Here is a 53,286-nt window from a genome sequence, read left to right as displayed (position 1 = left end):
AAGTGCAACATATGCATAACAAAAAAATGCACGTGGACACAGTTACGCTCCGCAATTTTTATGGTGTCGCTTCGCTCTTATACCATAAAAATTTCTCCGCTCCACTGTGCCAGTGATTTTGGCGTTATGCACGGCAGTGCTCATTTAGAAAAGTAAATTTTAATTAAGAAGAATTATGCGAACTGTTATTCTGTTTTTTACTCTGATTTTTTCTGGTTGCGATATATTGTTGGATGAGGCTTTTGATTGTATTGACAATGATAAACCTGAATTTGATATCAAATCGCTACCTATAGCTTATTTGAATGAGGTTTATTCACAGGAGATTAAGGTCAGTATAGTCCGTGAATCTAATGACTCCTGGTATCAGTATGATTTTGATATATCAGGGGTTCTTCCTGTCGGATTGGAGCTTCGGACGGATCAATTTTCTAGGGTCGCTGAATTATATGGCGTACCCGTGGAGTTGGGCGAATATAGTTTTAATTTAAGAGTTATGGTTACTGAACCTGAAGGTTATGAAGAAACGGATGAAAACTACGATGACGGTGATGATTTGTGCCACAATGAAGCGGATCGTAATTACGTTATTAACGTAGTCGTTCCAGATTAGCTTAATATCAACTAAAAATTAGGTGAATGCATAACAATCCAATGCACGCGGAGCCAGCTACGTTGCGCAATTGTTTGTGGTGTCGCTTCGCTCCTTTATACCACAAAAATCGCTCCACTCCGCTGGCCCGGTGATTGGGGCGTTGAGGCTGTAGAAAAACTCTGAAAAATGGCGGTTTTTTGATAAAATGAGCTACCTCTTCAGGAGCAAGCGCCATGGCTAAATTCAAGTCCTATGATTACAACCAGACGTCTATGGTTGTGATCAATTTCGAAGAACAGTTACAACCCGGAACCTTCGAACACGCGATACATTATCTGATTGATGAGCGCTTGGATCTTAGCGTCTTTCATCCCCAGTACAAGAATGACGGAGGGGGCCGTCCGGCATACGATCCCGCCATTTTACTGAAGATTATTCTGTTTGCGTATTCCAAGGGTATTACCTCCAGTCGCGAGATCCAATGGTGCTGTGAGACCAATATCATTTTCAAGGCATTGTCGTGCGATACGGTGCCGCATTTCACCACCATCGCCAGCTTTGTCAGCAGCTACCCGGAATCCATAGAAGCCTTATTTGAACAGATTGTACTAATATGTGATCAAGAAGGCCTGATCGGTAATGAACTGTTCGCCATTGATGGCTGCAAACTGCCCAGCAATGCGGCCAAGGAATGGTCGGGTACATTGGACGAGTTAAAGCTGAAGCGCGACAAGATTCGCAAAAAAATCCGCCACTGCATTAAAGAGCACAAAAAACTGGATCGCCGCCGAAGCGATGATAAAGAACGAGCGCGACGTTTGGAAAAGAGCATTACTACCCTGGACAAGGCCTTCAACAAGATCGATCAATTCCTAAAGACAGCCAGTCCACGGATGGGCAAGGCGAAACAGCGCAAGGAAGTGAAGAGTAATATTACTGACAACGAATCGGCTAAGATCACCAGCAATAAGGGTACGTTCCAGGGCTACAACGGGATTGCGGCAGTGGATAAAAAGCACCAGATCATTGTGGAAGCGAGGGCGTTTGGTGAAGGCCAGGAATACCATACGCTGCGACCCATGCTGGAGGGGATTCGAGAACGCTATCAGCGGTTGGGGCTTAGTGACAATATTTATCAAGACGGTACCATCGTCACGGCCGATACCGGTTATGCCAGCGAAGATAACATGCAGTATCTTAACGGTAATGGGATTGATGCGTATGTGCCTGACAACCAGTTCCGTTTGAGGGACAAGCGCTTGGGGGGTCAGAAACAAAAGCATGGTCCTCGCCATCCTGGGACAGCAGGGCGGGGAGAGATCTATCCTGCTAGTCGCTTTTGGTTTAATGCCACCAGCAAAACCTGTGTTTGCCCCGCAGGAAATGCGATGTGGTTGCGCAGTGAAAAGATGGATGCCCACGGTCATACGCAGTTTAACTTTGAAGGCCGCTTAACGGATTGTCGTCACTGTCCGCAGAACTCGCAGTGTATGCACAACCCGTCGGCGGCGGATGACGGAAAGGGCAACGGTCGACAGGTGCGCTTCACCCTAAAAACGAAACCCAGTGCCACCGATTGGATGAAACGACGCATCGACAGTAAGCGTGGCAAGGAAATCTATGGCCATCGCATGTCGGTGGTGGAACCAGTGTTTGGTAATCTTACGGCGAACAAACGGTTAAACCGATTCAGTTTGCGGGGTAAAGCGAAAGTGCAGGGTCAATGGCAATTGTTCTGTATGATCCAGAATATTGAAAAGATCATGCGTTATGGAGCGTCAATGGCAAGCTAGTTATCCACATTGATGAGCCAATAAGCCGGTGCAACTTTGTATTATGTTAAACGCTTTGGATGGTTTATGATCGGGTAGTCAAAGCATTATTTGGGCTGTGGATAAGTGGTTTTGTGTGATAGTTTTTCTACAGGTTCGTTAAATGTGATCGGATATTGAGTCCGTTTCTAGATAACTTTGATTCTGATGTCGAAGAGAATGAGAAAGGTGACTGAGTGGCTGAAGGTGGGCGTCGCCCGAAAGGGAGCGCTCTCTGGTATATGCCGGACACAGGTTCGAATCCTGTCCTTTCTCCCAATAATAGCTTGGAACACTTACAGCAAAGAGGGAGAGTATGTTTAGCGAAAATATGCCTTCATCTATTTCTAAGGTGGCAATTATAGGGCTCTTGGGTGCCGTAATTTGGTTAGCTGTTCTGAACATATATAATGGGGTTGTTCATGAACCCCGGTTTTTTGTGGTTTCTATAGTCGGATTTTCTCTGTTCTTGATGTCTAAGCTAGCTATGGTAAAGAAAGGGTACCTGATATCGTTTGGGACTGGAAATATGAGTACGTTTGCAGCCAATTTCTACAGGGTTGGTTATTGGCTCATGGTTGTTGGTGTGCTAGGCACGCTTTTTGGGCCTAGCATTTAACAACACGCCCTGAGGTGGACAGCAAGTAAAACTCAAGTTGTCAGAGCGTGATTTAATAGCGGCGACTTCCGTTCTTTAAGCGCCTGTAAATATGTGGATTCATCATAAGGCTTGTGCTCGATCCAGCATCTAAAAGCGATACGCTGCAAGGGACTTAGTTATAATAATTTGACCAAGGTCCCCAGCTCAGCTCCATCAACGTATGATTTGCTACGAAACTTTATCATATGCTGCTTCCGCTCTGCCGAGCAGCTTAGTAATCCGTTATGCGCAGCTGGAACGTGGATATAGACACGGAACTCAGAATAGTTTTTCATAATGTGAAAAGATTGATGTGTATCAAGTATTGATACCTAAGGTTTTAAACCATAATACTCGATTGGTTTTGATATCTTTAATGTGCCCGATATCTAGAATCACTAGCTCTGACTAAGGAGATAGTGATGAAGAAGATCATGGTTCTTATGATTGTTTTGCTGGCCACGGGCTGTGCTACGGTTACAAAAGACTTGGCTAGAACATTGAGATATGCTGATGGTAATGTCGTTGGGATTAACAATATTGATTTCAAAGAGCTTCAAACTAGAAAAAGAGGCGAGGCTTGTACTTGGAATCTATTTTTTATTCTACCTATATATGGGGACGGATCAATAATCACAGCAGCAGATGCTGGGAAAATCAATAATGTAGAGCTAACTGGAGAGACAGGTTTGTGGTATTTTCCGGCCAACAAAAACTGCACAGTTGTTTATGGCGATAGCGCAAGTTAGTATCAGTTTGAAACGCTAATATATGGACATAACAAATGCATTATCTGTCGCTCCGGCCTATGGCCTACGCTGTACGAGAATGTAAATGTAAAATGTAGTAGGTACTACTTATGAAGAAAGGGATTTTTGCGATATTCCTTATCACAATAGCCGGAATTACAGTATTTTCAATTGAGTCTGGTAAACAAATTTCCGTAAATGAGGAGCTTCGAGCAGAACCACTTGATCGCTTTCACGAGGGTCAAACAGGTATTACCCGCTACCGCATTTCAGGAGAAGGTAAAACCGTAGTTCTTATTCACGCATTTAATGGATATTTGGAATCATGGGATCCTAATGTATCTGAGCTAGTGAATGCTGGGTTTAAAGTTGTAACTTATGACCTTTGGGGGCGAGGCTTATCTGATAGGCCGTTGATAAACTATGAATTGGCAGACTTTAGGAATCAGCTTTCCGAAATTATAAGCTTAACCGGTGATGGTGCTGTATATCTGGCTGGTGCGTCGTTTGGTAGTGTCATAGCGGCTGATTACGCATTACATTATCCTGATCAGGTAGAGAAAGTTGTGTTCATCGGCCCTGCCGGTTGGCCCGGTGACAGTGGAAATGCAGAAGCTTTTTTAGCGCTACCATTTCTTCCTGATGTGATTTTCGGGATTTTTGGCAAGCAAATAGTTGAGCCGATTGTCAAAGCATATCTGCATGACCCAATTGCTCACCAATGGGCTATCGATCGTTGGTCCGAGTATGCATCTCTCCCTTCTTTCGGAAGGGTTGCACTTTCTACAATGCGTAACTCTCCCGTTAGAGATTACACTGAAGGTTGGTCAGCCTTCGGAAGGTTAAATAAACCTAATATTTTCATATGGGGCAAGCAAGATATAAGCTTCCCATTTGAAAATTCGATTAAGGCTAAGTTACTCGTTCCCAATACAAAGGTAATCGAAGTTGACGATGCAGCCCATTGGGTTAACATTGAGAATCCCCAAACCGTGAACGGCGCGATAATTGAGTTTCTTGGTCTTTAGGTAATGTATATTAAATTGCTGAGCAGACGCTTCCACCGGTACTTCGCACCTATCCTGATGTCTGTATGCAGGGGTATTGCCGTGATAATTAAAATATTCTGGTTGCTGTAGTTCAACGATTTAGGTGGCGTGCTCGTAACCAAATATCTGAGACTATGAATGGTTCCACAATTCGCAGGAGTTTTCTGCAGGCTCGTTATTGGGTAAGTAGCAATTTGTCTAGAGGGTTAGGCTTATGGATAACTACAAGAAAGATATGCTTCTTATTGATTTTGAAGTGCGACGAAATGATGTGCTTCAGCGTCTTCAGAGGATTGAAGAAGACATGCGCTATGGCGCAATTATAACTGGTGGGTTATGGGCATGGATTATACCCAATTTAGATGATGAACTTGTTAGCACGTATCTTGTTTGGATGCCGACGGTGTTCGTTTTGTTTATGTGTCTAAAGTATATAGCTCAAGACGGCGCTGTGAAGTTTTCCGGTAAATACATCAGACATTTGGAGGATGTATTCGATCTTCACTCACTAAAGGGCTGCTGTGGCTGGGAGAGTTATCTTAAAGCAAATGAAGCTAATCATTTTATTCATAGAAAGCTGTTAAGGTACCATAGTGTTTTATTCTGGCTGTCACTATTGGTAATTAATATCTTTGGTGGTATATATTTTAAGAGTTTTCTTGAAAATTAACTCTGCAAGTCAATGCTCGAGTAATTAGCCAGATTTAGCTGGCAGTTTTCGTGACCAGTGCAGAAATTGAGATTGTTTGGGTGGCTGGCTTAATGCACCTTATGCGAGGCTTCTATCTGTGGCCGATATATTGTACGACTTCGAGTTCTGAGCGTCATAATATTATGGTTTAATCAATAATTGAGAATAGATCTATGCACATTATTATTGGAGTACTTACTGCTATCGCTGGCCTTGTCTGGGCTCTGCATTCTCTACATAATTCGGGAGTGGATATTAACTCTTTCAATCCCTTTACCTGGGCCAGGCGTCGGCGTTGGGAGAAGCTCTACGGTGCTAAGCCGCTCTTTAATCTTGAGAAACCAATGGAAGCCGCTGCAGTGCTCATCGTTGGTACTTTAACGCAAGAAGGAGTAATTACTTCGGATCAGAAAGCACAAGTGGTTGACATGTTTGTTAGACATTTCCATCTTAGCAATGAAAATGCTGCTTCTCTTTTTGCTTCATCAGCCCACATGGTCAAGAATGAGATTAACCTGCACGAATCCGTAAAGAGTATACTTGCTCCATGCTTGGATTCTCTGACACCCGATATGAAGGACACGCTTGTCGATATGTTGAATGACGTTGCCAGACTGGATGGTATGGTTGCTGAGCACCAGCAAAAAATAATCAATTCTGTATGTGGCGTGTTTAGTGGCACTCCATCCAGTACGAGTAAATGGGGGTAACCTGAAAGCACCTGAGGTATTACTTCAGGTGCTTGGGTAGTTTTGGGTAAGGGAGGGGCAGCTATGTGCTTGGTCACCGTTCATATACTAGAATATGCCCTTTGAAGTCGTTATCGAGGTAGTCTGTATGAGTGGGTTTCAGTTGGGTAGACGAAAAGCCGGACTCCGCCAATAAGTTGCTTAACTTATTCTTTCTGCCGCGCCCGGGGTCAACAATGATGACCTGGCAGTTAGGCTTGGAATGTCCTGCAATAAAATCTGCCAGCAATTGAACGTGCTCATCTTCATATAATAGATCGCTGCCTATTATCAGGTCAAAGAGGCCCAGGCTGTCGTTTTTATCCGACCAGTTTGCTTGTTCAAATGCAATCAGGTTGTCGTCATTCAGTTGGGCATTCCGCTGTAAAAACTTATGCACTTCAGGGTGGTAGTCTGTTGCGGTGATATCCGCACATTGTTTGTTGAGTAACAAGCTGGAAAGCGCGATGCCGCAGCCAACTTCCAGTATTCGCTTTGACTGTGTGTCATAGTCAGAAATGAAGTGTGCAAGTACCATGCTTGACGGCCAAACAACACCAAAAATGGGCCAGGCGGCTGAAGATATTCCCAGACTTTCAGCAATACCGTCAGGGTCATGAAATTCCTGTTTATCCCGCAATGTGCACAGATGTATATCAATTTCACCAAACTCAATGGTTTGGTAGCATAGGCGGGGATTTGTCATTAGGCTGCCTCGAATTATGAGCGCTAAGCCAGCTATCGAACACAGATAAATGACAAAACGAGTGTGTGCTGTAGAGTATAGTAATTGTTTAATAAATCAATGCGTTTCAGTGGGCACTATTTAGTTGTATTGGGCACCATTAGGGTGGAGTGCCCTTAGGGATGCTGTTGGAATTTTGCTCCGGGCGCTCGTGGTCAGGGCATTTTGGCCAATGTTGTTGTCGCCTAATTGGTTAAGTGCGTCAACGAATCTTGATCCAGAATAACGTCAGCGGATGTTGGCCACTGGTCAGTGGAACGTTATCCATCGTCTCCCGTGGCGTTTGGTTGTTATGGGTTGAAAGTCAGGTGTAATAGCGTATGAAGCAATCCAAGTTAATCAAAATCGTGGATTTTTTGTCATTTATCTCGCTGATTTCGATGTTGACGACGGGTATTCTAATGGAGTATTCCCTTCCGCCAAAAAGCGGGCCGGATCAGATATGGAGTTTAACGAGGCACGACTGGGGCGATATTCATTTCTACAGTTCATTGGTGTTTTTGTCTCTGATGGCGGCTCACTTGGTTACGCACGCTAAATTCATAAAGTCTGCATTATTGGGTAAGGCCAAGCGAGAGTATAAGTACCGGATCGCCATAGGCATGGCCGGATTAATAGCATTGATTGCGCTGATGTTCGCCACGATTATGGCACCGGTCGAAACCGGAACGAAAGTCAAATCATGGCAACATCAAGCAAGTGATTAGTTGGTTCCGTTTATAAGCCGGTATTGATGTACGGATATTGCGGACATCGTTGCTGTAACACAGCACGAAGAACGGTTCTCTATCCTTTGTTATAAACACGTTAAAGTCAAAGAGAGATAAATCATGGTCTACGATCCCGGACTGGAAGAAAGGCTTCGCGAATATTTTCATGGGCGCCTGGAAGTGGAAGTGAAGAAAATGTTTGGCGGGCTTTGTTTTATGGTATCAAACCATATGTGCTGCGGCATCGTGGGCGACATGCTGATGGCGCGAGTGGGGCCCGACCACTATGCTGCGTGTTTGCGAAAAAAGCATGCGAAAGAAATGGATTTTACCGGGAAGGCCATGAAAGGCATGATCTATGTTTCGCCGGAGGGGATTGAAAACGATAGGGCGTTGCGAATGTGGGTAGAATTGTGCGAATCTTTTGTGCTGTCGCTCCCACCGAAGGCATCAAAGGTGTGTGATTGATATGAGTGTGGGTAGATAGATCGTTATAAAGGGTCATAATGTATATTGAAACTGAAAAGAAATTACGCGAATTATATGGGTTTCCTAAAGGAAGATCGAAGGATAAGCAGTTGGATAGGCTTGAGGTTCATACTAAACGATTCATTTCTCTTTCGCCTTTTGTATTGATTTCAACCTGCAGTAAGCAGGGTGATCTCGATTGCTCTCCAAGGGGAGGCAACGCGGGTTTTGTCGTGCCTGTGAACGATCACTGTTTACTGATTCCGGACTCCAAAGGTAATAATCGCCTGGATAGTTTCGTCAATATAGTGAATACCGGTAAGGTAGGATGTCTTTTCCTGATACCAGGTGTGGATGAAACGCTGCGGGTGAACGGTGAAGCGAAGATCTCCACATCACCGGAGTATTTGAATCGATATACGGAGTGGAGTAATCCCCCCCGAGCCTGCATAGTTGTCAGTATAAATGAGGTTTTTTTGCATTGTGCAAAGGCGTTGATGAGATCCGGATTATGGGATCAGAACAATAAAATTGACCGTAAGGTATTACCTACAATGGGTAAAATGCTCAATGATCAGTTATCGATTTCTGAGGAGCCGGAAACTCAGGAGAAGATGATCGAGCGCTATAAAAGAGATCTGTAATTTCCACTGGTATGCCGCCTATAATGTGCTAAGCAATAATCTATGCCACATAATATTGTCTCATGATTCATGAGTTGGTTAGGGAGTATCGGATTTATCTTTGTGATGCCCGGCTAGTATGGTTCGTGACTTGTATGGTTTATGATTATGGCAACTAAAGGAGCATTATCAGATTGATTTCCAGATTGCCCAAATGGGTGGAGGTAGGCGCTTTTGTTTTGGCGTCAGTCGCTGGCTTTGTTAATGCAATCGGCCTTCTCAGTTTCGAGCATCAATCCGTATCACACCTTTCCGGAACCGCAACACTGCTCGGAACGAGCCTGTTGTATGCGCCTTCTGAAACCACAGTACATCTGCTTGGTGTGTTGCTGTCTTTTTTGGCAGGATCATCCATCGCCGGATTTTTGTTGCACGGCTCCACGTTAAAACTGGGTCGGCATTATGATACAGCATTGTTGTTAGAGTCTATCCTGCTCTTTGTGGCGTTTGCCTTTTTGTTCCAAGGTTCTTTTTTCGGCCACTTTTTTGCGTCGGCAGCCTGTGGTTTACAGAACGCCCTGGCAACGACTTATAGTGGTGCGGTGATTAGAACCACTCATGTTACCGGAATTTTTACCGATTTGGGGATTATGATTGGCGCCTTCCTGAGGGGAGATAAACTCGATAAGCGCAAAATTAAGCTTTTTACCCTAATCATCGCCGGGTTTATCCTTGGTGGTACCGCAGGCGTGTTTTTGTATAGACAAGTCGATGTGTTGGCTTTATTGCTTCCGGCCAGTATTTGCATGGTCATTGCGTTTGGTTATCGTGTTTACACCCGCAATCGTGGCTGAAGGGTGAATCTTGCACCGCATCGGTCTGTGGCTGTTTCTATCTATTAGTGTTGATGTTATTTGAGGATCAGGATGAAGGAAATTAGCAGAATAAATCATATCGGTATTCGGGTGGCGAATCTGGAGACTGCCCGTGCGTTCTATGAAAAATTAGGCTTCGAGTTCATTGCGGGGCCGGTGGGGCCGGAACCCGTTGCGATCATGGAGCACCCCTCAGGCATTAACATCAATTTTATCCTGAATACGAATGCGGCTACGACGGAAAACGTATTGATGGATATACCGGTTAAGCATTCGGGATACACCCATATGGCGCTGGAAGTGGATAACCTGGAATCCGTTCAATCACAGTTAGCGGACCACAATATTGCGATTAGCGGCGGGCCGATCGTTTTGCCTGATGGAGCCACGTTTATTTTTGTGCGGGATCCCGATCGCAACGTAATAGAATTTCACAAACCGGCCGGGCGCGCTTAGTTCGATGTGGTTCGACGCGAAGTTATCAGCTAGTTGTATGCCTTACACCAGTATTTAGCTGGTCCATTTAGGGGTCACTGCAGGGAGGAAGGAGGATGATTCATCAGGGAAGTTGTCACTGTCAATCGGTGGTGTTTGAAGTGGAGGCGCCGGAGACAATCGAGGCAGTGTATTGCAATTGCTCAATATGCACCAAATCAGGGTACCTGCATTTGATTGTGCCCCTGAGTAAGTTCAAGCTCAAGCAGGGCTCAGATATGTTGATAACCTATACGTTTAATACGGGTGTGGCCAAGCATACTTTTTGTAAGATTTGTGGAATCAAGCCATTCTACACGCCGCGTTCGAATCCGGACGGGGTGGATATCAATGTTCATTGCCTCGATACCAGCGGGTTATCTGTGGTCATAACGGAGTTCGACGGGGCTCATTGGGAGCAGCATGGACACACTCTGTCGCATTTGAGTAAAGAGCAGTAACAGATTCGCTTGCTGTGCGTCTAAGGTTCGGTAACCGCAGCAGTGAGTACCGGTTGCGGTTGAAACGAGGGTGAAACCCACCGGAGTAGAACTGAATGACTGATAGTGAAATTGAATACGTGCCTTTTGGTGCACTGAATCCGACTGAATGGCTCGATGTGTTGAATGATGGCAATCTGCGAAGGCATTTGGTCGAACATCCGTTGTTCGGCCCCGAGAGTATTCAGCACTGGTTGAACGAGAAGTCTGAGATCGATACCCTGCCCGGGTGCCGTATACGGGCGGTCATGATCGGTGGCAGGTTGGCTGGTTGGTGTGGAATCCAGCCCGATGAGTATGGCTATGAGATCGCCATCGTGCTTTGCAGTGCGTTTTGGGGCATTGGTATTACAATATTCAAAGACATGATGGCATGGGCGAAAGAAATGGGGCATGGGCAGCTTGTTTTTCATCTGCTGGATTCCCGGCCAGAGTACAAAAGCCTGCGAAAGCTGGCCTGTAACATTCACACAACGGAGTTGATGGGGCGGGCTTTCACTTCTTATGTGATTGAGGTGGATAAGTGGCAACGCTAGGGGGCAATCGAAGATGAAACTGTGTCGGGACTGTCAACATCAGGTCAGTGAGCAGGCGGCCATCTGTCCACATTGTGGGGCTCCCCATCCTGCCCAAGCAGCATGGGACGGTTGGGGCTGGGAGTACAAAAGTGCTGCCCGCATTGGCCAATGGCCGATACTGCATATCTCGTTCAAATACCGCCAGAACCGGATGCCGGTACCGGCGAAGGGGATTATCGCCATTGGACAGTTCGGAGTTGGGGTGGTAACCATCTCTCAATTCAGTGTGGGCTTGTTCAGCCTCAGTCAGTTTACGGTGGCAGGCTTCGCTGTTGCACAATTTGCGTTGGCGTACGCCTGTTTGGCCCAGTTTGGCATCTATATCGAGAGGGGCGGCGGCCAGGTTGTGAAAAGTGTTGCAGAGATATTGGGTTTCTTATAAAGGTTGCTGGATTTCTTATAAGAGTTACTGGGCTTGTCTTAAATCGCCTGATCAGAATCCAACGGGAGCAAACGGCTTACTCTAAACGGGAGAAATACAATGGAAGAGAACAGATTTCAAACACCGGATTCCAACTTGATTGACCAGAATGAGGTTGAACTTCAGTTGGCGTCGCGCTGGGCGCGTTTGGGAGCCTCGATTCTGGATGCCATCATCATGATGATACCTCTTATGTTGGTGCTGTACCTGACCGGTTTTTTTGATCAGGTGCTGGAGGGCGAGGAGCCTTCGATGATGATGAATTTAGTGATGGGACTGGTGGGCGTGGTGGTGTTTGCTGCCATCAATTTCAAGTTTTTGCTGGAATCGGGGCAGACCGTGGGTAAAAAGGCATTGGGTATCAAGATCGTGGATTTGGAAGGTGAGTTACCCAGTGTGCAACAGCATCTGCTGGTGCGGTATGCGGTGTATTTCGGGCTTGGCTACATTCCCATGGTGGGAGGGCTGTTGTCGCTGGTGAATGTGCTGTTCGTGTTTCGTGGCGACAAGCGTTGCCTGCACGATTTGGCTGCCAAGACCATGGTGGTTCGTTGCTAGGGCGGCAGAATGATAAGTTGGGCCTGTTTCGGGAAAATAACACTGGACAATATTCAGAACAGGCTATAAAGTTCTTTTCAGCTAGAAAGAAAGTCTCCTAAAGAATCTACATTTCGCTGTATTATCCGTAACAACGTCCTGCAGGTCTCTAAGTTCAGTCAAGATTTCAAAGCTATCCCTGCCTTTTCGAAGGCTAAAAACTATTTAATTATCAGGATGTTAGACATGTCTAATACAGTTAAAGGAACCGTTAAGTGGTTCAACGAATCAAAAGGTTTTGGTTTTATTGAGCAAGAGTCTGGTCCAGACGTATTTGCTCACTTCAGCGCTATTCAGAGCTCAGGTTTCAAAACCCTGGCTGAAGGCCAGCAAGTTGAGTTCACTGTAACTCAAGGCCAGAAAGGTCCTCAAGCTGAGAACATCGTACCTCTGTAAGGGGTAATTAAACGATATTTCAGTTCTAAAAAAGGGCAAGCTGCAGAGCTTGCCCTTTTTTATTGCCTGGAAAAAGAGACACCCTTCACACTAGCCATTGCAACTTGTCCGGGTTACGTAACGCATCTATCTGGCGGATACCGCTCTCATCCACTACAAAGCTGAAGGCGGTGACCAGCTTGTGTGCCTCGAATATCAGCAGCCCCGGCGCACCGTTGAAGCGCTGTATCCGGTAGCTGAGCATCACACCGGGATCGCTGTAATGTGGCAACATCACCCGTTGAATCCAGTCCACTACATCCGACCGCCCCCGCAGAATGCGACGTACCGCGGTGGCTTTGCCGCCACCATCGGCTTTGAACACGATGTCTTCACTGAGCAGGGTCACCAGCTCCGAGGTGTTGGCCTCGCGGATGGCGCTAAAAAAAGCCGTGACCATGGCGCTGTGCTCATTGCTCTTTACCGATGAGGCCACAGGCTGTTGGCGGATTCTATTGCGGCTGCGGCTGGCCAGCTTTCTACAGGTGGCTTCGGGTTTATCCAGCATGACGGCAATGTCTTGAAAGCTGAAGTCGAACAGATCATGCAGTATGAATGCGGCCCGCTCACCCGGTGTGAGCTGCTCCAGCAGGGCCAGCAGGGCCATGGTAATGGACTGATCCAGCTCGAGAAGGTGTTGTGGATCGGTGTGCGAATCGCACAATGGGTCCGGTAACCAGCTGCCGATATACTGCTTGCGCTGTTCTTCTGCGCTCTTGCAATGATCCAGCGCCAGGCGGGTGACCACGGTGCTCAACCAGGCCCTTGGGTTCGCCACGACTTCATGCTGTTTGCTCCAGCGCAGATAGGCCTCCTGTACGATGTCTTCGGCGGCATGCCGTGAGCCCAGCATGCGATAAGCCAGCCCCATCAACAATGGGCGTTCGGATTCGAAGCGGTGCTCAATGGTACTCATGGCAACACTCATAGTGTAATGGTGACGGCCTGGCAGGCTTGCGTCAGCCCCAGGGCCCGTTTGATGGTTGGATACACTTTGGCGCTGGCGATGGCCACTCCCAACTCCAGTAGTTGCCCTTTACTGCATGCCTGTTGCATTGCCTCCATCAACTCCGGTTCAACGCTGCCCTGGGCAGCCACCTGGCGGGCATAGTGAAGTACCTGTTGTAGATGGGCAGGCAGGGTGCTGCCGCCATCCAGCGCGGCGGATAGCCATGCAACCGGCAACCCCTGCTCCCGGGCCATATTAAGGTTCAGTTGCAGGCAGCCGCCACAATCCTCCTGCTGCATGCTGGCGATTTTGGCGATCCAGAAGACCTCGGTGGAAAGCAGTTCCCGGTGCCGGGCCATGGTTTGAAAGTGCTGAAAGTGGTCATAGCTACCCGGTGCGTGCTGCACCATGTCTTTGAGAAAGCCGGCATCATAATGATAGTGGGTTTCGAAAGCGGTAATTTGGTTGAGCAGTGCTTGCTGGTCTGTCATCACGGTGTCCTTTTATTGTGTGGGTATACCTATGACGATTCAAACCATTAGAATGTGACCACAACAGAAGAATAACGGCGAGTGCAATGCCCAAAGCGAGAGGAAAAATCATGTCACTGACGGGAGAATGTTTGTGCGGAAGCATAAAATACAGAATTAACGGTACGCTTCGTGATCCACGATCCTGTCATTGTTCGCGCTGCCGCAAGGCGTTCAGTGCCCAGGCGTCAAGTTATGCCGAAGTCAACGCGGACGATTTTGTCTGGTTGCAGGGTGAGGCGCTGTTAACCCGTTACGAAACGCAGCCGGGCTTTGGTTTGGCGTTCTGCAGCCGGTGTGGGTCCACGTTGTGCGGGCTCTATCAGAATGATGTGCACGGGATCACCCTGGGGTGCCTTAACGACGATCCTCAAATTGAGATGGGGTACCATATTTTTGTGGGATCAAAAGCCTCTTGGGAGGTCATTCCGGAGGGCATTGTCACCTATGCTGAAGGGGTGCCCCAGTCGGGTACGGAAAATTAACCCTTAGCAACGATCTTGATCCGATACCGGGGGCCGGGTGTCGGCGGGTAATCCAATACCCGTTAACGCCCGATCTATTACCGTTTCCAGTTCCGCATAACCTTTTCCCGCGCGGGCCATGGCGGCAGTACCGTTTACAGTGGTGACCAGAAACAGGGCGATGGATTCTGCCTCTTGGTCCAATTGCAGAGCCTTGGCTTCGTCATCTGTTTGCAAAAACTCCGTCAACAATGCTTGTGCATAATTGCCTGCCTGGCTGATCGTGTTCTGTGCCTGCGCCGGCATGGTTTCACCGGCGGCCTCAGCCACGCACAACGACACATAGCAACCTTTTGGGTTGTCCTCATCACACTGGCCGGAAAGAATGGCCAGCAGGTAGTTGCGCAATCTTTCCCGCAGGGGTGTGCCGGTATGGTACAGGTGCTCGTTCTTGGGCTTGGCGTAGGTATTCAGATAGTGTTCCGTGGCTTGCACAAAGAGGGATTCCTTATTACCGAACGCGGCGTAAAGACTGGGTTTGTTGATGCCCATGCCTTCGGTCAAATCCGCCAGTGAGGCGCCCAGAAATCCCTTTTTCCAGAATACATGCATGGCGGCTTCCAGCGCCTGCTGCTTATTAAATTCGAGTTTTCTGCCGCCTGCCATGATGTTGTGAGCCAACCTGATGTAACAAATTTTCCAACGATGGGTTGACACAATTATACCGATCAGTACAATTTCTACAAACATACCGATCGGTACAATATTCGCCGGCTATGTTTCCTTCCCCTTATCTCATGGAAAATGGAGTAATATCATGTCCTTATCAATCAAAAACAAAGTGGCGCTGGTAACCGGTGCCAATCGCGGCATTGGTAAAGCGATTGTGGAGTCCTTCCTGGCCCACGGTGCCGACAAAGTGTATCTGGCGGTGCGCAACCCTGAAACCACCACCGATCTGGCGCGCACGTATGGTGAACGGGTGGTGACGCTGCCGGTGGATATGTCGAATGCGGAATCCATTGCCAGCCTGGGCCAGCATGCCCGCGACGTTCAGGTGGTGGTGAATAACGCCGGGGTATTGGAGATTGCTGACCCACTTTGCGATCATGTTGAGGCAGCGCTGGAAGCCGAAATAACAGTGAATGTGTTGGGGTTGATACGGGTCGCCAAAGCTTTCGCGCCCATTCTGGAGGCCAACGGTGGCGGTGCACTGGTGCAGCTGAATTCGGTGGCATCCATTACCAACTTTACCGAATTCACCACCTATTCAGCGTCGAAGGCGGCAGCGTACTCGGTGACGCAGGGTTTGCGTGATAAGCTGGCACCCAAAGGGATCCAGGTGTTGAGCGTGCATCCCGGGCCCATCGCAACGGACATGGCCGCCAAAGCCGGCCTGACCGGTGATCCGGCCAGTAGCGTAGCGGAAGGCGTCGTGGCGGCGTTGGAGCAGGGCGCGTTCCATCTGTTTCCGGATACCGTTGCGCAAGAAATATGGGGCGCCTATCAGGGGTTTGCCCAGGCAATTATTACGCCGCCACCGGCGCAGTAAAGCAATCTGTTCGGTCAATACAGGGTAACCAGAAGGACAATGTTTATGGCACAAAACACCCCGCAATATGTACCCCCCAGGGTGTGGCAATGGCAACAGGACAACGGCGGCAACTGGGCGAGTATTAATCGCCCGGTTGCCGGTGCCACCCACGAGAAAGCACTGCCGGTGGGAGAGCACCCGCTGCAGCTCTACTCCATGGGAACACCGAACGGCCAGAAAGTCACAATCCTGTTGGAAGAACTATTGGCGTCCGGTGAGCAGGGGGCGGAATACGATGCCCACTTAATCAGTATCCTGGAGGGAGAGCAGTTCTCGTCCGGCTTTGTGGAGATCAACCCCAATTCCAAAATACCGGCGCTGGTGGATTACTCCACTGCAACGCCCACACCGGTGTTTGAATCCGGATCCATCCTGCTGTACCTGGCAGACAAGTTTGGGCGTTTTCTGCCGCAAGGGCACCATGGCCGTACCCAGGCGCTTAACTGGTTGTTCTGGCAGATGGGGTCGGCACCGTTTTTGGGCGGAGGCTTCGGCCACTTTTACAGTTACGCGCCGGAGAAAATTGAATACGCCATTGATCGCTTTACCATGGAAGTGAAGCGCCAACTGGACGTATTGGACCGTCATTTGGCAGATCACGAATTTATGGCGGGAGCGGAATACTCCATTGCCGATATGGCAATCTGGCCCTGGTATGGCGGGTTGGTGCGTGGCGAACTGTATAACGCTGCGGAGTTTCTGGATGTGGGTTCCTATAAAAATGTGATGCGCTGGGCAAACATGCTTTGGCAACGTCCGCCCGTGCAACGGGGCTGGCGGGTTAACCGGTTCTGGGGGCCGGAAGAAGAACAGCTCAGAGAGCGCCACGCCGCCAGCGATTTTGATCGCCCTTAACCGCACCTGTTGTGATGCATTCGTCATGCTTTTGCGAGTATGATGAATGCGTTTTCAAAGCAGGTACCTGCCGCTATGAATGTTGCCTCGGTTAAACAGTTTTGCCGGTCGTTTGCCGGTGTGACAGAGAAAATATCCGGCCACCCGGCGAATATACTGACGTACTCGGTGGCAGACAAAAAGTTCGCTTATTTCAAAACCAGTGAGCCGGAACAGTGGCGTTTCAGTTTTCGTGCCACGCCTCAGCGATTTCTGGAACTCACCGATCAGCCCGGTATCCGGCCTGCCCGCTATATGCATCGGTTCCATTGGGTGACGGTGGTCAAGGTGGCGTCGATGGATGAAGCCTATCTCCGGGAGTTGATTCAGTGGTCCTACGATACAGCGTTGTCCGCTTTGCCCAAGAAAGTACAACGTGAAATACGCGGTGGCGATTCCTGAGTGAGTGCATGGGCCGTGTCATGGGTCGTGTGGTCGTGTATAGATGGTTGCTGGCGCCAGCAGGCCATGGCTGAATAAGAATAATGTGCTCGGTTGTAATCAGGGAGGTGTGCTAGCATAACGTCGGTCGATGTGTTATCCACGGTGATACATTGATGTTCATTATTTCTAAAGATCTCTTATTTATTTGTTAGTAAGGATACTAATCACAATGAAAATAACATTGGGTAAAATCAAATCGTTGAAAGTCAGGCCGTTATCCGTACTGCTGGGATTGCTGATCATTGCTTGTGGTGGTGGGGCAACATTACCGTCGTGGTTTGTGGATTTTGGAAATGGATACGCCACCCGGGGCTACGTGTTTTCCGCGGCTGATCAGCAATCGCTGTATCACATGGTGTTCGATTATGGCCAGGGGCAGGTTGCTTTACGGGAAGTGAATCTACAGGGTGAGGTGTTGAAGTCCACAATGATGAATGTGGCCAGTTACGCCAATGGTTATCCATGGCCGAATCTGTTTTATCCGGACCAGGAAAACGGTGTATACGTAACTAACCCAGATGCGGAACAGGTGTTCTACCTGAATGGGAAAACAGAGAATGTCTGGGTGGGTCTGGATCAGAGCTTTGTGGATGCCGGAAAGAACTTGTACATCCAGTCCTCGGCTGCTGTGTTGGGCAATGCGCTGTTTCTAACCGGTTACATGAGTGATCGCCAGTACTTCGGTGATTCAACAGGCTGTGTTCTGCTTAAGGTAAACGCCGCAGGAGAGGTGGACCCCTTGGTGTTTCGGGATCGCTGTTTCTCCGATATAAAGTCTGATGGTGAAACCATTCTGTTGACCGGAACTTATAATGATGGAGTGAACCCCGATGGCAATTCAGGCATTGCGATGCGCTTTGATGAGCAGATGAATGTGCTGTCGCAGTTTGAATACAGTGCTGGCTACTTCTACGTTTTTACTTACGATGATGATCAGATCCTGGCCATGGTCGACAACGACAGGCTGTTACTGAATCAGAACGGCGACGTGATCAGTGAAGGCTTTATGGATAAATGGAATCAGAAATTTCTGGCGGATCAGCAGGGTGGTTATTACGCTATACGCTACACCAGTCAAGGCAGGCGCCCGCTCCTGCCCGTGTTGCAGAAAGCCTGGGTATCCCATTACGATGGCGTTGGTAATCTGAATTGGTCCCGTGAGTTGTCAGGGGTGTCCGAAATCTTTACCGCAAAGTATGCCCAGGTCAATCAACAGGGAGCGCTTGAGTTGAGCCTGAGCGGTGGGCACATGGCAGTGACCGGTACCGAGTTCGATCTCAGCGCATTTGAAGACAACACTGAAATCAGCGTCGACCTGAACATTCGGGGATTTGATGAGGCAGTCATCAATCACCATGTGTTTACGCCAGCTGGAGAGATGCTGCGCAGCGTGACGGAAGCGCCCTGGGTTAGGCGGGGAGTGTTGGATTCTGAATACAGTCAGCTGTACGTTGTACCTGACTCCGTGACGCCAGGTAACGGCAGCTTGTTTAACTCTGTATTCCTGCCGGATGGGGCGGTGGCCAGTGCGACATTCTATTGCACCGGGGAATGGGTGGACTGTACCCATCGCCTGAACCTCTATCGTTAAAATCGTCAGCTGTTCTCTGGCGCTGGTAACGGTGTAGTGGTTAAAACCCCGTTGCCGGCGTGTAGAGTGCAACCAGCTGGGTTACTTGATCATCCCCCAGAGCAAAATAGGCCACCATTACCAGCAGCATTAACAGTGGGCGTAATAGTGTGTGTGCAGGCTTTAGGCGCATGGCGTGTCTCCAGTTGACGCTGGGTCAATCCGATGGTGGCTCTGCTTTTGCAATCCTTATGCCTGTCTGTGGTCTTCGCCCCCCTTGCTACGGTCCAGCCTACGGGCTATGGCGTTTGATTCGGTGCTGAATCATCATGAATTCAAACGGTTACTGGCCCCTTTCTTTTATACCTGTTCACACGTATAGCGCGTACCCGGTTCGGCAATGCACCACGGCGGTTAGGTCGTTGTGTATGGAACCCGACATTGAGCACAGGCCTTTTGTGCTGTTTACGGAAACTCTGTCGCAGATCACGCAATCCTAATTTTATTGTCGCATTGGCGACACACCATCATCTCCGCCAATATCTTTTAAAACAATGAGTTAAGTGGTGGTATGGCCATTGCACCCAACTCCTTGCGGTTGCCGTTGTCAGCCATTATCAGAGGTCGCGCCATGAAAGCTAAGGACATTGCAGAACTGTTGGATGAGCCCGCTTGCAGCCACAACAAAAAGGAGAAGTCCGGTTGTGCCAAGCCCAAGCCCGGTTCCACGGCCGGTGGCTGTGCCTTCGACGGGGCGCAGATTGCGTTACTGCCCATAGCGGATGTAGCGCACATTGTGCACGGACCCATCGCCTGTGCCGGCAGCTCCTGGGATAACCGAGGCACCCGCTCCAGCGGTGCGGATTTGTACCGCATCGGCATGACCACTGACCTCACGGAGCAGGATGTGGTCATGGGGCGTGCCGAAAAACGTTTGTTTCATTCCATCAAGCAGGCCATTGAAGATTATCAGCCACCGGCAGTGTTCGTTTACAACACCTGTGTGCCGGCATTGATTGGTGACGATGTGGACGCAGTATGCCGGGCCTCAGAGGAACGCTGGGGTGTGCCGGTGGTGCCGGTGGACGCAGCGGGTTTTTATGGCACCAAGAATCTTGGTAACCGCATCGCCGGTGAAGCCATGGTGAAGTACGTCATTGGTTCCCGGGAGCCGGATCCGTTACCGGCGGGCACTGAGCGGGAAGGCATTCGTGTACACGATGTCAACCTGATCGGTGAATACAACATTGCCGGTGAATTCTGGCATGTATTGCCGTTGCTGGATGAATTGGGAATTCGGGTGTTGTGCACCCTGTCCGGGGATGCCCGCTTTCGTGAAGTACAGACCATGCATCGAGCCGAAGTCAATATGATGGTGTGTTCCAAGGCGATGCTGAACGTAGCGCGAAAAATGGAAGAGAACTACGGCATCCCCTGGTTTGAAGGCAGTTTTTACGGCATCACCGACACCTCGCAGGCGCTGCGGGATTTTGCCCGCCTGATTGGTGATGATGATCTTAGCCGTCGAACTGAAACGTTGATCCAGCGGGAAGAGCAACGTGTGCGGGCTGCATTGGAGCCCTGGCGTGAACGCCTTAACGGCAAACGGGTTTTGCTGTACACCGGTGGCGTTAAATCCTGGTCGGTGATCTCGGCGTTGCAGGATCTGGGAATGAAAGTGGTGGCAACGGGCACCAAGAAATCCACTGAAGAAGATAAAGCCCGCATCCGTGAGCTGATGGGTGATGATGTCAAAATGCTGGATGAGGGCAACCCCAAGGTGCTGTTGCAGACGGTGGCGGATTACAAGGCCGACATCCTGATTGCCGGTGGCCGTAACATGTATACCGCGTTAAAGGCCAAGATTCCGTTCCTGGACATCAATCAGGAACGGGAGTTTGGATACGCAGGTTATGAGGGCATGCTTGAATTGGTGCGGCAATTAACGCTGACGCTGGAAAGCCCGGTATGGGATGCCGTGCGCCGGCCCGCACCCTGGGTTGAGACCGCAGGTGAACTGTTGACGGTGAATGGATAAGGGGAGACGGCCATGCCAGAGATCATAAAACGTAAAAAACCATTATCCGTCAGCCCCCTGAAAACCAGCCAGACCGTGGGCGGTGCATTGGCCTTTTTGGGCATCGCCCGCTCCATGCCTTTGATGCATGGCTCCCAGGGTTGTACTGCTTTTGCCAAAGTGTTTTTTGTGCGTCACTTTCGCGAACCGGTGCCCCTGCAAACCACCGCCATGGATCAGGTCAGTTCAGTGATGGGCGCCGATGGCAATATTGTTGAAGCGCTGAAAACCATTTGTGAAAAGAGTAATCCGTCGTTGATTGGTTTGGTGACCACCGGTTTGGCGGAAACGCAGGGTGCCGACATCAAGCGTGCCACCTGGGAGTTTCGCGAAAAATTTCCCGAATATGATAAGACCGCCGTGGTAGCAGTGAATACGCCGGATTTCAGTGGCAGTTTTGAAAGCGGTTTTGCGTTGGCGGTCAAGGGCATCATCGATACGCTGGTACCTGATGATAAAAGCCGAAAGGGATTGCGGCAGCGTCAGGTGAATGTATTGTGCGGCGCGAATCTGACCCCCGGGGATCTGGAGTTCGTTGCGGAAAGCATTGAAAGCTTTGGGTTGCGGCCTTTGATGATTCCGGATCTGTCCGGTTCGCTGGACGGCCACCTGGATGAAAGCCCTTTTAATCCTTTGACCGCGGGGGGCACCTCCGTGGATGACGTTGCAACGGCCTGTGAAAGCATTGCCACCCTGGCCGTAGGGGAAAGCCTGTTTTCCTCGGCAGAGTTGTTGCGTAAGAAATGCGATATTCCGGTGTTTCGTTTCGGGCATTTGATGGGATTGGATGAAGTGGACGACTGGTTCAGCACACTGGCGAACCTGAGCGACAATCCCGTGCCTGAGCGGTGGCGACGGCAGCGCAAGCAGCTGCAGGATGCGATGCTGGATACTCACTTTATGCTGGGTCAGTCGCGTATAGCCATTGCGGCTGATCCGGATATGTTGTCGGGCTTCCACCGCCTGTTAACCGGGATGGGGGCAGAGACGGTCGCAGCGGTGGTCCCGGCAAAAGGAATCGCACTGGAATCACTGGATGTGGAGCAGGTCCATATCGGCGATCTGGAAGATCTGGAAAAAGTGGCGCGGGAAAAAGGTGCTCAGCTGGTGCTGGGTAACAGTCATGCGGTGGCGAGCGCACAGCGTTTGGGTGTGCCCATTCTGCGTATCGGTTTTCCCCAGTACGACCTGGTAGGCGGCTTTCAACGTTGTTGGTTTGGCTACCGTGGTACGTCCCAGGCGTTGTTCGATCTGGCAAACCTGGTTATGGCGCATCACCAGGAAACTCAGCCCTACCATTCCATCTACGCGCAAAAACAGGATTCGCCACAGTACATTGAAAACCGGCAGCAGCAATGGAGGCACTAGCAATGGGTGGACCCACTCGGCAGTTGAGAGTTCTGGATGATGGCCAGAGCGAGACACTGATGAAAGTGGCGTTTGCGTCTTCAGACCGCAAGCTGGTGGATCAGCATTTTGGCTCAGCCTGTTCGTTTGTCATCTACGGTGTTGATGCGGAACAGATCCAGCTACTGACCGTCAGTGAATTTGCAGAGCTATCTGCCGACGAGTCGGAGGACAAACTGGCGGGGAAGCTGGCACTGCTGGAAGGTTGTATTGCCGTGTATTGTCGTGCCTGTGGTGCATCGGCGGTACGTCAGTTATTGGAGTTGGGGATTCAGCCAGTGAAAGTAACCGAGGGTGCCCGAATTGATGAGTTGATCGACAGTTTGCAACAGGAGCTGAGAGAGGGGCCATCCACTTGGTTGGCGAAAGCCATTCAACGTAACCGGCATATGGGCAGCCATGCATTTGACGCTATGGAAGCGGATGGGTGGTTGGAGTGAGATTAGGTTTTACCGTATTGAAACAGCAGCTTCTGATGATCTGAAGTTGAAACATACAGCACAGTAACATTAATGAGAGGCATATCATGACTGACGCCGTTGTTGAAGAAAATAATCCCCACATGACCCACCCCTTTGTCAAGCAGGTGGTAACCCAACTGCGGGCGCTGGACAGTTATGGTACCTATGACACCTGGACCGACGCCAAGGTTCTTGATCCGATGATTCTGACGAAAGAGCGGCGGCGGGAGATCCCCGTGGTGGGCGATCCGGATGAAACCACCATTGCGCGATTGAAGGCTTACTACAATGCCATCGCCTCGACGATTGAGCGGGAATCCGGTTTGATGGCGGTGCCCATGGTGAATCTTACCCATGAAGGTTTCGGCCGTGCCATTGTAACGGTGGGCAAACTGATCGTGGTGGATAAAACCCTGCGTGATGTGCATCGCTTTGGCTTTGATTCGCTGGAAAAACTGATTGCTGAAGTGGAAAAGGTCACCAGTAAGGCCATTACCCTGGTGAACGATCACCGCGAAGTAGCCAAGTTGTAATGTTGACAGAAAGTCGATTGTTAACAGTGAACAAGGGGGAGAAATCCAATGACCGAAGATGAATTGAAAGCGATGAAGAAAGAGGTGAGCAGTAAAAAGCGAATTGCCACCGACTGGGCATCGAAAATTCACGATGTGGTGGAAGACAGTCTCTGGAGCAGTTATCAGGAATTGCCTGATCTGGCACAGAAGGCTGTGGATGCCTGTGAAGAATGGGCCAGCGCCAAAGCCAAATACGAAGCTGCTGCCAAAGGCTGAGGTCAGGTCATTTCAAAAACCTGGAAGTAATCAACCGACACCTTTGAGAGGGGTGTGGAGAGAGGTGTGTCATGACAGACAATGTAATAGTCGGCCGTACCCGGGGTGGCGCTGAGTGGGTGCCTGAATTTGTTACTGATCTCAATGCATCAACCTGCATTGGCTGTGGGCGTTGCTATAAAGTCTGCCCCCGGGATGTGTTTGAGCTGGTGGATCGTGGCGAGGAAGTCGACGACGATGATGATTTTTACGATGACGACGATGAAATGATGGTCATGAGCATCAAGGACGCCATGGACTGTATAGGATGCAAATCCTGTGCTGCCGTTTGTCCTAAAAAATGTCATACACACGAAGCCGTAGCGGGGTAATTGCATATGCCACGTCCTGAGTATCACGTGTTTATTTGCAGTCAGCAACGGCCGGCAGGCCACCCGCGCAGCAGTTGTTCGGAAAAAGGGGCCGACAAACTCATGCCGGCTTTCTCTCAAGCCATTATTTCCCGTAATCTGTTCAACAAGGTGTCCCTGGTGCCCACAGGTTGCCTGGGCCCCTGTCAGGCTGGCGCGAACGTTTTAATCTTTCCGGGGGCGACCTTGTACATGGACGTACAACCTGAAGATGTGGATCAGATAATCGATCAACACCTGGTGGGTGGCGAAGTGGTTACGGAAAAACTGGCACCGGCGGAAGTCTGGTGAGGGCGTTGTTTGATGATAAATGACCGGAACACAACTGATCATGAACCCTGCCGCGAGGATTTGCGTGAGCAGGAAGCTCTGTCCGGTGTGGCGCAGGTTCATAGCGCGTTGGTGGCGGAGTTGGAGCGCAGCGGGCTTGGCCACCTGGGGACGCGCATTCCAAAACAATTAGCCAGTCACCAGATGCAAACGGATCCCTATGATGGCAGCCGTACCTTCGCCGGTGAGTGGCGCACAGAATCCGGGGCTCGCACGGGCAGTGTACTGATCCACCAGGGCGGTCAGGTATTTGCTGAATTCGATATTCTGGTTCCCCACCCAACGGATGAACGTTGGTTTGTGGAAGCAGTAACTGCCTGGGGAACACAAGCGCAGCTTAAGTCGGAGCTGAGGTTGTTGCCCGCCCTGGGTGCCTGATGTCCGGCAGTCTGGATGCCCATACATTATATGAGCTGATCATGGCCCGTGCCCGCCACCCCGGTGTTGTACAACAGGTGGCGCTGGGCTTAAGCTGGTCGCTGGCGTCGGTGCGGATGGATGATGGGGGCATGGCGCGGGGCTTGTGTTTCAGCCCCACCGATGCTCCCCGTAATCTGTCCTGGCCGGGCTCGCTGGCGGGCCGTGATGCCGCAGAGCTGGTGTCATGGTTGCTGCACTGGAATACCTGTGATGCCACTGTGGGGGCGGCGGTGGCCAACGCTATCATCAATTACCATTCACCATTGCCGGCCAGGGCGCAGGCACTACACTGTGCCGAAGCACCCCATCTGGCGGTGTTCGAACACTTCAAAGGCCGGCTCGCCGGCAGCCGGGTCGCCATTATCGGGCGCTATCCCGGTCTGGATCGTTATCAGGGTCAATTTGATTTCCACTGCATAGAGCGTCGGCCCGGCCCGGGCGACCTGCCGGATGCGGCGGCGGACTGGATTCTACCGCGATCCGATTGGGTGTTTATCACCGCCAGCAGCATGGCCAACAAAACCTTACCGCATCTGTTAAATCTGAGCCGACATGCACAAGTGGTGCTGATGGGGCCCAGTATGCCGTGGTTGGCGGAATGGGCGGATTTCGGCGTGAATTATCTGGCGGGTGTGCAGATCCGGGATGCCGAACGCTTGCTGCAAATCCTGCTGGAAGGAGGTGGTACCAACATTTTTGGTGAGTCTGTAGCCTACCAATTGTTGCCTCTGTGACAATTGCCCCGCGCAGGCTTCCTTGCCTGCTGTCGCAATTGCGACAAAGCCCTGCCCCCGTGAACTTTACGACAGCCTTCTAAACCCTGACAGCCATCGTAACTCTTTGATAAGTAACAAGGTGAGCCTTCTCTAAAACCTCTGGCACATGGCTTGCAAATTCCTCTGGGAACGCAAATGTATCGATTCCCAAACGCTTTAGCTACCGGAGAAACCGCCATGATACACCTTACCGATAACGCTGTGTCCGCCGTCAAACGCTTCATTGATTCTGCTGAAAAGCCCATAGCCGGTCTGCGCATCAAGGTGGAAGGCGGTGGTTGTTCCGGCTTCCAATACGGTATGCGCCTGGAGGAAGACGTGGCTCAGGATGATGAGGTGGTGGAGTTCCCCGGAATAAAAGTTTTGGTGGATCCCAGCAGCGCTCAGTTATTGCTGGGTGTTACCGTTGATTTTCTTGATGGCCTGGAAGGCAGCGGATTCAAATTCGAGAACCCCAATGCTGCCGGTAGTTGTGGTTGTGGAAAATCGTTCAGTTGCTAAGTGTCGGCATATTCCGACACTTTGACGCCCCTTTAAACGAATCGCATCAGGAGAGCTGAGATCATGTGGGACTACTCAGAAAAAGTGAAAGAACATTTCTACAACCCCAAAAATGCCGGCGCGGTGGCTGATGCAAACGGCGTAGGCGATGTGGGTTCAATTAGCTGCGGTGACGCTCTGCGCTTGACCCTGAAGGTGGAACCGGAAACGGAAATTATTTTGGATGCAGGTTTTCAGACATTCGGTTGCGGTTCTGCCATTGCATCCTCTTCTGCCCTCACCGAAATGGTGAAAGGTAAAACACTGGACGAAGCGTTGCAGATCTCCAACCAGGATATTGCTGATTTTCTGGATGGCTTGCCGCCGGAAAAAATGCACTGTTCCGTGATGGGCCGGGAAGCATTGCAGGCAGCGGTGGCGAATTATCGCGGTGAGGAATGGAGTGACGACCATGAAGAAGGTGCGTTGGTCTGTAAATGCTTTGCCATTGATGACGTCATGGTGCGCGATACCATCAAGGCCAATAATTTAAGCAGCGTGGAGGAGGTCACCAACTACACCAAAGCCGGTGGTGGTTGCTCCTCCTGTCATGAGGCGATCGAAAATATTCTCAGTGAAGAATTGGCGGCCCGTGGTGAGGTGTTCACCCCGGCGGGCTCGGGCAAGAAGAAGCAGGCCGCGAAAAAATCGGATCTGGTGGAAATCGAAGCTCCGGCACCCGCTGCTGCCAGCGGCGGTATGACTCTGGTGCAACGTATTCGCAAAATAGAAGAGGTTCTGGAAGCGTTACGCCCTGCACTGAAAGCCGATAATGGCGACGTGGAGCTGGTGGACGTTGACGGCAAAGTGGTTTACGTCAATCTGGTGGGCGCCTGCAGTGGTTGCCAGATGGCAGCCATGACCCTGGGTGGTATTCAGCAGAAACTGATAGAAGCCCTGGGTGAATTCATCAAGGTGATACCCGCCAGCGAACGTCCAGCGGTAGCCTAGAGAGAGGAGAGGGTCATGAATGATATCTATATGGATAACAATGCGACCACCATGGTGGATCCCGCAATCGTTGAAGCCATGCTGCCGTTTTTCACTGAGCAGTTCGGTAATCCGTCGTCACTGCACAGTTTTGGTAACAAGGTGGGTTTTGCGTTAAAACAGGCCCGCAAGCAGGTACAGAATTTACTGGGTGCGGAGCACGATTCTGAAATCATCTTTACTTCCTGTGGTTCCGAGTCTGATTCCACGGCGATTTTGTCCGCTTTGAAAGCCCAGCCTGAGCGCAGGGAAATCATCACCACAGTGGTGGAGCATCCTGCGGTGCTCAATCTGTGTGAGTACCTGGAAACCGAAGGCTACACGGTGCATAAACTGGAAGTGGACAGTAAAGGCCGGCTGGACCTGGACGCTTACGCAAAACTGCTGAGCGACAATGTGGCGATAGTCAGTGTGATGTGGGCCAACAACGAAACCGGCACAATTTTCCCAGTGGAAAAAATGGCGGAAATGGCGGATGAGGCCGGTGTGATGTTTCACACCGACGCCGTGCAAGCGGTGGGCAAGATACCCATGAATTTGCAGGATACCGCCATTCACATGCTTTCCCTGTCCGGCCATAAATTGCATGCGCCCAAAGGTGTGGGGGTTCTGTACCTGAAACGGGGAACCCGTTTCCGCCCCTTGCTGCGTGGCGGACACCAGGAGCGCGGGCGCCGCGCGGGCACTGAAAATGCCGCCAGCATAGTGGGTCTGGGGCTGGCCTGCGAACAGGCCATGAAGCACATGGAATACGAAAACACGTTTGTTAAAGCCTTGCGGGACCGTCTGCAGGAAGGAATTCTGCAACAGGTTCCCAATGCGTTTGCCACCGGTGACGTGGATAACCGTCTGCCCAATACCTTAAACATTGCGTTTGAATACATTGAAGGGGAAGCGATTCTGCTGCTGATGAACAAGATGGGGATTGCTGCTTCCAGCGGTTCGGCTTGTACCTCAGGCTCGCTGGAGCCTTCCCATGTCATGAAAGCCATGGGCATTCCCTATACGGCCGCGCACGGAACGGTTCGCTTTTCATTGTCGCGTTATAACACCATGGAAGAAGTGGAACGGGTGATTGAGGCGATACCGCCGATTGTCGCCAAGCTCAGGAAACTGTCGCCGTACTGGGGTGAGAATGGCCCGGTGGAAAATCCGGACCAGGCATTTGCTCCGGTTTACGCTTAACCCAATGGTTTGACCCACGCAACGCAGTGAGGATGTCGTCATGAGCAGTCATCGACCCCAAGTTGTTATCAATGACACCACCCTGCGGGATGGTGAGCAAAGCGCCGGTGTTGCGTTTAGCGCCGATGAGAAACTGGCCATTGCTCAGCAGCTGTCCGACATGGGTGTGGGCGAGCTTGAAATTGGTATTCCCGCCATGGGTGAGGAAGAGCGGGAAGTGATGCAGGCCATTGCAGATCTTGGTTTGTCATCCGGTTTGATGGCCTGGTGCCGGATGTTTGATGCAGATCTGCTGGCCGTGCAGGACGTGGGTGTGGATATTGTGGATTTATCCATCCCCGTTTCGGATCAGCAGATTCTGAACAAACTGCGTCGGGACCGGGGCTGGGTCATCACCCAAATTCAGCGTATGGTGAGCGCGGCGCTGGATCTTGGATTTGATGTGTGTGTTGGCTGTGAAGACGCCTCCCGCGCCGACATGGATTTTCTGCTGCAGGTGGCCGCGGCAACTCAGCAGGCCGGTGCACGTCGCATACGCTTTGCGGATACGGTGGGCATTCTGCAGCCCTTTAGTACCATGCAGAAAATTCAGCAGCTGCGATCCCACTGTGATCTGGAAATTGAAATGCATGCCCACGATGATTACGGCCTGGCGACAGCCAATACTTTGGCCGCCGTATTGGCCGGTGCAACCCATATCAACACCACGGTGAACGGTTTGGGGGAGCGGGCCGGTAATGCGGCGCTGGAAGAGTGCGTGTTGGGCCTGAAGCATCTGCATGGTATCGATACCGGTGTCGACAGCCGTCGGGTGCCGGCATTGTCACGCCTGGTGGAGCAGGCATCCGGCCGCTATGTGGGTTGGCAGAAGAGCATTGTCGGGCAAGGTGTGTTCACCCACGAAGCCGGCATCCACGTGGATGGGCTGTTGAAGGATGCGCGCAATTACCAGGGCTTGGATCCCAGTGAGGTGGGGCGCGAGCACAGGATGGTATTGGGTAAGCATTCCGGCAAGCATATGCTGGTGAAAGCCTATCAGGATCTGGGAGTGGAGTTGGCAGAGTGGCAAGTGCCCATCCTACTGCAGCAGGTCCGCTCCGATGTTACCCGCACCAAACGCAGCCCTCAGGCCAAAGATCTTTTATTACGGTACGTGGCCCTGGTTAACGGCCAAACCAAACCTGCCCAACCGGGAGTAGAGTCATGTCAAACCCTGCCAGTGATCGCATCAGTACAGTGAGTACCAGCAAAGGCTTGTGGGCACAATGGCGTGATGATATCGCCAGTGTGTTTCAGCGAGATCCAGCTGCCCGCAATGTGTTGGAAGTGTTAACCACCTATCCCGGTGTCCATGCGGTGATGATCCACCGGGTCTCCAGTCGGCTGTGGTTGAGAGGCTGGCGTTATCCTGCCCGTTTTCTTTCCTTTCTGGGCCGATTGCTGAGCAATGTGGACATTCACCCCGGTGCCAGAATCGGAGAGCGGTTTTTTATCGATCACGGCGCCGGTGTGGTGGTGGGTGAGACCGCTGTGGTGGGTAATGATGTGACCTTGTATCACGGAGTTACCCTGGGCGGCACCAGCTGGAATAAAGGCAAGCGGCACCCCACCCTGGGGGATGGCGTGATGGTGGGGGCGGGCGCCAAAATACTCGGCAACATCACAGTGGGCAACCATTGCCGTGTGGGTGCCAACTCCGTGGTGGTGGAAGATGTACCTGACAGCTGCACGGTAGTGGGTATTCCCGGCAAAGTCGTAAAGCTGCGTGAAGCCGGACAGTTAAACCCCTACGGCATCGACCTGGATCACCACTTGATTCCCGATCCGGTAGGCAAAGCCATTGCCTGTTTGTTAAGCCGGATTGATGTGTTGGAAATGCAGTTAAAAACCGGTCTGGCGGCAACCGGTTACGCCAGTTGCGAAACCGATAATCAGGTCTGTGAAAGTGACTGCCCCGGTGGCCAGGTGGAACGAGCGCTGAAACAAGTGTGAGGATAGCGTTATGGATTTGCAGGATTTTGAAGGACAAAAGCTTTATTTTGACGATGAAGTGCCGGCGGATGTGGAGCAGCTGATTCTGTCTGCATCGGAGCAATACTCCAAGGGCGGTGCCGAGAGCTGTTTGATCAAAGCGTACGAGATGGCACCAACCAATCTAACGGTGCTGGTTGCTCTGTATCGCTTTTACTACTACCAGCATCGCTATCAGGATGCGCTCAGGATTGCCTACGAATCCATGGCGGCCGTGGCAGACGAGATCGAGTTTCCCCCGCACTGGCGTGAGCTGAATTTCTCAGACTTGGCCAATGGTGTGTTGCATTCCTTTACGGTAGTGCGCTTTTACTTACTGGCGTTGAAGGGGGCAGGTTATCTCAATCTGCGTATGGGGAATATTCAGGAAGGCGTGGCCATGCTCAACAAAGTAATTGAGCTGGACAACAATGATCGGCTGGGGGCGCGGGTCCTGTTGCAGGCGATGGGGCCTGCCCAGGTCAGTGAGCGCACAGCGCAACCACTATAACTCTGTGAGGTGAACAACATGAATGCGGAAGCCAAGTACGAAGACGGTGAGTTGCAGGATGCCATGGAAGAACTCAGTTCGGCTGAGGATTTTCTTAACTTTTTTGATATTCCGTTCGATGCCAGTGTGGTCCATGTAAACCGTCTGCACATCATGCAACGTTTTCATGACTATCTATCCCAGAATGAAGAAAGCGTTGCCCAGTGTGAAGGTAACGACAACGCCATGGCGGCGGTGTACACCGCGTTGCTGACCCGCGCGTATCAGGATTTTGTGGAATCCGATGCGCTGACCGAAAAGGTATTTAAAGTGTTCAAGATGCAGGGGCCGCAAACCACCTTTGTCTCTGTGGACAGCTTGCTACAAGAGTAACGATGGTAAACCGTTACTGAGGTGATCTCATGAAACCTGCGTATGAATATGGTGAAGAAGTACGGCTGATACGCAACGTACGTAATGATGGAACCTATCCCGGAATGGAAGTGGGGGAGTTGTTGATCAAGCGGGGTTCCATCGGATGCGTCTATGATGTGGGGACCTACCTGCAGGATCAGTTGATCTATCGTGTGCACTTTTTGGATCAGGGGCGCACGGTGGGATGTCGTGAGGAAGAATTGATACGGGCCACAGACGAATGGATCCCCAACCGGTTTGAGTTTCGGGATCGGGTAAAAACACGGGTGGCGCTGTCCAGTGAAGGCCAGATCATTGCCGAAAAAGGCACGGTGGGTGAGATTCAAAAGGTCATGCGCGAACCGGGCAGAATGTATTATCTGGTGCGATTCGGTGATGATATCTACCAGATTCCCGAGCAGGCCCTGGCAGGGGAAGACGATGACGCTGCAAGCTGAAGTATCCACCAGTGACACCATCAACTATCGTTTGTTACGAATTGCCAACGAGCGCTTCGGCACCAACCCCGACAGCATGAGCCGGGAGCAGGCCCGGGAGGCCACTGACATTGCACGGCGTGAAATGTTCATGGAGCAGGCCATATTGCAGCAGCCGGAGGCGCGCCAGGTGGCGGTGCCGTCATCGGAGTTGGATTCAGCGGTACAGATGATTCGCACGCGCTATGAATCCGACGATGATTTTGAAGAAGCGCTGGCGGCATTCGGTTTGAGCGAAGATGCGCTGTTGAATGCGCTGGAGCGTGAACTGCGGGTTGAAGCGGTAATGAACTATGTCACCAGCGACGTTGATCCGGTGGACGAAACCGAAGCCCGTTTATATTACTACCTGCACCCGGAGAAATTTGAAAAGCCGGAAACGCGGGTGGTGCGCCATATATTGATTACTATTAACAGTGACTTCGCAGAAAATACTGAGGCGGCAGCGCAGGAGCGTATTGCGTTAATCCATGCCCGGTTGCTGAAGCACCCGCACCGATTCGAGCAGCAGGCGCTGCAGAATTCGGAATGCCCTTCAGCCTTGAACGGCGGCCTGATCGGAGAGGTAAAGCGCGGTACGCTGTATCCGGAGCTGGATGCCGTTTTGTTTGGCATGCAGGCCGGTGCCATTAGCGACGTAATACAGACATCCACCGGCTTCCACATCCTGCAGTGTGAAGCTATCAAACCAGCCAGCCGGGCCTCCCTGGCAGACGTACTGCCTACATTGCAGGAACAATTAACACAGCGGCAGAAGGTTCGTGAACAAAAGCGCTGGCTCAAGCACGTTCTGAGTGCCCCGGGGAAGTAGTTCCCCGCAGGTTCTCAGGCAGGAATTGGAGAAGCAGTCATGGCAGAAAACGCATCCATTACATCGGTGGTTCCGACCTGTTCTTTTTGTGGTGTTGAAAAAAGTGCGGAGGTGCCGCTCATTGCCGGTAATGACGGTCATATTTGTGAGCAGTGCGTCAAGCTGGCGTTTCAGGTGGTGAGCAGCTGGGGCAGAAAAGCTGTCACCATCGAACCGGAGCTGAAAACCCCGGCAGCCATCAAGGATTACCTGGATGAATACATCATCGGTCAGGATGAAGCCAAGAAAACCCTGTCCGTGGCCGTGTACAATCATTATCTGCGGTTAATGAACCAGGGGGCCGGCGCCACCCTTTCCCAGCTGGATGCAGAACAAGTGGAGCTGGAAAAATCCAATGTGTTGATGGCCGGGCCCTCGGGTACAGGTAAAACCCTGTTGGTGAAAACCCTGGCACGGATTATCGGTGTGCCCTTTGTGGTGGGTGATGCCACGTCTTTGACCCAGGCCGGCTACGTGGGCGACGATGTGGAAAGCCTGTTGAAACGGCTATTGGAGGCAGCCCAGGGCGATGTGCAGCAAGCCCAGTGGGGCATTGTCTACATCGATGAAATCGACAAGCTGGCCAAACGGGGCAGCGGCGGTGGCGCAGTACGGGATATCTCCGGTGAAGGCGTACAGCAGGCGTTGTTGAAAATGGTGGAGGGAACCGAAGTCCACTTGCCCAAATCCGGCCGCCGTGATGGCGGCAGTGAAGAAGTCATCCTCAATACACAGAACATTTTGTTCATTGTGGGCGGTGCCTTCCCGGGATTGACTGAAGTGATCGGCAAGCGGCTGCGCCCACCCAATACCGGTATCGGTTTCAGCGCGCCCATAAAACAGGATGATGAACTGTCCAATGACGAACTGTTGGCGGGTTTGCAACCGGATGATTTGCAGCAGTTTGGTTTGATTCCTGAATTCATCGGTCGCTTTCCCATTATCACGTTTCTGCATGAACTGGATGTGGCCAGCCTGAAACGCATTTTGCAGGAACCCCGTAATGCGTTAACCAAACAGTATCGGCAGCTGTTTTCGTTCCAGGGTGTGGATCTGGAATTCACAGAATCGTCCCTGGATTACATTGCCGGACAGGCCGTCAAGCGGGGCACCGGTGCACGCGGTTTGCGGGCCATGCTGGAATCGTTATTGCGCACCACCATGTTTGAACTGCCCTCCAAGCAGGGCTTGGAAAAATGCGAGATTACCGTGGAGGAGACAGTGGAAGGTGCTCCCGATGGCGGCGTGGATCCAGAGGCACAGAAACTGGTGGTGAAGGAGGTGATCTCGGAACCGGCACCGAACCAGGGAATAACCAAGGAAGCGGTGCCCGCTGTTTGATGTTAAAACGCGAGGGTGGTTTAAAAAGCGTGGTTTAAAAATGGGAGAGCGCTAGGCTCTCCCTTTTTTATTGCGTTTATTGTTTGGGCTTTTGAGTTCGTTCGTTTGGCGCAGCCCTCTACTCAGCCTACAAAGCCCAACCTACTACAGGGGCAGCTTGAAGTCCGGGGCAATAAGGTTCAGCCAGGCATCCAGGCGGGCCTCGGTTTGTGGCGTCTGATTGTCCAGATCCAGGGCCAGGCCAACAAACTTGTCATCCACAATCGCCTCGGAGTGATTGAATTCGTAGCCTTCAGTGGGCCAGGCACCCACAACATTGGCACCCCGTTCTTTCATGAACTCGTAAACCTCGATCATGGCGTCAACAAACTCGTCCGCATAGCCAACCTGGTCACCCAGGCCATAGATGGCAACGGTTTTGCCGGATAAATCGGCGTCTTCCAGCTTGGGTAAAAATTCCTCCCAGCTTTCATCATCGCAATCCGACGACAGGCCGGGCAGTTCCCCCTCGCCAAGGGTGGGGGTGCCCAGTATGAGGTAATCGTAACTCAGGAACTCGTCCACATTGGTACGATTCACGTTGACTGGTTTTGCCATCACTTCATCATCAAACTTTTTCTTGATCATTTTGGCAACCTTGCGGGTTTTACCGGTGTTGGTGCCAAAGAAAATTCCGACCTGGGCCATAATCCGACTCCTAATGCTGACTGAAACTGGGAGCGCCGGGCCGGTTAGGCCGTTGCGGGCGCCGTGGTGGGAGAGCCCCCCTGATGGGTAATTGCAGGGGATGTGCCAGCCGGCAATCAGCGGAGGCTTAATATAACGTATTGAAAAATAGAAAGATTTCTGTTCGTTGTAGGAAGTGAACAGCAGCTGTGTTGAAAACCCGACAACAGAAGAATCGGGTTTTCCGGTGCTTTGTCGTGGTTGCGACAAAAATTCAAGAAGCCAATCCGGGGTGCAAAGTGTTGTGTTGCTAAGCCGACAAAATGGTATCCGCCGCGATTGCCCGAATGGGAGTTCAGCGCAACCGGCGCCGGTGCTATACTCCGCGCCATGACCTCTGCCCACCACATTCTGCAACATGTTTTTGGCTACGACGCGTTTCGCGGCCAACAGCAGCAAATCATTGACACCCTAGTTGCCGGCGGCGATGCCCTGGTTATCATGCCAACCGGTGGAGGTAAATCCCTCTGTTATCAGATACCGGCCTTGGTCCGGCAGGGGTGTGGCGTGGTGATTTCCCCGCTGATTGCCTTGATGCAGGATCAGGTGGATGCCCTGAAGGCCGCCGGGGTCAAGGCCGGGTTTCTCAATTCCTCGTTGTCCATGGATCAGGCCAATGAGGTGGAGCGGCAATTGCTCAGCGGCGAGCTGGAACTGTTGTATGTCGCACCGGAACGCCTGATCCAACCCCGCTGCCTGGGCTTGCTGCAGCGGGCCGAGGTCTCTCTGTTTGCCATCGATGAGGCCCATTGTGTGTCTCAATGGGGCCATGATTTTCGTGCCGATTATCTGCAGTTGAGCCTGTTGCATGAGCAGTTTCCCCATGTTCCCAGGGTGGCGCTTACCGCCACTGCCGATGAGCGTACCCGGGTGGAGATTGCCCAGCGGCTGAATCTGCAGCAGGCGGCCCATTTTCTGGGGGGATTTGATCGCCCCAACATCCAGTATCGTATTCAGTTGAAAGATAAGCCGCGCCAGCAGTTGTTGCAGTTCCTGCGTGATGAGCAGGCCGGGCAGGCCGGCGTCATTTATTGTCTGTCCCGCAATAAGGTGGAAAAAACCGCCGAGTGGTTGTGCAGCGAGGGTTTTAACGCCTTGCCCTACCACGCCGGGCTGCCGGCGGAGCTGCGCCAGCATCATCAGCAACGCTTCCTGCGGGAGGACGGCATCATTATGGTGGCCACCATCGCCTTTGGCATGGGAATCGATAAACCGGATGTGCGCTTTGTGGCCCATCTGGATTTACCCAAAAGCGTGGAGGCCTATTACCAGGAAACCGGCCGCGCCGGCCGCGATGGTGAACCCGCAACGGCCCTGCTGCTGTATGGCCTGGAAGATGTGGTGAAGCTGGGCCAGATGGCCGCCTCCTCTGAAGGTAACGAGCAATTCAAGCGCCTGGAACGGCAGCGGCTGGATGCCATGCTGGGCCTGTGTGAAATCACCAGTTGCCGACGCCAGACCCTGTTGCGCTACTTTGGTGAAACCCTGGAGCAGCCCTGTGGCAACTGTGATTGCTGTCTGCAGCCGCCGGTGACCTGGGATGGCTCTGAGGCCGCGCGCAAACTGCTGTCCTGCGTCTACCGAACCGGGCAACGCTTTGGCGCCAATCATGTGGTGGATGTGCTGCGCGGCAGCACCAACGAGAAGGTCATGCAGTTCAAGCATGATCAGTTGTCCACCTATGGCATTGGCCGCGATCTCAGTGTCAATGAGTGGCGGGCGGTGGTGCGGCAACTGGTGGCGCGAGCCTACCTGCAGGTGGATCCGGACGCCTATGGCGCCCTGCGTTTGACGGATCGCTGCCGGCCGATTCTGCGGGGGGAAGAATCCATACAGCTGCGCAAGGTGATCCCCAAAGCCGGCTCCCTGACCCCCCGCTCCCGCAGTGTGGAAATCGATGAGCAGGATGTCCCCTTGTGGAACGCGTTGCGGGCTTGTCGCAAACGCCTGGCGGAGGAATTCGGCGTGCCGCCCTACGTGGTGTTCCATGACGCCACGTTGCGGGAAATGGTGCAGCAACGTCCGCTGAGCGAGGGCACTCTGTTGAAGATATCCGGAGTGGGTGATTCCAAACTGGAACGCTTTGGCGATGCCTTTCTGGAGGTGATTCGAAACCATGAGTACCCCGCTTGAGTCACCACGCATTGAGGCCGGGACCGGCTCCTCGGGCTGCGCCGCACCAACCTTGTGCATGGGAGGTTTATGTTTACCAAAAACTCACCCATCCCATTTGCCGCCCGCCCAGCTTTAAGCGACAATAGCGCCCCCAAATCGGTACCGTAAACTTATATTATTAGGAGCATGGCCAATGCCCACCCGCAGTGAACTTGCCAACGCCATTCGCGCACTTTCCATGGACGCCGTTCAGAAAGCCAAATCCGGACACCCAGGTGCCCCCATGGGTATGGCAGACATTGCACAGGTACTGTGGTGTGATTATCTGAAGCACAATCCCGTCAATCCAGATTGGGTGGATCGTGACCGTTTTGTGCTGTCCAACGGCCATGGTTCCATGCTCATTTATTCCTTGCTGCACCTGAGTGGCTATGACGTTTCCATCGATGACCTGAAGAACTTCCGGCAGCTGCATTCCAAAACGCCGGGTCATCCGGAATACGGTTATACCCCGGGTATAGAAACCACCACCGGCCCCCTGGGCCAGGGCATCGCCAACGCGGTGGGCATGGCCATTGCCGAGAAGGTGCTGGCGGCCCAGTTCAATCGCGGCCAGTACAATGTGGTTGATCACAATACCTACGTATTTATGGGCGATGGCTGCATGATGGAAGGTATTTCCCACGAGGTTTGCTCACTGGCGGGTACCTTGGGGCTGGGTAAACTGATTGCATTCTATGACGATAACGGCATATCCATTGACGGCGAAGTGGAAGGCTGGTTCACCGACGATACCCCCAAACGCTTTGAATCCTATGGCTGGCATGTGATCCCCAATGTGAATGGTCACAGCACCGAAGAGCTGATTGCCGCCGTGGAAATGGCCAGGGCCAACGATGACCGGCCCACCCTGATCTGCTGTAAAACGGTGATTGGATTCGGCGCTCCCAACAAGCAGGGCAAGGAGGAATGTCATGGCGCACCATTGGGTGATGACGAGATTGCCCTGACCCGGGAACAGTTGGGCTGGAGTCACGGGCCTTTCGACGTGCCCGATGAAATCTACGCCGGTTGGGACGCCAGGGAAAAGGGCGCCAAAGCGGAAGCCGACTGGCAGCGCCTGTTCGACAACTATCGCAGCGAATATCCCGAGCTGGCGGCGGAGTTTCAGCGCCGCATGAAAGGAGAGCTGCCGGCCGATTGGGATGCCAAGGCCATGGATTATATCCAGCAGATCCAGAAAGCCGGAGAGAAAATCGCCACCCGTAAAGCGTCCCAGCATTGCCTCAATGCGTTCGGCCACATGTTGCCCGAGCTGCTGGGTGGGTCCGCCGATCTGGCCGGTTCCAACCTCACCATTTTCAAGGATTCCAAGGGCATCAGTGCCGGCGAAGCCGGCGGCAACTACCTCTACTGGGGTGTGCGCGAGTTCGGCATGACCGCGGCCATCAACGGCATTGCCTTGCACGGTGGCTTTATCACCTATGGCGCCACTTTCCTGATCTTTATGGAATACGCCCGCAATGCCATGCGCATGGCGGCGCTGATGAAACAGCAGAACATTCAGGTCTACACCCACGACTCCATTGGCCTGGGCGAAGACGGCCCTACTCACCAGCCCATTGAACAGCTCACCAATTTGCGCACCACCCCCAATATGTCCCTGTGGCGCCCCTGTGATGCAGCGGAATCGGCCGTGGCGTGGAAAGCCGCCATTGAGCGGCGGGATGGCCCCAGCGCGCTGGTGTTTTCCCGTCAGGGTCTGGCGCCCATGAAACGCAGTGACCAGCAGCTGGCCAACGCGGCCCGGGGTGGCTATGTACTGCGGGCCACCGACGCCACACCGGATGCCATCCTCATTGCCACCGGCTCGGAAGTGGAGCTGGCCATGGCGGCAGCGGAGGTACTGGCCGGGAAAGGCAAGCAGGTGTCTGTAGTGTCCATGCCCTGCGTTGACGTGTTCCTGCAACAGGATGCCGCCTATCGGGAATCTGTGTTGCCGGCTGCAGTGCGGGCGCGGGTGGCCGTGGAGGCGGGCATGAAAGATTACTGGTACAAGTTCGTAGGCCTGGATGGCGCAGTGGTGGGCATGGAATCCTTCGGTGAATCGGCTCCGGCCGGTGACCTGTTCCAACACTTTGGCTTCACCGTGGAGAATGTCGTCAGCACCGTTGAGTCCGTCATAGGCTGATATGCCGATCCGGGTTGCCATCAACGGCTACGGCCGTATCGGACGCAATATGCTGCGGGCACTCTACGAGAACCTGCAGCAGGGCTGTAATCGCCAGGTGCAGTTGGTGGCCATCAACGATCTGGGGTCGGCGGAATCCCTGTTGCATCTGACCCGCTACGATACCACCCATGGCCGGTTTCATACCCCGGTCAACCTGACCCGGGATAATGTGTTGCAGGTGAATGGTGATTCCATTGTGCTGTTGCAGATTGAGGATCCGGCCCACTGCCCCTGGGCAGAACTGGATATTGATGTGGTGCTGGAGTGCACCGGTGTCTACCGGGCCCGGGAAGATGCCAGTCGCCACCTGCTGGCCGGTGCCCGGCGTGTGATCATTGGTGCCGTGGCCTTTGACGAGGTGGATGCCACCATCGTCTACGGTGTGAATCATTCGCAATTGTCTGCTGCGCACAAAGTGATTTCCAACGCCTCCTGCACCACCCATTGCATTGCACCGTTGCTCAAGGTTATGGATGAGACATTTGGCGTGAAGCAGGCCTTCATGACCGAAATCCATTCCTACACCAGTGACCAGGTGCTGCTGGATCATGTGCACCGGGACCTGCGCCGGGCCCGGGCCGGGGCACAAAACCTGATTCCCACCACCAGCAGCAGCATCGGAGCGGTACAAAAAGTGCTGCCGCGGCTGGAGGGCAAGATTTCCGGTTATTCCATGCGCGTTCCCACGCTGAATGTGGCGGCGGTGGATCTGACTCTGATGCTGAACACACCGCTTACGGATGTGCAGCCGATTCACAGGGCCATGGAGCAGGCCAGTGAAAGCAATTTGAAAGGCATACTGGGGTATTGCCACGAGCCGCTGGTGAGTGTGGATTTTCTACATCGCACCGAATCGGCCATTTACGACGAAACCCAAACCATTGTCACCGACGGCATGATCAAGATTGTCGCCTGGTACGACAATGAAACCGGGTATGCCCACCGACTTCTGGATCTGGTGGAAGCACTGCAGCAATAGTGTTCTGCCTTTGGTATTTAATGAGCAGTGATGGGGAGTTTTATGAAGTACAAAATGTGCGTAATGGGGATGGGGTTGATGGCGTTGGCGGGCTGCGGCGGTGGTGGCGGCTCTGATTCCACTGAGGATTTCGAACGCAACGGCGATGGTGGTCTGTCGGCTTTTGAAGGTACCTGGATTCGAACCAATGACAACTACTACACGGCCAATGGTCAAACGTTTAAATTACGGCGTCAGACCATTGTGGTAGAGCAAGAAGGCGATCAGTTGCGGTTTACGGATTGTATCGAGGGCACCTCGGCGGTGGCCACCGTCGACAACAATACTGTTACTTTTTTATCGGCGGGAATTCCCAGCCTGCAGGTTGTGAATGACGCCACTCTGCAATCCACCCTGGATTTTGGTGGCGCCAAGACCGATGTGGTTCTGACCAAGGTCAGCGACGAAACGGAGTACCGTATCGCCGAACTGGATTTTGATGAGCCGACGGCGGTGTCCAATTGGGATCAGGTGTGCGTCGAAACCGTGTTGCAGGGCTCCACCCTGATTAAGGTAAAAGCGGTTGATAATGCCAGCGCTGTCAGTGTGGGCCTCAACATTGTGCTGTCGGGTGCCGTCAGCCCGGGGCAGTATGAATTCCCATCGGCAACCCAAAGTCTGGATGGCTATTTGAATTCGGTGCTGGACGTAACCCTGTTTAACCCCACCGGCACTCTTATTGTGACGCAATCATCCACCACGGACTTTTTGCTGGATGTGGAATTTGAGAATGACGTCGACAATACGTTGGTGCCTGTCGATGGCAGTATCTATTTTGACCCTGTTTGGTTTGCAAACGATTAATTACACCGGAGGCTTACGATGACCGTAATCAAAATGACCGATCTCGATCTGTCTGGCAAGCGCGTGCTGATTCGTGCGGATCTCAATGTTCCCGTGAAAAATGGTGAAGTCACCAGCGATGTGCGCATCCGGGCTTCGTTACCCTCTGTGGAGCTGGCGTTGAAACAAGGTGCGTCGGTCATATTGATGTCCCATTTAGGGCGGCCTGTAGAAGGCGGCAGCGCGGAAGACAACGCGGCCTATACCATGGCGCCGGTGGCCAGGCGCTTGTCAGAACTGCTGGGTTTTGACGTGCCGGTTGCTGCGGATTGGCAAAACGGTGTCAGCGTTGATGCCGGCAAGCTGGTGCTGCTGGAGAACGTTCGCTTCAACCCGGGTGAAAAGAAAGACGATGAGGCACTGGCCAAAGCCTATGCCGCACTGTGCGATGTGTTCGTGATGGACGCTTTCGGCACCGCCCACCGGGCCCAGGCGTCGACCCACGGTGTGGGTAAATTCGCGCCCGTTGCCTGTGCCGGCATTTTGCTGGGGGATGAGCTGGATGCCCTGCAAAAGGCACTGGCCAGCCCGGCCCGCCCCATGCTGGCGATCGTGGCCGGCTCCAAGGTGTCCACCAAGCTGGATGTGCTGACTGCCCTGTCTGAACAGTGTGATCAGCTCATTGTCGGGGGCGGGATTGCCAATACGTTTCTGGCGGCAGCGGGCTTCAACGTGGGTAAATCCCTGTGTGAACATAATTTGATCGATACCGCAAAGGCCATTGCCGCCAAGGTGGAAGTACCGTTGCCCACCGACGTGGTGGTGGCGGAAGTGACCGGCCCAATTGAGGATTTCATGGATTTTGTCACCCATGCGGAAGCCGTCATCAAACCGGTGGCGCAAGTGGGCGATAATGACATGATCCTGGATGTTGGCCCGGACACTGCAAAGAATTTCGCAGAGATTATTCTGGCTGCGAAAACCGTACTCTGGAACGGGCCGGTGGGCGTGTTCGAAGTGGATCAGTTTGGCGAGGGTACGAAAGTGCTGGCCAATGCCATTGCAGAGAGTGCGGCTTTTTCCATTGCCGGAGGCGGGGATACACTGGCAGCGGTGGACAAATACGGTGTAGCCGATAAAGTATCCTATATCTCCACCGGTGGTGGTGCCTTCCTGGAGTACGTTGAAGGGAAGGTGCTGCCTGCTGTGGCCATGTTGCAGGAGCGTGGCAAGTAACAGAATTTGGCACATTGCCTTCAGCACGTCACCCCGTGACACGCGATGTGCACATCATAATCCGACATTCACGAACCAAAACGAGGCACAGAACCATGGCTCTCATCAGTATGCGACAATTGCTGGATCACGCCGCCGAGCAGGGTTACGGCGTTCCCGCATTCAACGTAAACAATCTGGAACAAATGCGCGCCATCATGGAAGCGGCGGATAAAACCGATAGCCCGGTGATTGTGCAAGCCTCCGCCGGCGCCCGCAAATACGCCGGTGCCCCGTTTCTGCGTCACCTGATTCTGGCGGCGGTGGAAGAGTTTCCCCATATTCCCGTGGTGATGCATCAGGATCACGGCACCAGCCCCGCCATCTGCCAGCGCTCTATTCAACTGGGCTTCAGCTCGGTGATGATGGACGGCTCCCTGGGTGAAGACGGTAAAACCCCCACTGATTACGAGTATAACGCCCGCGTCACCAAAACAGTGGTGGACATGGCCCATGCCTGTGGTGTTTCCGTGGAAGGGGAAATCGGTTGTCTGGGCTCCCTGGAGACCGGCATGGCCGGTGAAGAAGACGGCGTCGGTGCTGAAGGTGTGCTGGATCATTCCCAACTGTTGACCGATCCGGAAGAAGCTGCCCAATTTGTAAAAGATACCGGTGTGGATGCATTGGCTATTGCCATTGGCACATCCCATGGTGCCTACAAATTCACCCGCCCACCCACGGGGGATATCCTGGCCATTGAGCGCATTAAGGAAATCAACGCCCGCTTACCGAATACACACCTGGTCATGCATGGATCTTCCTCGGTGCCCCAGGACTGGTTACAGGTGATTAACGAATACGGTGGCGACATTGGTGAAACCTATGGCGTGCCGGTGGAAGAAATCGTCGAAGCCATCAAGTTCGGTGTGCGTAAAGTGAACATCGATACGGACCTGCGCCTGGCCTCCACCGGCGCAATTCGCCGTTTTATGGCGCACAATCAATCCGAGTTTGATCCACGCAAATACCTGAAGGAAACCGTCAGTGCCATGCGGGATATCTGTATTGCCCGTTACGAAGCGTTTGGAACGGCCGGTAACGCCAGCAAGATCAAACCGGTTTCACTGGAAAGCATGTTCCAGCGTTACGAAAAAGGTGAACTGGAACAGGAAGTGAAGTAAGCACTGCCTGCGCAGGTACACAATATTGCGCAGCTACACAATATAAAGGGGAGCACGACTGGCTCCCCTTTTTGTTAGACCCTATAATGAGAGTTATTGCCGCAGCATCCGGTACGGAGCGTGCCTTGAAGTTTATTCCTGTTGAATTACGCCAGCAATTGCCAGAGTTTTCCTTGGCAACCCGTCTGCCCATTGCTGAACCGGTGCAGGCCTATCGGCGTTTCTACGGGCTCAATTTTGAAAGCCGTTTCCATGATCTGAAAGTCTATATGGGTAAAACCCACGTCGCCGGATTCGATGTGGTGTTGCAGGGGTTTGTGCCCAAGTCTCCCCGTGGTTGCGTGTTCGTGGTCCATGGATACTACGATCATGTGGGCATCTACAATCATCTGATCAAGGCGTTGCTCAGAAGCCGCTATGCGGTTATTGCGTTTGATCTGCCTGGTCATGGCCTGTCTTCCGGCTCCAGGGCGGCGATTTCATCCTTCCGTCAGTATGGGCCGGTATTCAAACGGGTGCAGCAATTGGTTCGCGGCCATGTGCCGCAGCCCTGGCATGCGGTGGCACAGAGTACCGGTGGTGCGGTGGTCACTGAATGTCTGCTGCAATACAGTGGCCTGGAAGAGCGCATTCCGTTTTCCGGTGTGGTGTTTTATGCGCCCCTGATCCGGCCCGTACACTGGGCAGTCAATAAACGCCTGCACACCCTCATCAGCCCGTTTCGGGATTTTGTGGCGCGCAAGTTTTCCGATAACTCAAATGATCCCGAGTTTGCCGCCTTCATTCGGGAGAAAGATCCGTTGCAGCCCCGTTATTTGTCCTCTAAATGGGTTGGTGCCTTGAAACAATGGATTCCCTTCGCCGAGCGCCATACGCCGGTGGACTTTCCGCTGCTCATTATTCAGGGGAAAAGCGATCAAACGGTGGATTGGGAAAACAACATTCCACATTTTCAGCGTCTTTTTCCCGGTAGCGATGTGGTGTACATGCCTAACGTGCGCCACCATGTGGTGAATGAGCTGGAACTGTACCGCCGCGATGTCTTTGCCCGTACCATCAAGTATCTGGATACTTTCTCTACCCAGGCTCAGCTGGCAATCCGATAGACGGCCCGTGTCTCCTGTATCTGATCCGGCTCAGACCCCCGCTGGAAGGACAGGGTTTTGGCGTTTACGGCGCCACTGAAGGGGCTTGCCACTTTATCCGCTGCATCATCTTTCACCCGATGCCCCAGTTCGGCCTGTATCAGGGCAAGATCGTACCCGGCTGCCACGAGATGGCTGGCAAAGGAGTGCCGCAGAACCTGGCCGGTAACCGGTATGGGAATGCCCGCCTGGCGGGCGGCCTGGTCCAGGCTGCGCTCCACGGCCTGCTCGCTAATATGATCACGGTAGCGATGGCCGGACTTTGCATCCAGGGTTTCCTCAGGTGCGGGAAATAAAAACTGCCAATGCCAATGGCGCTGTATGGTGAGCCGCTGATGGGCGTGATCCACCGGCAGTGGTACCAGGCCGCCGCCGTAATTCAAATCGTGCAGGTGCTGATTGCGTCGATGGGCCATGTAAATGCGCAAATGGGGAATCAGTTGGGTATCCAGCGACAGATGACGATCTTTGGTCAGAAAGCTGTTCTCAATTGTGAGGCTACCCCGGTTCAGGTCAACGTCCTTGATGCGCAAATTAACGCACTCCGTCAGGCGCAATCCGCACCCGTACAGTAATCCCGCCAGCAGCCAGTCGCTGCCCTGGAGCTGATCAAAGAGGCAGGTAATCTGCCGCGGACTGAGTACCGCAGGGTGACCGGAAGGAAACAGATTCTGTGCCCTGGGCTCCGCTGCCGTTGCCGCTGGCGTGCCCAGCACCTGACTGAACAGAAAGGTCATGGCTTGCCGTGCCTGCGCGTATTGCTCCGGGCTGATCTGCTCCTTCTGTTGGAGATATTGCAGGAACCGGTCACGATGGCTGTGATCCAGATGCTGTGGGTTGCGGCCGCTATGGAAAACGATAAAGCGCCGCACCCAAAAGCAGATAATATCTTCAGTGCGCAAACTGTGGTGTTGCGCGCGAACGGCATCCCTGACCTGGTCCAGAATGTTCATGTTGTGCATCCCGCAGCATGAGTTAAGTGCTGTATATAATTACAGTAACATGCGGGGGTGGTCAACCGCGATTATGGGTATTACATCACTTTTTGCTGTTTGGACAGGTAATGTTTAACCGATGACGGCAGCATGGACATGACCTGGGTCAGGCCCTGATTAACGCGTCCGGTGACGTGCACGGATTTGCCTTCCATAACCGCGTTGAAGCCCTCCTGGGCCACTTCGTCGGCCGTCATCCACAGAAACCGCGGCAACTTGCTGACCTGGCCGCGGGTTCCCATTACGTCATGGAACTCACTGAAGGTAAACCCCGGGCAGAGGGCAGTGCAATGCACGCCGTGGGGTTGCAGTTCCAGGTCGATGGCCTGACTGAAGTCGACGATAAAGGATTTGGCGGCACCGTACAGATTGCCTTTCAATTGTGGGGACCAGGCCGCAATCGAGGCCAGGTTGATAATGCGTCCGTAACCCCGTTCTTTCATGGCCGGAGCAAACAGATGGCAAAGATGGACCACACTGATGTTCAGTACCTGCATGAAATCCAGATGGGATTGCCAGGATGCTTCCAGAAACTCTGAATGCAGGGCGTAGCCGGCGTTATTCACCAGGGCATCCACCGCCAGCTTGTGTTCCTGGCACCAGTCGAATATGCGCTGGGGGGCAGCGGGATCGGCCAGATTTTCCGTCAGCACATAGGCCATTTGACCGTATCGCTGTTTAATGTCCGCCGCCACCGCTTCCAGTTTGTCCTGGCGGCGGGCCACCAGAATGACATCGAATTGATGGCGGGCGAATACGTGGGCCAGTTCTTTGCCGATGCCGGCGGAGGCACCGGTGATCAAAACGGTTTTGGGGAGATCAGATTGATTGCTCATAAGCAGTTCCTTGCGCAGGAGGCAATATCAGAGACAGTCGGGATTGGATCATGGGAGCCTGTCACTATGCCATAGATTCAGTTTGATTTTAACTCCAGCAGTGGTGCTCAAGTGGAGGTTGCAGTTCTGTTCCGGTTCGCGCTAGCCTAAGCACCCGCTGCAATTATCTTTTACCCGAGGTTTGATCATGGCTTACGACAATCAGAACATATTCGCCAAAATCCTGCGCGGCGAGCTGCCCTGCATTAAAGTGTATGAAGATGACTTAACCCTGGCGTTTATGGACATCATGCCGCAAACCGATGGCCACACCCTGGTGATTCCCAAGGTGGAGGCAGTGACCCTGTTTGATTTGCCCGCCAGCCATTATGAAGCCTGCTTTATTACCATGAAGAAAGTGGGCAATGCCCTGCAAAAAGCCTTCAGTACCGAAGGCATCATGATGTTCCAGCTCAGCGGTGAATCCGCGGGGCAGACGGTGCCCCACCTGCATTTCCATTTACTGCCCACTTCCATTCAAACCCTGCGCACCAGCAAGCATGCGGCACAGATGGCCGATCAAACCGTGCTGCAGGGCTTCGCAGACCGCATTATTGCAGCGCTGGATTGAGTGGGGTGTAAAGGTAAGGCCGGGGGCTAGCTGGCCACTGCCGCATCGGCGCGAAATTGCGTCGGTGATACCCCGTACCAGGCGCTTGAAGGCGCGGGTGAAATTGGCCTGTTCAGAGAATCCCAACAGGTAGGCAATTTCGCTGATGGAAAGGTGTTCATCACGAATATACTGCCCCGCCAGAGTCTGCCTGGACGCCTGTAACAGGTTCTGAAAGCTGACCCCTTCCTCCAGCAGGCGGCGTTGCAGGGTGCGGGCACTCAATCCCAAGTGTGCGGCGATATCCGCTTCCTTGATGTTCCCCGACGGCAACTGCTCCAGGATGGCGAGCTGAACCCGGGCCGACAGCTGTTCCTGGTTCAGGCTTGCCATGTGTTTGAGAATTATCTGCTCATGGGCCTGGGTCAGTTCGTCGTTGCCGCTGGGCAACTTGCGTTCCATATCATGGCGATCAATCACCAGTTCGATGTATTCCTGACCATAGCGGATGGGGCAGCGGGCGATGCGCTCCAATAGAATACTGGCGCCGTTCGGGGCGTGGGGGCAGGTGATCTCCATGGGGCTGAAACCCTCCCCCAGCAATTGGCGGCACATTTTCAGCAGTGCCACGATACCGGCATCGGAGGACGGACCATTGGCCGCCACCTGCTGCCGGTCGCGGCTGATGGTGATGCGGAAACGGTAGCGTACCTGCTCCGAGAGCAAGCTGTAATCCAGGCCATCGTTCAGGAAGCGGCCATAACGGGCCATACGGTGCAAGGCTTCCCCCAGGGAGTTACTGGCCAGCCAGGCAAAGCCCAGGGCGTGAAAGGTGGTGGGGTTCCAGCGTCCGCCGGCGGCGATGCCAAAGCCGTCGTCGCCACTGGCCTGAGCCGCCAAATCCCACAACTGGGTCATGTTGGCCAGGGGGAAGCGGGCGACGGTGTTGCTCAACTTGGAGGGGGCCAATCCCGCCGCCTGGAAAATCGCCTGGGCATCCAGCTGGCGGGCGTTGAGTTCTTCCCAGACGAGCAATGCCCAGGAGCTGAGTGTGGATGCTGGCACAAAGGTATCTCCCCGGTGTTTCAGACAAGGATAAACACTTGGCGGGAAATGACAAACCACGGACAAGACCTTGGCGCAGGCGGACCAGTAAGCCCACCGGCATTTTCGTAACCTGAACTCAGTCAATCAAACACGAGGAACGGGTTATGAACCTAACGCAACACACCCCTTATTATCAGCACACTCTGGCGGGCCCGGTGCACTTTGTGGGCCGCGGATTGCACAGCGGCAAGCCGGCCAGTATGACCTTGCTGCCGGCGGAGACCGATAGTGGATATGTTTTTGAGCGCCTGGATGTGGAGCCGGGGCAACAGGTGATTGCCGCACGCTGGCATAGCGTAACCGATACCCGGCTTTCCACCACGGTAACCAATGGCTTTGGTATATCAGTGAGTACCATCGAGCATCTGATGGCTGCGCTGGCGGCCTGTGCAGTGGACAACGCCCGCATTCTGATTGACGGCCCGGAAGTGCCCATCATGGATGGCAGCGCCAAAACCTTTGTGGAAAGGATTCAGGCAGAAGGGTTGATACCGCAGCGGCAAGAGCGCAGAGCCCTGGTGATCACCAATCCGGTATGGACCCACGAGCGAGATAAATACGCCGGGTTTATGCCCTGTCCACGGCCCTGGTTTGATGTCACCATCGATTTCAAATCCAGAATCATCGGCAAGCAGAACTACTCAATGCCACTGACCGAAGCGCTGTTCAGCTCGCAGATTGCGGCTGCCCGTACCTTTGGCTTTGAAGACCAGCTGGCCACTCTGCAGTCCCTGGGCCTGGCCCGGGGAGGGTCATTACGCAACGCCATTCTGGTGGCCGGTGATGATGTGGTCAACGAGGATGGGCTGCGCTACCAGGATGAATTTGTGCGCCATAAACTGTTGGATGCTGTTGGCGATCTGGCTTTGGCCGGTGCGCCCATCTTCGGTCGCTTTGTGGGACACTGCAGTGGCCACCACCTGAATAACCAGGTGCTGCGTAATCTGATGCGCAACAGCCGCTTTTGGACGCTGACCACAGTGCGCGAGGCCACCGAACAGTGGGGCAGCATGATTGATGATTCGACCTATGAGGAAATGCTGGAGTCGATTTGAAAGGGAGAAAAATTCAAGCCGGGTGTTTAGCCCCGGCTTGTTGCTATGGGAAATCCTGCGGGCGATTATGCCGCCAACTGTTTTCTAATGGCCGCAGACAATGCCTCAGCCTCAACCGCTCGGGCATAGATGCTGCCTTCAATTTTGGGTGTCATGCCAAACACCCAGAGCCCGGTGGCGTTCTGGTAGCGATCGTTTTCCAATATACATTCCCCGGGTAGCAATTTTTCCAGGCCGGTGCGATAGCCGGTGGCACAAATAATATGATCAGCTTTCGTCTGGCGGCCATCTTTAAACGTCACTTGATCTACATTGATATGCGCAATCTCCGGGGCCACGCTCAATGCATTGGTTTTCAGCGCGTTGACGAACCCATCATCAAAACCGGGCGCCACTTTGGATTGAGCCAAGCGGGTGGCGACCCCGGTGCTGGGCGTTTTCATGCCATATTTGGTCAAATCCCCAAAACACAATCGGGAAAACAGATTTGCCAAAACGTCCTGGGCCCGCAACGGCAGCCTGGCAAGTAATGGGCCGGATAGCTGGGTGGGAATACCCGCAATGTAGGTGGGCAGTAGATGGGAACCATTACGCATGGAAACGGTGAGTGATTTATAACGCCCCCGTTTGCACAGGTGATTGGCAATATCAATACCGGAGTTGGCGCCACCGACCACCACCACATTCTGGTTATCATAGCGTTCCATATGGCCCACATGGGCGGCATGGGTGACGCAGCCGGTAAAGGTTTCCTGGCCGTTCCAGGTTGGCAGGTAGGGTTCGCGATCGGTGCCGGTGGCCACCACCAGGCATTTGGTGGTGAATGGTTGTTGGTTTGTGATGACCTGCCAGCCTTTGTCCGATGCGTCAATGCGCTCAACCGGTGTATTGAACCTGATCTCCAGGCCGTGTGAATGTATCAGTTCCTGTGCATAGGTTTCCACATAAGTCACATAATCATCCCTTTTTATAAAGCCCCCCAATCGTTTGTCGATCGCTTTTCCCGGTAGGGACGACAACGTACGGTGGGTGTTGAGTGATAACTGTGGATGACGCTTGCGCCAGGATGCAGCCACCGCATCGGATGCTTCCAGCAGCAGTGGCTTGATGCCTTTGTCCAGCAGACATCTGGCAATGGACAGGCCGGAGGTGCCGGCGCCGAGGATAATAACCTCCTGCAAGGGTTTGGTTGCAATCATGTTGGTTTCCTCATTGCGCTACTTTTTTCGGTATCGGCAGGAAGCGACGGACGGTCTGCTGGTAGTGCCGATAGTCATCACCGATCTCCGCGACCAGGTCGGCTTCTTCCACCGGTGTGATGATGAAGATGTACAGCGTTGCAACAATGGCCATCAATAGATGCCCAAGGCTCATCGCTGGAGTCGCCCACATCACAATCAACCACCCCAAACTGATGGGGTGGCGGGTGAGTGCATAGAGGTATCGTGCACTGAATCCCGGCGATTGCTGGCGCTGTGACCGCAGGCTGGCCCAGGCCTGTTGCAGCCCGAAAAAAGCGAAGTGGTTGATGTTAAAGGTCGCCAGAGTCATGAGGGTCCATCCGCCCAGATAGAGGGTTATGATGAGATTACGGGCGATGGGGTTCTCCGTTAACCAGATCGTCGTAGTCAAAGGTTGCCATAAGAGCACCAGCAGGAAGACCGTAACCCCGGATATCAGGATGTACGTACTGCGTTCGGTGCCGGCAGGAATAATCCGTTGCCAGGCGGCCTTGAACCAGGGCCGGGCCATGACCGAGTGAATGGCAAAGTAGGCCACCAGCAAACCCATATTGCTGAAAAGGGGTAACCATAAGCCTTCTGTTGTTCCACTATCAATGCTCTTTGGCACATACAGATTGATTAAAAATCCCATTAAATACAGGAGTGATGCCATACCCACGGTATAGGCGATCAGCGCATAGCTGAGGAGCGTAATCTTCTTCATGATGTCCATCTCTAATGTTTGTAAGGTAACGGTGTAACGTGCTGGCGCTTGCCAGAGTGGGACATCATAGAGCGGCGACCGATAAATAGATGACGTCATAATTTACGAAAACCAGTGAAATCTGCCAAATGATACTTTGGTTGCGGAATGAATCGTGCGATTCTAACAGCCACGATCAATCACATTGTGTTGCACGCTGCGTTATGCCCAATCCCAAGACAGGCCCCGATGCCACCAAGCCAATCATCGAAATAGCGATTCTGGCGACCCCGGAGGCAACGCTTTCCACGGTGTTCGGGATGAATGACCTGCTGGCCTCAGTGGGGCGTGACTGGTCTTTCGTTACAGAAGGGGTCATGGGTGAAGCTGCGATCAAACCCACCATTGTATCCCTCACCGGCGAAGAGATGCCGACGGTCAATCAGGGTTGGTTGCGTCCGCATCGTGCGCTGACAGAGGAATATCATCCTGATGCCATCTGCATCCTGGAAATGTTTATCGATCCCCATACCGGGCTGGACTCGCGCTATAGCGCCGAGATCCAATGGCTGCAGCGTTATTGGGCCAATGGCGGTGTCATTGCCACCGCTTGTACCGGAGCCCTGTTGTTGGCGGAGGCCGGTTTGCTGGATGGGAAAGAAACCACAAGCCACTGGGGTTTTACCGAGGGCTTGGCGCGACGTTATCCCGCGGTGAAGGTGCAGGGTAATCGTGCTTTTATTGCCACGGGAGAAGGTCAGCGCCTGATGATGGCCGGTGGTGGCACCACCTGGATGGACCTGGGGTTGTATCTGATTGCCCGCTTCATCGGTATGGATGAAGCGATCAGGATCGCCAAATTGTATTTGGTGGAATGGCATGAAAGCAGTCAGCATGCATTCTCTTATTTGTGCAGCAAGCGGCAGAATGATGATGCGATCATTGCTGAGAGCCAGGTCTGGCTGGCGCAGAATTACGACCAGTCCGCTCCTGTAAATGCAGCCATTAAAAACAGCGGCTTGTCAGAGCGCTCCTATATCCGGCGTTTTAAGAACGCAACCGGAATGACCCCCATTGAATATATCCTGAATCTTCGTATTGAAGAGGCAAAGCAACTGTTGGAAACCACTACGATTCCGATCGAAGCCGTGGCAGAAACGGTGGGATATCAGGATGCCAGTTTTTTTAATTTGAAGTTCCAGAAAAAGGTGGGGCTAACACCGGCACAGTATCGGCGCAAGTTTCTCGGGCTGAGAGAGTTATTGCGCAAACGATAAAGAAAAGATAGGTGCAATATGGATATCAATTGATGTGGGTAATCTCATAGCGGGCTACCCTGCCGTTGATGGGGACGGTGATTTCATCCCCGACGGCCCCGTTCAGTAATGCTTTTCCCAAGGGCGCCAGAGGGGTAATCATCACCACATCACACTCCTGGAAGCGTACTTTTACACCGCCGGCTGAAGGCCCCAGAAAAAAAGCCTGCTCACGATTTTTGTCATCGATCACCTGCACCAGGGCACCAATGGTAATGGGGTCGTTTGCGCTGAATGGTCGTGGCGTAAGCGCTTTGAAGGCAGCCAGATCCGATTCGCACTGTGCCAAGCGGCGGCTTTGCCCCTGCGTTAAATAGGATGCCTCCAATCCCAGCGTATCGTATTTGTTCTCGGCGATGTTTTCTTCATGGGTGGCGGCTTCATAAGCACGGTCTACGGCGGCCTGTGCATTGTCCACCAGCCCTTGCAGCGCGTTTAGAATAAGGTCATGTAGCTGGGCTTTGTTAAAATCTGCTGGCATGCTTCGAACTGAATGCGGTTAACGAACGTAACCTATGATAGCAATAAAATGAGAGGCTGAACCCACCAGCACGAAGAAATGCCAGATACCGTGGGCATGGTTCAGCCAGCGCAGTTTGTCCACCAGATAAAAAGCGATACCAGCGGTATAGGCGATGCCGCCGGTGAGCAGCCAGAAATAACCCGCATGAGGCAGGGCCGCCTTGACGTTGTCGATATCCAGGGTACAGGCCCAGCCCATGGCCACATATATGATCATCTGCCCCACTTTGACGGCTTTTCCCGTCAGCAGCAGCTCTGTCAGTATGCCGATAACCGCCAGCCCCCACACCAATGCCAGGATCAGCAAGCCATTGCCTTCGCGCATACTCACCAGCATAAACGGCGTATAGCTGCCGGCGATCAACAGGTAAATGGAAACATGATCCAGTAGTTTAAACAGC

63 protein-coding genes and 1 tRNA gene (1 of these 64 running past the window's edge) are annotated in these 53,286 nt (G+C 52.7%); 51 read left to right on the top strand and 13 right to left on the bottom strand.

Translation table 11 applies throughout. From position 1 onward, the window contains the following. Window positions 1-175: 175 nt before the first annotated feature. The 7 genes from D9N13_RS01385 (at window position 176) to D9N13_RS01355 (ending at window position 6,245) form a co-directional block, all read left to right on the top strand. Window positions 176-613: a hypothetical protein gene (locus tag D9N13_RS01385; protein WP_290584956.1), complete on the top strand. Its 438-nt coding sequence runs from the start codon at window positions 176-178 to the stop codon at window positions 611-613. Between the two features lie 215 nt (window positions 614-828). Continuing rightward, the gene (locus D9N13_RS01380) at window positions 829-2,388 is read left to right on the top strand and encodes an IS1182 family transposase (protein WP_290584953.1); all 1,560 of its coding nucleotides are present in this window, start codon (window positions 829-831) and stop codon (window positions 2,386-2,388) included. A 201-nt stretch (window positions 2,389-2,589) separates the two neighbouring features. Next, a tRNA-OTHER gene (locus D9N13_RS01375) sits at window positions 2,590-2,685 on the top strand. A 783-nt stretch (window positions 2,686-3,468) separates the two neighbouring features. Then, window positions 3,469-3,795, top strand: coding sequence for a TRL domain-containing protein (locus D9N13_RS01370; protein ID WP_290584951.1), 327 nt, complete (start codon window positions 3,469-3,471; stop codon window positions 3,793-3,795). 110 nt (window positions 3,796-3,905) lie between these two features. Further along, complete coding sequence (locus tag D9N13_RS01365; protein ID WP_290584949.1) at window positions 3,906-4,823, top strand: alpha/beta fold hydrolase; 918 nt, start codon at window positions 3,906-3,908, stop codon at window positions 4,821-4,823. A 235-nt stretch (window positions 4,824-5,058) separates the two neighbouring features. Next, complete coding sequence (locus tag D9N13_RS01360; protein ID WP_290584946.1) at window positions 5,059-5,514, top strand: hypothetical protein; 456 nt, start codon at window positions 5,059-5,061, stop codon at window positions 5,512-5,514. A 194-nt stretch (window positions 5,515-5,708) separates the two neighbouring features. Continuing rightward, on the top strand, window positions 5,709-6,245 hold the full coding sequence (locus tag D9N13_RS01355; protein ID WP_290584944.1) for a TerB family tellurite resistance protein: 537 nt from the start codon (window positions 5,709-5,711) through the stop codon (window positions 6,243-6,245). Between the two features lie 73 nt (window positions 6,246-6,318). Here the strand turns inward: D9N13_RS01355 and D9N13_RS01350 are convergent, their stop codons facing one another. After that, entirely contained in the window at window positions 6,319-6,969 is a 651-nt protein-coding gene (locus tag D9N13_RS01350) for a class I SAM-dependent methyltransferase (RefSeq protein WP_290584942.1), read from the bottom strand. A gap of 359 nt (window positions 6,970-7,328) precedes the next feature. Here D9N13_RS01350 and D9N13_RS01345 point away from each other — a divergent pair, with 359 nt between their 5' ends. The 10 genes from D9N13_RS01345 (at window position 7,329) to D9N13_RS01300 (ending at window position 12,650) form a co-directional block, all read left to right on the top strand. Next, the gene (locus D9N13_RS01345; protein ID WP_290584939.1) at window positions 7,329-7,715 is read left to right on the top strand and encodes a DUF4405 domain-containing protein; all 387 of its coding nucleotides are present in this window, start codon (window positions 7,329-7,331) and stop codon (window positions 7,713-7,715) included. Window positions 7,716-7,838: 123 nt separating this feature from the next. Then, window positions 7,839-8,186: a TfoX/Sxy family protein gene (locus D9N13_RS01340; RefSeq protein ID WP_290584937.1), complete on the top strand. Its 348-nt coding sequence runs from the start codon at window positions 7,839-7,841 to the stop codon at window positions 8,184-8,186. A 38-nt stretch (window positions 8,187-8,224) separates the two neighbouring features. Further along, on the top strand, window positions 8,225-8,830 hold the full coding sequence (locus D9N13_RS01335; protein WP_290584934.1) for a pyridoxamine 5'-phosphate oxidase family protein: 606 nt from the start codon (window positions 8,225-8,227) through the stop codon (window positions 8,828-8,830). A 173-nt stretch (window positions 8,831-9,003) separates the two neighbouring features. Then, window positions 9,004-9,663 (top strand): YoaK family protein, encoded by a 660-nt coding sequence (locus D9N13_RS01330; protein WP_290584932.1) that lies wholly within the window; start codon window positions 9,004-9,006, stop codon window positions 9,661-9,663. A 72-nt stretch (window positions 9,664-9,735) separates the two neighbouring features. After that, on the top strand, window positions 9,736-10,140 hold the full coding sequence (locus tag D9N13_RS01325) for a VOC family protein (RefSeq protein WP_290584931.1): 405 nt from the start codon (window positions 9,736-9,738) through the stop codon (window positions 10,138-10,140). Between the two features lie 95 nt (window positions 10,141-10,235). After that, entirely contained in the window at window positions 10,236-10,619 is a 384-nt protein-coding gene (locus D9N13_RS01320; protein ID WP_290584929.1) for a GFA family protein, read from the top strand. A 95-nt stretch (window positions 10,620-10,714) separates the two neighbouring features. Further along, window positions 10,715-11,194: an N-acetyltransferase gene (locus D9N13_RS01315; protein WP_290584927.1), complete on the top strand. Its 480-nt coding sequence runs from the start codon at window positions 10,715-10,717 to the stop codon at window positions 11,192-11,194. 13 nt (window positions 11,195-11,207) lie between these two features. Continuing rightward, on the top strand, window positions 11,208-11,618 hold the full coding sequence (locus D9N13_RS01310) for a hypothetical protein (RefSeq protein WP_290584924.1): 411 nt from the start codon (window positions 11,208-11,210) through the stop codon (window positions 11,616-11,618). A 99-nt stretch (window positions 11,619-11,717) separates the two neighbouring features. Further along, a complete protein-coding gene (locus tag D9N13_RS01305; RefSeq protein WP_290584922.1) occupies window positions 11,718-12,215 on the top strand; it encodes an RDD family protein in 498 nt (165 codons plus the stop codon). Window positions 12,216-12,440: 225 nt separating this feature from the next. Beyond that, window positions 12,441-12,650, top strand: a complete 210-nt coding sequence (locus D9N13_RS01300; RefSeq protein WP_290584920.1) for a cold-shock protein — start codon at window positions 12,441-12,443, stop codon at window positions 12,648-12,650. 85 nt (window positions 12,651-12,735) lie between these two features. On the opposite strand, the gene sigJ is transcribed toward D9N13_RS01300, so the two are convergent. Further along, the gene (sigJ, locus tag D9N13_RS01295; RefSeq protein ID WP_290584918.1) at window positions 12,736-13,605 is read right to left on the bottom strand and encodes an RNA polymerase sigma factor SigJ; all 870 of its coding nucleotides are present in this window, start codon (window positions 13,603-13,605) and stop codon (window positions 12,736-12,738) included. 8 nt (window positions 13,606-13,613) lie between these two features. Further along, window positions 13,614-14,129, bottom strand: coding sequence for a hypothetical protein (locus D9N13_RS01290; protein WP_290584915.1), 516 nt, complete (start codon window positions 14,127-14,129; stop codon window positions 13,614-13,616). A gap of 110 nt (window positions 14,130-14,239) precedes the next feature. On the opposite strand from D9N13_RS01290, the gene D9N13_RS01285 reads away from it, so the two are divergent. After that, window positions 14,240-14,653 (top strand): GFA family protein, encoded by a 414-nt coding sequence (locus tag D9N13_RS01285; RefSeq protein WP_290584914.1) that lies wholly within the window; start codon window positions 14,240-14,242, stop codon window positions 14,651-14,653. A 3-nt stretch (window positions 14,654-14,656) separates the two neighbouring features. On the opposite strand, the gene D9N13_RS01280 is transcribed toward D9N13_RS01285, so the two are convergent. Continuing rightward, a complete protein-coding gene (locus D9N13_RS01280; protein ID WP_290584912.1) occupies window positions 14,657-15,298 on the bottom strand; it encodes a TetR/AcrR family transcriptional regulator in 642 nt (213 codons plus the stop codon). 151 nt (window positions 15,299-15,449) lie between these two features. On the opposite strand from D9N13_RS01280, the gene D9N13_RS01275 reads away from it, so the two are divergent. The 4 genes from D9N13_RS01275 to D9N13_RS01260 all read left to right on the top strand — a co-directional run bounded on the left by D9N13_RS01275 (window position 15,450) and on the right by D9N13_RS01260 (window position 19,155). Beyond that, window positions 15,450-16,184 (top strand): SDR family oxidoreductase, encoded by a 735-nt coding sequence (locus D9N13_RS01275; RefSeq protein WP_290584910.1) that lies wholly within the window; start codon window positions 15,450-15,452, stop codon window positions 16,182-16,184. A 45-nt stretch (window positions 16,185-16,229) separates the two neighbouring features. Continuing rightward, the gene (gene yghU, locus D9N13_RS01270; protein WP_290584908.1) at window positions 16,230-17,081 is read left to right on the top strand and encodes a glutathione-dependent disulfide-bond oxidoreductase; all 852 of its coding nucleotides are present in this window, start codon (window positions 16,230-16,232) and stop codon (window positions 17,079-17,081) included. Between the two features lie 75 nt (window positions 17,082-17,156). Further along, window positions 17,157-17,522, top strand: coding sequence for an MmcQ/YjbR family DNA-binding protein (locus D9N13_RS01265; RefSeq protein ID WP_290584906.1), 366 nt, complete (start codon window positions 17,157-17,159; stop codon window positions 17,520-17,522). 211 nt (window positions 17,523-17,733) lie between these two features. After that, the gene (locus tag D9N13_RS01260; RefSeq protein ID WP_290584904.1) at window positions 17,734-19,155 is read left to right on the top strand and encodes a hypothetical protein; all 1,422 of its coding nucleotides are present in this window, start codon (window positions 17,734-17,736) and stop codon (window positions 19,153-19,155) included. A 40-nt stretch (window positions 19,156-19,195) separates the two neighbouring features. Here D9N13_RS01260 and D9N13_RS01255 read toward each other — a convergent pair whose 3' ends face one another. Next, entirely contained in the window at window positions 19,196-19,327 is a 132-nt protein-coding gene (locus D9N13_RS01255; RefSeq protein ID WP_290584901.1) for a hypothetical protein, read from the bottom strand. A gap of 438 nt (window positions 19,328-19,765) precedes the next feature. Here D9N13_RS01255 and nifE point away from each other — a divergent pair, with 438 nt between their 5' ends. The 19 genes from nifE to clpX all read left to right on the top strand — a co-directional run bounded on the left by nifE (window position 19,766) and on the right by clpX (window position 34,123). Beyond that, window positions 19,766-21,172: a nitrogenase iron-molybdenum cofactor biosynthesis protein NifE gene (gene nifE, locus D9N13_RS01250; protein WP_290584899.1), complete on the top strand. Its 1,407-nt coding sequence runs from the start codon at window positions 19,766-19,768 to the stop codon at window positions 21,170-21,172. A gap of 12 nt (window positions 21,173-21,184) precedes the next feature. After that, window positions 21,185-22,579: a nitrogenase iron-molybdenum cofactor biosynthesis protein NifN gene (nifN, locus tag D9N13_RS01245; RefSeq protein ID WP_290584897.1), complete on the top strand. Its 1,395-nt coding sequence runs from the start codon at window positions 21,185-21,187 to the stop codon at window positions 22,577-22,579. Window positions 22,580-22,581: 2 nt separating this feature from the next. Next, window positions 22,582-23,058, top strand: coding sequence for a NifB/NifX family molybdenum-iron cluster-binding protein (locus D9N13_RS01240; protein ID WP_290584895.1), 477 nt, complete (start codon window positions 22,582-22,584; stop codon window positions 23,056-23,058). 86 nt (window positions 23,059-23,144) lie between these two features. Beyond that, entirely contained in the window at window positions 23,145-23,612 is a 468-nt protein-coding gene (locus D9N13_RS01235; protein ID WP_290584893.1) for a NifX-associated nitrogen fixation protein, read from the top strand. Window positions 23,613-23,660: 48 nt separating this feature from the next. Beyond that, the gene (locus D9N13_RS01230; RefSeq protein WP_290584891.1) at window positions 23,661-23,870 is read left to right on the top strand and encodes a CCE_0567 family metalloprotein; all 210 of its coding nucleotides are present in this window, start codon (window positions 23,661-23,663) and stop codon (window positions 23,868-23,870) included. Between the two features lie 71 nt (window positions 23,871-23,941). Further along, a complete protein-coding gene (gene fdxB / locus D9N13_RS01225; protein WP_290584889.1) occupies window positions 23,942-24,241 on the top strand; it encodes a ferredoxin III, nif-specific in 300 nt (99 codons plus the stop codon). A 6-nt stretch (window positions 24,242-24,247) separates the two neighbouring features. Then, window positions 24,248-24,571: a (2Fe-2S) ferredoxin domain-containing protein gene (locus D9N13_RS01220; protein ID WP_290584887.1), complete on the top strand. Its 324-nt coding sequence runs from the start codon at window positions 24,248-24,250 to the stop codon at window positions 24,569-24,571. Between the two features lie 12 nt (window positions 24,572-24,583). Next, entirely contained in the window at window positions 24,584-24,988 is a 405-nt protein-coding gene (locus D9N13_RS01215; RefSeq protein ID WP_290584885.1) for a hypothetical protein, read from the top strand. Continuing rightward, the gene (locus tag D9N13_RS01210) at window positions 24,988-25,764 is read left to right on the top strand and encodes a DUF364 domain-containing protein (RefSeq protein WP_290584883.1); all 777 of its coding nucleotides are present in this window, start codon (window positions 24,988-24,990) and stop codon (window positions 25,762-25,764) included. The genes D9N13_RS01215 and D9N13_RS01210 overlap by 1 nt, the downstream gene beginning before the upstream one ends. 219 nt (window positions 25,765-25,983) lie before the next feature. Further along, a complete protein-coding gene (erpA, locus tag D9N13_RS01205; protein WP_290584881.1) occupies window positions 25,984-26,307 on the top strand; it encodes an iron-sulfur cluster insertion protein ErpA in 324 nt (107 codons plus the stop codon). A gap of 63 nt (window positions 26,308-26,370) precedes the next feature. Next, a complete protein-coding gene (nifU, locus tag D9N13_RS01200) occupies window positions 26,371-27,297 on the top strand; it encodes a Fe-S cluster assembly protein NifU (protein WP_290584879.1) in 927 nt (308 codons plus the stop codon). 15 nt (window positions 27,298-27,312) lie between these two features. After that, window positions 27,313-28,521 (top strand): cysteine desulfurase NifS, encoded by a 1,209-nt coding sequence (nifS, locus tag D9N13_RS01195; RefSeq protein ID WP_290584877.1) that lies wholly within the window; start codon window positions 27,313-27,315, stop codon window positions 28,519-28,521. A gap of 40 nt (window positions 28,522-28,561) precedes the next feature. After that, the gene (gene nifV / locus D9N13_RS01190) at window positions 28,562-29,761 is read left to right on the top strand and encodes a homocitrate synthase (RefSeq protein ID WP_290584875.1); all 1,200 of its coding nucleotides are present in this window, start codon (window positions 28,562-28,564) and stop codon (window positions 29,759-29,761) included. Next, window positions 29,725-30,513 carry a serine O-acetyltransferase gene (cysE, locus tag D9N13_RS01185; RefSeq protein ID WP_290584873.1) on the top strand — a complete coding sequence of 263 codons (789 nt, stop codon included), beginning with the start codon at window positions 29,725-29,727 and terminating at the stop codon, window positions 30,511-30,513. The genes nifV and cysE overlap by 37 nt, the downstream gene beginning before the upstream one ends. 10 nt (window positions 30,514-30,523) lie before the next feature. Beyond that, window positions 30,524-31,042 (top strand): hypothetical protein, encoded by a 519-nt coding sequence (locus D9N13_RS01180; protein WP_290584871.1) that lies wholly within the window; start codon window positions 30,524-30,526, stop codon window positions 31,040-31,042. An 18-nt stretch (window positions 31,043-31,060) separates the two neighbouring features. Next, complete coding sequence (gene nifW / locus D9N13_RS01175; protein WP_290584869.1) at window positions 31,061-31,414, top strand: nitrogenase-stabilizing/protective protein NifW; 354 nt, start codon at window positions 31,061-31,063, stop codon at window positions 31,412-31,414. A 29-nt stretch (window positions 31,415-31,443) separates the two neighbouring features. After that, complete coding sequence (locus D9N13_RS01170) at window positions 31,444-31,893, top strand: nitrogen fixation protein NifZ (protein WP_290584867.1); 450 nt, start codon at window positions 31,444-31,446, stop codon at window positions 31,891-31,893. Continuing rightward, complete coding sequence (gene nifM, locus D9N13_RS01165; protein WP_290584866.1) at window positions 31,877-32,743, top strand: nitrogen fixation protein NifM; 867 nt, start codon at window positions 31,877-31,879, stop codon at window positions 32,741-32,743. Before D9N13_RS01170 ends, nifM begins: the two co-directional genes overlap by 17 nt. 39 nt (window positions 32,744-32,782) lie before the next feature. Next, window positions 32,783-34,123, top strand: coding sequence for an ATP-dependent Clp protease ATP-binding subunit ClpX (gene clpX, locus D9N13_RS01160; RefSeq protein WP_290584864.1), 1,341 nt, complete (start codon window positions 32,783-32,785; stop codon window positions 34,121-34,123). 144 nt (window positions 34,124-34,267) lie between these two features. Here clpX and D9N13_RS01155 read toward each other — a convergent pair whose 3' ends face one another. Further along, window positions 34,268-34,810: a flavodoxin gene (locus D9N13_RS01155; RefSeq protein WP_290584861.1), complete on the bottom strand. Its 543-nt coding sequence runs from the start codon at window positions 34,808-34,810 to the stop codon at window positions 34,268-34,270. 369 nt (window positions 34,811-35,179) lie between these two features. On the opposite strand from D9N13_RS01155, the gene recQ reads away from it, so the two are divergent. The 7 genes from recQ to D9N13_RS01120 all read left to right on the top strand — a co-directional run bounded on the left by recQ (window position 35,180) and on the right by D9N13_RS01120 (window position 44,500). Continuing rightward, window positions 35,180-36,982, top strand: coding sequence for a DNA helicase RecQ (gene recQ / locus D9N13_RS01150; RefSeq protein WP_290584964.1), 1,803 nt, complete (start codon window positions 35,180-35,182; stop codon window positions 36,980-36,982). A 175-nt stretch (window positions 36,983-37,157) separates the two neighbouring features. Beyond that, entirely contained in the window at window positions 37,158-39,155 is a 1,998-nt protein-coding gene (gene tkt, locus D9N13_RS01145; protein ID WP_290584859.1) for a transketolase, read from the top strand. A gap of 1 nt (window position 39,156) precedes the next feature. Beyond that, window positions 39,157-40,176 carry a type I glyceraldehyde-3-phosphate dehydrogenase gene (gene gap, locus D9N13_RS01140; RefSeq protein ID WP_290584856.1) on the top strand — a complete coding sequence of 340 codons (1,020 nt, stop codon included), beginning with the start codon at window positions 39,157-39,159 and terminating at the stop codon, window positions 40,174-40,176. A 42-nt stretch (window positions 40,177-40,218) separates the two neighbouring features. Beyond that, complete coding sequence (locus tag D9N13_RS01135) at window positions 40,219-41,019, top strand: hypothetical protein (protein WP_290584854.1); 801 nt, start codon at window positions 40,219-40,221, stop codon at window positions 41,017-41,019. Between the two features lie 18 nt (window positions 41,020-41,037). Next, window positions 41,038-42,234: a phosphoglycerate kinase gene (locus D9N13_RS01130; protein WP_290584852.1), complete on the top strand. Its 1,197-nt coding sequence runs from the start codon at window positions 41,038-41,040 to the stop codon at window positions 42,232-42,234. A 95-nt stretch (window positions 42,235-42,329) separates the two neighbouring features. Beyond that, window positions 42,330-43,394, top strand: a complete 1,065-nt coding sequence (gene fba / locus D9N13_RS01125) for a class II fructose-bisphosphate aldolase (protein WP_290584850.1) — start codon at window positions 42,330-42,332, stop codon at window positions 43,392-43,394. 86 nt (window positions 43,395-43,480) lie between these two features. After that, window positions 43,481-44,500 carry an alpha/beta hydrolase gene (locus tag D9N13_RS01120; RefSeq protein ID WP_290584847.1) on the top strand — a complete coding sequence of 340 codons (1,020 nt, stop codon included), beginning with the start codon at window positions 43,481-43,483 and terminating at the stop codon, window positions 44,498-44,500. Here D9N13_RS01120 and D9N13_RS01115 read toward each other — a convergent pair. Together D9N13_RS01115 and D9N13_RS01110 are read right to left on the bottom strand one after the other, a co-directional pair. Beyond that, entirely contained in the window at window positions 44,482-45,492 is a 1,011-nt protein-coding gene (locus D9N13_RS01115; protein ID WP_290584845.1) for a tyrosine-type recombinase/integrase, read from the bottom strand. The genes D9N13_RS01120 and D9N13_RS01115 overlap by 19 nt on opposite strands. 80 nt (window positions 45,493-45,572) lie before the next feature. Further along, entirely contained in the window at window positions 45,573-46,370 is a 798-nt protein-coding gene (locus D9N13_RS01110; protein WP_290584843.1) for an SDR family NAD(P)-dependent oxidoreductase, read from the bottom strand. A 187-nt stretch (window positions 46,371-46,557) separates the two neighbouring features. On the opposite strand from D9N13_RS01110, the gene D9N13_RS01105 reads away from it, so the two are divergent. Beyond that, window positions 46,558-46,980, top strand: coding sequence for an HIT family protein (locus tag D9N13_RS01105; RefSeq protein ID WP_290584841.1), 423 nt, complete (start codon window positions 46,558-46,560; stop codon window positions 46,978-46,980). Here D9N13_RS01105 and D9N13_RS01100 read toward each other — a convergent pair. Then, entirely contained in the window at window positions 46,870-48,024 is a 1,155-nt protein-coding gene (locus D9N13_RS01100) for an AraC family transcriptional regulator (RefSeq protein ID WP_290584839.1), read from the bottom strand. The two genes, D9N13_RS01105 and D9N13_RS01100, sit on opposite strands and share 111 nt — an antisense overlap. Before the next feature lie 146 nt (window positions 48,025-48,170). Here D9N13_RS01100 and lpxC point away from each other — a divergent pair, with 146 nt between their 5' ends. Beyond that, window positions 48,171-49,121 carry a UDP-3-O-acyl-N-acetylglucosamine deacetylase gene (gene lpxC / locus D9N13_RS01095; RefSeq protein ID WP_290584837.1) on the top strand — a complete coding sequence of 317 codons (951 nt, stop codon included), beginning with the start codon at window positions 48,171-48,173 and terminating at the stop codon, window positions 49,119-49,121. 65 nt (window positions 49,122-49,186) lie between these two features. Here the strand turns inward: lpxC and D9N13_RS01090 are convergent, their stop codons facing one another. Both D9N13_RS01090 and D9N13_RS01085 read right to left on the bottom strand, forming a co-directional pair. Beyond that, the gene (locus tag D9N13_RS01090) at window positions 49,187-50,320 is read right to left on the bottom strand and encodes a flavin-containing monooxygenase (RefSeq protein WP_290584835.1); all 1,134 of its coding nucleotides are present in this window, start codon (window positions 50,318-50,320) and stop codon (window positions 49,187-49,189) included. A gap of 10 nt (window positions 50,321-50,330) precedes the next feature. Next, a complete protein-coding gene (locus D9N13_RS01085; RefSeq protein WP_290584833.1) occupies window positions 50,331-51,068 on the bottom strand; it encodes a methyltransferase family protein in 738 nt (245 codons plus the stop codon). 203 nt (window positions 51,069-51,271) lie between these two features. Here D9N13_RS01085 and D9N13_RS01080 point away from each other — a divergent pair, with 203 nt between their 5' ends. Next, complete coding sequence (locus tag D9N13_RS01080) at window positions 51,272-52,324, top strand: GlxA family transcriptional regulator (RefSeq protein ID WP_290584831.1); 1,053 nt, start codon at window positions 51,272-51,274, stop codon at window positions 52,322-52,324. A gap of 25 nt (window positions 52,325-52,349) precedes the next feature. Here D9N13_RS01080 and D9N13_RS01075 read toward each other — a convergent pair whose 3' ends face one another. Both D9N13_RS01075 and trhA read right to left on the bottom strand, forming a co-directional pair. Further along, entirely contained in the window at window positions 52,350-52,844 is a 495-nt protein-coding gene (locus D9N13_RS01075; protein WP_290584830.1) for a GreA/GreB family elongation factor, read from the bottom strand. Between the two features lie 18 nt (window positions 52,845-52,862). Next, on the bottom strand, window positions 52,863-53,286 hold the 3' portion of the coding sequence (gene trhA / locus D9N13_RS01070) for a PAQR family membrane homeostasis protein TrhA (protein ID WP_290584829.1). Its footprint extends 206 nt past the window's final position; the window shows 424 of its 630 coding nt (coding positions 207-630); the start codon falls outside the window, past its right edge; the stop codon is at window positions 52,863-52,865.

This window comes from Ketobacter sp. GenoA1 (assembly GCF_003671475.1).
In the GTDB taxonomy this organism is placed as follows: domain Bacteria; phylum Pseudomonadota; class Gammaproteobacteria; order Pseudomonadales; family Ketobacteraceae; genus Ketobacter.
This window is presented reverse-complemented; position numbering and strand designations above follow the sequence as displayed.

What these genes read in the sequence shown, in the direction of transcription:
- D9N13_RS01385 (WP_290584956.1), top strand. Translation starts at nt 176, where the DNA reads ATGCGAACTGTTATTCTGTTTTTTACTCTGATTTTTTCTGGTTGCGAT.
- D9N13_RS01380 (WP_290584953.1), top strand. Translation starts at nt 829, where the DNA reads ATGGCTAAATTCAAGTCCTATGATTACAACCAGACGTCTATGGTTGTG.
- D9N13_RS01370 (WP_290584951.1), top strand. Translation starts at nt 3,469, where the DNA reads ATGAAGAAGATCATGGTTCTTATGATTGTTTTGCTGGCCACGGGCTGT.
- D9N13_RS01365 (WP_290584949.1), top strand. Translation starts at nt 3,906, where the DNA reads ATGAAGAAAGGGATTTTTGCGATATTCCTTATCACAATAGCCGGAATT.
- D9N13_RS01360 (WP_290584946.1), top strand. Translation starts at nt 5,059, where the DNA reads ATGGATAACTACAAGAAAGATATGCTTCTTATTGATTTTGAAGTGCGA.
- D9N13_RS01355 (WP_290584944.1), top strand. Translation starts at nt 5,709, where the DNA reads ATGCACATTATTATTGGAGTACTTACTGCTATCGCTGGCCTTGTCTGG.
- D9N13_RS01350 (WP_290584942.1), bottom strand. Translation starts at nt 6,969, where the DNA reads ATGACAAATCCCCGCCTATGCTACCAAACCATTGAGTTTGGTGAAATT.
- D9N13_RS01345 (WP_290584939.1), top strand. Translation starts at nt 7,329, where the DNA reads ATGAAGCAATCCAAGTTAATCAAAATCGTGGATTTTTTGTCATTTATC.
- D9N13_RS01340 (WP_290584937.1), top strand. Translation starts at nt 7,839, where the DNA reads ATGGTCTACGATCCCGGACTGGAAGAAAGGCTTCGCGAATATTTTCAT.
- D9N13_RS01335 (WP_290584934.1), top strand. Translation starts at nt 8,225, where the DNA reads ATGTATATTGAAACTGAAAAGAAATTACGCGAATTATATGGGTTTCCT.
- D9N13_RS01325 (WP_290584931.1), top strand. Translation starts at nt 9,736, where the DNA reads ATGAAGGAAATTAGCAGAATAAATCATATCGGTATTCGGGTGGCGAAT.
- D9N13_RS01320 (WP_290584929.1), top strand. Translation starts at nt 10,236, where the DNA reads ATGATTCATCAGGGAAGTTGTCACTGTCAATCGGTGGTGTTTGAAGTG.
- D9N13_RS01315 (WP_290584927.1), top strand. Translation starts at nt 10,715, where the DNA reads ATGACTGATAGTGAAATTGAATACGTGCCTTTTGGTGCACTGAATCCG.
- D9N13_RS01310 (WP_290584924.1), top strand. Translation starts at nt 11,208, where the DNA reads ATGAAACTGTGTCGGGACTGTCAACATCAGGTCAGTGAGCAGGCGGCC.
- D9N13_RS01305 (WP_290584922.1), top strand. Translation starts at nt 11,718, where the DNA reads ATGGAAGAGAACAGATTTCAAACACCGGATTCCAACTTGATTGACCAG.
- D9N13_RS01300 (WP_290584920.1), top strand. Translation starts at nt 12,441, where the DNA reads ATGTCTAATACAGTTAAAGGAACCGTTAAGTGGTTCAACGAATCAAAA.
- sigJ (WP_290584918.1), bottom strand. Translation starts at nt 13,605, where the DNA reads ATGAGTACCATTGAGCACCGCTTCGAATCCGAACGCCCATTGTTGATG.
- D9N13_RS01290 (WP_290584915.1), bottom strand. Translation starts at nt 14,129, where the DNA reads ATGACAGACCAGCAAGCACTGCTCAACCAAATTACCGCTTTCGAAACC.
- D9N13_RS01285 (WP_290584914.1), top strand. Translation starts at nt 14,240, where the DNA reads ATGTCACTGACGGGAGAATGTTTGTGCGGAAGCATAAAATACAGAATT.
- D9N13_RS01280 (WP_290584912.1), bottom strand. Translation starts at nt 15,298, where the DNA reads ATGGCAGGCGGCAGAAAACTCGAATTTAATAAGCAGCAGGCGCTGGAA.
- D9N13_RS01275 (WP_290584910.1), top strand. Translation starts at nt 15,450, where the DNA reads ATGTCCTTATCAATCAAAAACAAAGTGGCGCTGGTAACCGGTGCCAAT.
- yghU (WP_290584908.1), top strand. Translation starts at nt 16,230, where the DNA reads ATGGCACAAAACACCCCGCAATATGTACCCCCCAGGGTGTGGCAATGG.
- D9N13_RS01265 (WP_290584906.1), top strand. Translation starts at nt 17,157, where the DNA reads ATGAATGTTGCCTCGGTTAAACAGTTTTGCCGGTCGTTTGCCGGTGTG.
- D9N13_RS01260 (WP_290584904.1), top strand. Translation starts at nt 17,734, where the DNA reads ATGAAAATAACATTGGGTAAAATCAAATCGTTGAAAGTCAGGCCGTTA.
- D9N13_RS01255 (WP_290584901.1), bottom strand. Translation starts at nt 19,327, where the DNA reads ATGCGCCTAAAGCCTGCACACACACTATTACGCCCACTGTTAATGCTG.
- nifE (WP_290584899.1), top strand. Translation starts at nt 19,766, where the DNA reads ATGAAAGCTAAGGACATTGCAGAACTGTTGGATGAGCCCGCTTGCAGC.
- nifN (WP_290584897.1), top strand. Translation starts at nt 21,185, where the DNA reads ATGCCAGAGATCATAAAACGTAAAAAACCATTATCCGTCAGCCCCCTG.
- D9N13_RS01240 (WP_290584895.1), top strand. Translation starts at nt 22,582, where the DNA reads ATGGGTGGACCCACTCGGCAGTTGAGAGTTCTGGATGATGGCCAGAGC.
- D9N13_RS01235 (WP_290584893.1), top strand. Translation starts at nt 23,145, where the DNA reads ATGACTGACGCCGTTGTTGAAGAAAATAATCCCCACATGACCCACCCC.
- D9N13_RS01230 (WP_290584891.1), top strand. Translation starts at nt 23,661, where the DNA reads ATGACCGAAGATGAATTGAAAGCGATGAAGAAAGAGGTGAGCAGTAAA.
- fdxB (WP_290584889.1), top strand. Translation starts at nt 23,942, where the DNA reads ATGACAGACAATGTAATAGTCGGCCGTACCCGGGGTGGCGCTGAGTGG.
- D9N13_RS01220 (WP_290584887.1), top strand. Translation starts at nt 24,248, where the DNA reads ATGCCACGTCCTGAGTATCACGTGTTTATTTGCAGTCAGCAACGGCCG.
- D9N13_RS01215 (WP_290584885.1), top strand. Translation starts at nt 24,584, where the DNA reads ATGATAAATGACCGGAACACAACTGATCATGAACCCTGCCGCGAGGAT.
- D9N13_RS01210 (WP_290584883.1), top strand. Translation starts at nt 24,988, where the DNA reads ATGTCCGGCAGTCTGGATGCCCATACATTATATGAGCTGATCATGGCC.
- erpA (WP_290584881.1), top strand. Translation starts at nt 25,984, where the DNA reads ATGATACACCTTACCGATAACGCTGTGTCCGCCGTCAAACGCTTCATT.
- nifU (WP_290584879.1), top strand. Translation starts at nt 26,371, where the DNA reads ATGTGGGACTACTCAGAAAAAGTGAAAGAACATTTCTACAACCCCAAA.
- nifS (WP_290584877.1), top strand. Translation starts at nt 27,313, where the DNA reads ATGAATGATATCTATATGGATAACAATGCGACCACCATGGTGGATCCC.
- nifV (WP_290584875.1), top strand. Translation starts at nt 28,562, where the DNA reads ATGAGCAGTCATCGACCCCAAGTTGTTATCAATGACACCACCCTGCGG.
- cysE (WP_290584873.1), top strand. Translation starts at nt 29,725, where the DNA reads ATGTCAAACCCTGCCAGTGATCGCATCAGTACAGTGAGTACCAGCAAA.
- D9N13_RS01180 (WP_290584871.1), top strand. Translation starts at nt 30,524, where the DNA reads ATGGATTTGCAGGATTTTGAAGGACAAAAGCTTTATTTTGACGATGAA.
- nifW (WP_290584869.1), top strand. Translation starts at nt 31,061, where the DNA reads ATGAATGCGGAAGCCAAGTACGAAGACGGTGAGTTGCAGGATGCCATG.
- D9N13_RS01170 (WP_290584867.1), top strand. Translation starts at nt 31,444, where the DNA reads ATGAAACCTGCGTATGAATATGGTGAAGAAGTACGGCTGATACGCAAC.
- nifM (WP_290584866.1), top strand. Translation starts at nt 31,877, where the DNA reads ATGACGCTGCAAGCTGAAGTATCCACCAGTGACACCATCAACTATCGT.
- clpX (WP_290584864.1), top strand. Translation starts at nt 32,783, where the DNA reads ATGGCAGAAAACGCATCCATTACATCGGTGGTTCCGACCTGTTCTTTT.
- D9N13_RS01155 (WP_290584861.1), bottom strand. Translation starts at nt 34,810, where the DNA reads ATGGCCCAGGTCGGAATTTTCTTTGGCACCAACACCGGTAAAACCCGC.
- recQ (WP_290584964.1), top strand. Translation starts at nt 35,180, where the DNA reads ATGACCTCTGCCCACCACATTCTGCAACATGTTTTTGGCTACGACGCG.
- tkt (WP_290584859.1), top strand. Translation starts at nt 37,158, where the DNA reads ATGCCCACCCGCAGTGAACTTGCCAACGCCATTCGCGCACTTTCCATG.
- gap (WP_290584856.1), top strand. Translation starts at nt 39,157, where the DNA reads ATGCCGATCCGGGTTGCCATCAACGGCTACGGCCGTATCGGACGCAAT.
- D9N13_RS01135 (WP_290584854.1), top strand. Translation starts at nt 40,219, where the DNA reads ATGAAGTACAAAATGTGCGTAATGGGGATGGGGTTGATGGCGTTGGCG.
- D9N13_RS01130 (WP_290584852.1), top strand. Translation starts at nt 41,038, where the DNA reads ATGACCGTAATCAAAATGACCGATCTCGATCTGTCTGGCAAGCGCGTG.
- fba (WP_290584850.1), top strand. Translation starts at nt 42,330, where the DNA reads ATGGCTCTCATCAGTATGCGACAATTGCTGGATCACGCCGCCGAGCAG.
- D9N13_RS01120 (WP_290584847.1), top strand. Translation starts at nt 43,481, where the DNA reads ATGAGAGTTATTGCCGCAGCATCCGGTACGGAGCGTGCCTTGAAGTTT.
- D9N13_RS01115 (WP_290584845.1), bottom strand. Translation starts at nt 45,492, where the DNA reads ATGAACATTCTGGACCAGGTCAGGGATGCCGTTCGCGCGCAACACCAC.
- D9N13_RS01110 (WP_290584843.1), bottom strand. Translation starts at nt 46,370, where the DNA reads ATGAGCAATCAATCTGATCTCCCCAAAACCGTTTTGATCACCGGTGCC.
- D9N13_RS01105 (WP_290584841.1), top strand. Translation starts at nt 46,558, where the DNA reads ATGGCTTACGACAATCAGAACATATTCGCCAAAATCCTGCGCGGCGAG.
- lpxC (WP_290584837.1), top strand. Translation starts at nt 48,171, where the DNA reads ATGAACCTAACGCAACACACCCCTTATTATCAGCACACTCTGGCGGGC.
- D9N13_RS01090 (WP_290584835.1), bottom strand. Translation starts at nt 50,320, where the DNA reads ATGATTGCAACCAAACCCTTGCAGGAGGTTATTATCCTCGGCGCCGGC.
- D9N13_RS01085 (WP_290584833.1), bottom strand. Translation starts at nt 51,068, where the DNA reads ATGAAGAAGATTACGCTCCTCAGCTATGCGCTGATCGCCTATACCGTG.
- D9N13_RS01080 (WP_290584831.1), top strand. Translation starts at nt 51,272, where the DNA reads ATGCCCAATCCCAAGACAGGCCCCGATGCCACCAAGCCAATCATCGAA.
- D9N13_RS01075 (WP_290584830.1), bottom strand. Translation starts at nt 52,844, where the DNA reads ATGCCAGCAGATTTTAACAAAGCCCAGCTACATGACCTTATTCTAAAC.